Here is a 55,560-nt window from a genome sequence, read left to right as displayed (position 1 = left end):
CTTCCTACAACGGCAACATTCTGGTCAACGCGATGACGGTTGGATTGGCGCCAGCCGATCGGATCTTCAAGGCCGCCGCCTCGGGTGTGGGCAATCCGGTGGTCTACGTGGGGTCCAAAACCGGCCGCGACGGCATTCACGGCGCAACCATGGCTTCGGCCGAATTCGACGACGATTCTGACGAGAAGCGGCCGACCGTGCAGGTGGGTGACCCCTTCACTGAAAAGCTGTTGATCGAGGCCTGCCTCGAATTGATGGAAACCGATGCCATCATCGGCATTCAGGACATGGGTGCCGCCGGCCTCACCTCTTCCTCCTTCGAAATGGCGTCCAAGGGTGGCATGGGTGTTGAGCTGAACCTCGATCAGGTGCCCTGCCGCGAGGATGGCATGTCTCCCTACGAGATGATGCTGTCCGAAAGCCAGGAGCGCATGTTGATGGTGCTCAAGCCGGGCAAGGAGGATATGGCCCGCGGCATTATGGAAAAGTGGGATCTGGACTTCGCGATCATCGGCCATCTGACCGAGAGTGGCCGAATGGTGCTGCGCATGCATGGCGACGTGGTCGGGGATCTTCCCATTGATCCGCTCGCCGAGGCGTCACCGGAATACGACCGTCCCTGGATCCCGACTCCGGCGCGCGACGACGTCGATGCCAAGGCCCTTTCCGTCCCCGGCGACATGGGTGCGGTATTACTGCAGTTGATGGGCTCACCGAACCTCTGTTCCCGCCGCTGGATCTGGGAGCAGTACGATCACATGGTCATGGCCGACACCCAGGGCCGCCCCGGCGGCGATGCCGCCGTCGTCCGGGTTCACGGAACTCAGCGTGCCCTGGCAATGTCAACCGACTGCACGCCGCGTTACTGTTTAGCCGATCCGGCCCGAGGCGGCGCCCAGGCTGTCGCAGAGTCATGGCGTAATCTCACAGCCGTCGGCGCTACACCTCTGGCAATCACCGATAATATGAACTTCGGAAATCCAGAAAAACCCGAGATCATGGGTCAATTCGTCGGCTGTATTGAAGGAATGCGGGCCGCCTGCGACGCGTTGGCCTTCCCAGTCGTCTCCGGAAATGTGTCGCTCTACAACGAGACCAATGGCGCCGCGATTCTGCCAACCCCAGCAATCGGCGGTGTCGGCGTGATCGAGGATGCTGGCATGACAGCAGGCATTGGCTTTACTGAGGAAGACGCAGATATCATCCTGATCGGTAATACCACCGGGCACCTTGGTGCGACGACGTATCTTTCTGAGATTGAAAGCCGGTCGGACGGCGCACCTCCCGCCGTTGATCTTGAGCAGGAGAAGCGCAACGGCGATTTCGTTCGAAGCCTGATTGTTTCCGGGCAAGTTACTGTTTGTCATGATCTTTCTGATGGCGGACTTGCCGTCACCCTGGCTGAAATGGCACTCGCAAGTGGCATCGGCGCAACAATCGACGAACCTGCGGACAGCGACCTGCCGCTGCCTGCCTGGCTGTTCGGCGAGGATCAAGCCCGCTACCTGATCGCCACCACATCAGCATCCACGCTGATCGATGCGGCACGGAACGCCGGCGTCAGCGCTGCTATTATCGGTCGTACTACCGGAGAAACGTTGACCTTGCCGGGTGGCACCCCCATATCCCTGAGCGAATTGTCGGGCGCGCATGAGGGCTGGCTCCCAGGTTACATGGCAGGTACAGTGAATTAGCACGCTCTTGAGAGCAGGATCTTAATACCGCGCAGGGGACGCGATGCCCCGAGAAGAGACAAGACGAGGATAACCACCATGCCAATGAACCCGGGCGAGATCGAAGGACTGATAAAAGAGGCTATTTCCGACGCCGAAGTCAGGATCGAAGATCTTCGGGGCGACGGTGATCATTACGCCGCCTATGTGGTTTCAGCCGAATTCAAGGGCAAGTCCAGAGTTCAGCAACACCAGATGGTTTACCAGGCACTTCAGGGACGTATGGGCAACGAGTTGCACGCACTGGCCTTGCAAACCTCGACTCCGGCGGATAATTGAACCTTTAAGTCAATCAGTCGCGATCGGGCACGCCAAGGGCGAAGGCACCGGTCGCTGGAACTTTAGGTCGCAGACATCAAGGTCACGCGACCCAGCTCAGAGGAAAGAGTATAATGGACAACCCCGTTGCAGAGCGCATCAAGCAGGATATCTCGGATAACGACGTCGTTCTCTTCATGAAGGGCACACCCGTTTTCCCGCAGTGCGGTTTTTCCGCCACTGTCGTTCAGGTGCTATCGCACCTCGGTGTGAAGTTCAAAGGCATCGACGTCCTTCAAGACCCCGGCCTGCGCCAGGGCATTAAGGATTTCAGCAACTGGCCAACGGTTCCCCAGCTTTACGTTAAGGGCGAGTTCGTCGGTGGCTGCGACATCATCCGCGAGATGTTCCAGTCTGGCGAACTGCAGGAGCACCTCTCGAGCGCCGGCGTCGAGACTCAGACGGCTGCCTGACGTCCGCACGAACGGTCGACTGAATGGTCGCCGAAAATGACAAAGGGGTTTCTGACGCGAGAACCCCCTTTTCCGTTCCAGCAAATCGAAAAACAATCCGCTTTGTCGTGAAAAAACGCCCTACATCTGATGCAGCGTCATCATGGCGCCGATACCTCCGCCAAGAATAACCACCAACAGCAAGCCGAGCCAAATAACGCTTGGTCCCTTTTTTTTCGGCGGTGCTTTCTTGGACTTGGGCCTAACCGGCTCAGCACGTTTGGCTTTGGCTGCGCCGACCTCTCGCCGGACTTCAGCTTGCAGGTCCGTCGCCTTTTTATTGTGTTCGTCAATCTTGTTGGAGGAGAAGATGGTCTTGTTGGCGGTTTTGCCGGTAACATCGTCATGGCTCTCCTCGACCACTCTAACGGCCGAATGACGTCCGGAATTTCCCAGGCGCTCAGCGTCAATAAGGGCGAGTTGCCGGTCATCGAAAATGGCTTCGATTTTCCAGTTCCCTGCCTGATAGCTTTGAATTTCATACGCAACTAACATGACGTTCCTCGGCGTCTGACCGTCCCGGCATATCGGCCGGCTGCAGCCAATCTAACTTTCAGTATCAGCACCTTCATTGGTACCAATCGGACGGAAGTTCGCAGCGCCCAACAGTCCATCGATTACAGTGCCGTCGTTCGAAAGCGGCAACAGAATGCTCCGATAGAGGATCATCGTACCCGCAACGTTCAATTCGCTGCCGATCGAGATTGGAACCTGCCGATCCAATACACGGGGCATATACTCAACAGCTGCCCCCAAGAGCGACGGTCTGGGACAATCTTTCACCAGCAAGTCTGCCCCAGCTGACCAATCCGGGGTCCTGAGGTTATCGCCAACATGCTTGAATTCTGCATTGTCCGGTCCAGCACCTAGCCCGATAACTAAAGACCAAGCCCAATCATCTCCAAGTACGCGGTCGTCGAACGCAGCCGCCGCAGGAAAATCGCGGTCACCACGCAGTGCCTGCCAATACTCGAGAACACGCAGAACCAGTCGTCTTTCGGTGGATTTATTTGGGATCACAGTTCAACCACAGCGATATGATATGGAAAATTAACTAAAACATTGAAGTAAATTTATAAAAAATTCTTTAATCTCTGTACCATAGAGAGAAATTCATGATTTTTTGTACCATCATTACTTTTATATACAACTATGCGGTTTTCAGCCAAACCAAGATTTAGATCAAAAAAAACTCCATAATCGGCTGATTTCAAACAAACATATGCAAAACACAATAGCACTACTCTGGCGGGTGCGGGTGTATGGGCGTTTATTTCGGCAACGCATTGCTGATGCTCGCTCAGAGCGGCTTCACGTCGACACCTCCTGCTTCCTTGCCTTTGTCAATTTTCAAAAGCTCATAATTTAGAATAATTTTAATTTGCATTTGCAACAACTACACCTCATATCTGATCAAGTCGTGTTTCAGATTGAGTTTTTGCTATGACCGTCCTCGTCGCCTCAACCAAAGCCTATGCGAGTTACTTTAAGCAGTCGGGCTGGTTTCAGACCGCCGGCAGTTTTGTGTTGGCGGGCCTTGTTTTCGTCGCCATGGCCACATTGCCGGACGTGGTCATTCCCGCCATGGCAGATGCCTACTTGCAGGTCAGTGTGTTTGTTGCCACGACCCTGGCTCTCTTTGCAGTGATCGAGAGCCGCCTGAAGGTCGGTACGGACGAACTTCTTGAGCGCCACAAGGCCTGGCATGTTCCGGTCGCCGCAGCTCTAGGCGCCCTGCCCGGATGCGGCGGTGCGGTAATGGTCGTGACCCAGTTTGTAAACGGGCGGCTATCATTTGGTGCGCTGGTTTCGGTCCTGACAGCAACTATGGGCGATGCGGCATTCCTTCTGCTTGCCCAAGCACCACTCGACGGTGTAGCGATCTTTGCCCTGGGTGGCATTGTAGGAACCCTTTCGGGTTATGCGGTCGACCGCCTTCACGGCGTGGACTTTTTGCGCCCCCGGCGACCTCAGGGAGCCTCTTCCTGCCCAGCCACATCAGCAGCAAAGCCCAGCAAAACCGAACTGATCTGGATCGCGATCGTCCTGCCTGGACTTGCTTTGGGAATTCTGCAGTTGCTCCAGATCGACGTGGACCCACTTTTCGGGGCATTTCAGGCCTATCGACCGACTGAGACGATCGGACTCGTCGGCGCTGTTCTCTCAATCCTGATGTGGAGCTTCACTGCGCGTGGTGCCGAGAACCAACTCATGGCTGGTTCGGCAACATCGCGGGTAATTGGCACAACCAATTTCGTGACCGTTTGGGTGATCGTCGGTTTTCTGATGTACGAGGTTGGCATCCATGCCACCGGTTGGGATCTCGCTGTGATCGCACACACCTGGGCACCGCTGGTTCCGCTATTGGCCGTTCTGGTCGGTTTCCTCCCCGGCTGTGGGCCGCAAATCGTCGTGACCACGCTCTATCTGGCTGGAACCGTTCCCCTCTCTGCTCAGCTCGGGAACGCCATTTCAAATGACGGCGACGCTCTGTTCCCTGCCCTGGCGCTCGCTCCACGTGCAGCGATGGTCGCGACTTTCTACAGCGCAGTTCCGGCGGTTATGGTCGCTTACTCCACTTTCCTGCTGTTCGAATAACCCAGGCCTGGACTCCAATAAACATAGCTAGAAGCCGAATCACGTTCTTGATTGATTCAGTTAACAAGATCCCATTCAGATTCAACAGTTTCTGAGTACCCAGAGACCGGCAAGGCAATAGTCACTGTCGTCTCCCGTCAAAACATCTGGATCCAGATCATCAGGTATTCTCTTGCTGGGTTTGATCGCCTGTTCACGCAGAATTTCGAATCCAGCATCCTGAAAAACCTTGCGGTAATGGCTGTGACGCAGACGGTTCTGAAAGAAAAACTTATGATTATGCCGCTTCCAAGCCTGTTCAGAAAAACGCAGATAATTGATTTTCGATATCGATCTGTCCGTATGGGCGTAGTGATCGCTGTAGTCGATCTGCGCCGAAATGATGCCGGCCGATTTCAGAACGCGCCTAAGCTCGCGCAAAATAGCTTCAAGCGTTACCAGTGGAATATGCTCTAAAGTATTAGTTGATATACATATATCAAAGGAATCGTCGTCAAAGGCCGTTGAGGTCATATCGACCGGTGCATCATATTTGATGGCGTATTTCGCTTCCAGGTCACCCAGCGACTGCACAGCAGGCAATGCCTCGAAAGCGTACTGCTCCGCCAGTAGCGTTACCACATGGTTGACGAGCGAAAGATCAAGCATCGGATTTAGATCGACCAGATGCTGACGCAATTCCGGCTGCGAAATATACAGGTTTTGTCCCAGGTTCTTACCCGCACCGAATTCGATCAAGTTCTTCGAACCAAACTCGGCGATATTCGCCTTATGAAATTTCCAGGGCCGTGGAATTGCAGGAAGCTCGACGACGGACCTCTTAGTGACGTACTTCTGCGTGAAGTAAAGAGCCCCCCGGCCAAATACATCGAAGAGTGATAGAGCCCGGCTTTTTGTTGTCCAACTTATGTTCATGGCTGGAAGCTTAACCGATGTGAATACAAAAAGAACCCCGCCGCGATTTTCCGCGACGGGGTTCCTTCTAGACGAATAGACGTTATTCGTGCGTTAGATTCTCGCGCAGGATCAGCGCGAATAGAATTCGATGACCAGGTTCGGTTCCATCTGAACCGGATAAGGCACATCAGCCAGTTTCGGCGCCCGGATGAAGGTCGCCTTCATGTCCTTGTGGTTCACTTCGATGTAGTCTGGCAGATCACGCTCAACCGACTCGACACCTTCGAGGACCAACGGCAATTCCCGGCTCTTGGCTTTGACCTGTACAACATCGCCGACCTTGACCATGTAAGACGAGATGTTGACCTTCTTGCCATTCACCGTCACGTGGCCGTGATTGACGAATTGGCGCGCAGCAAAGACGGTCGGGACGAATTTCGAACGATAGACCACGGCATCGAGGCGGCGCTCAAGCAGGCCGACCAGGTTTTCACCCGTATCACCCTTGCGGCGCGAAGCTTCGGCGAAGTAACGGCGGAACTGTTTCTCACCGATGTTGCCGTAGTAGCCCTTCAGCTTCTGCTTGGCCATAAGCTGCGTGCCGAAATCCGAAGGTTTCCGGCGGCGCTGACCGTGCTGACCAGGTCCATATTCGCGTTTGTTGATTGGGCTCTTGGGGCGACCCCAGAGGTTGACGCCCAGGCGGCGGTCGATCTTGTACTTCGAGGCGAGACGCTTCGACATCTTAAACAGTCCTTTTTCTTGCGGCCCTAGAAGGGTCCTATTGTCCCGGTAGGCCCTGGCGCATTCAATGAACGCTGCACTGGACGGGGTACAGAGCAGTCTCTCTGGCCCACTTTCCCGGGAATTGAAGCCGGGACTATACGAATCGCGCAGGAAATGTCAAACAGACTCACCTAGGTTTCAACAATATCTCGGCAGCGGCCGATTTCCCTCCACAGGAGCCTCTTCTGAACCCCCTCCCCGATCACACCAAAGGGCTGCTCATCACCACGCTTGGCGTCCTAATCCTGACCCCGGATTCCCTTCTTATCCGCCTGATGGATGTCGACCACTGGACCGGACTGGTCTGGCGCGGCTCGCTGCAATCGCTCGGACTGATCCTTTTCCTTTCATTCCTCTACCGAGGCCGGGTTTTCGAAGTTTTTCGCTCGATCGGCCTTTTGGGCCTGCTTTTAGCTGTTGTATTTACCGGCAGCACGATCCTGTTTCTGATCTCGATTTCCTTCACGCTTGTCGCCAACACTCTGGTGATCATCTCAGCCGCACCCTTCTTTGCCGCCGCATTCAGCCTGATTTTCCTCAAAGAGGCCGTTGCCCGTCATACCTGGATCGCGATTGTAACCGCCTTTGCCGGTATAGCCTTGCTGACCCTGGACAGCGAGGGCCAGGGCACCATCATCGGTGATCTCGCTGCCCTGGCTGTTGCGGCACTGATGGGCGCCTACTTCACAATTGTGCGGGCCACGCGCGAAGTCGACATGATACCTGCCATGGCGGTCAGCGGCGCCATGGTCGCCGTAATCGCCTTTCCCCTCGCCGCCTTTCCGGCCATGAGTCAGGACCAGATACTTGCGGCAGGCGCCATGGGATTTCTCGTGGCGCCGATCTCCTTTGCGCTTATCACCATCGGCCCCCGTTATCTGCCGGCCCCTGAGGTCAGCCTGCTGCTGCTGATCGAGACGGTGCTGGGTCCACTTTGGGTCTGGCTGGTGATTAACGAGGAACCCGGCCTTATGAGCCTGATCGGCGGGGCCGTGGTCGTGACCACCTTGCTGGCCCATTCGATTTACGGCTTGCGACGCTACCGACGGCGCCAGGTGGCGTCAGAGGACCAGGCGAGTTAACGAATCAAACCACGAACGCCTAGTCCGGCGCCGCGGTCCCGTCATGCGTACCAAGCGGACGTGATGGCGCATCCCGCCAGGGACGGCTGTGCGGGGTCTCCGGATTCACCGGATAGACCACCCTGTCAGCGGAATGGTTTTCTCCGACGATGAGGATCCGCACCTCTTCCTTGGAATTATTGATGACACTGTGCGCAATGCCCGTACCAGCCGGAAAGGCAGCAGCGTCCCCGGGCTGCAGGGGATGGAGATCCCCGTCAATCCATAGATCGGGGCAGCCGCTGACGACATATACGAATTCCTCCTCGTGGCTATGGGCATGGGGGACCGAACTCCGGCCGCCAGGCGGCAAGGTTTCATGGTTCACGCCCAATCGCTCAAGGCCGAGCATGTTGCCCAAAGCGGCCGCCAAGACTTTCGGTTCCCCTTGCCCAACAGGTCGTGCGAATTCCTCTACACTTCCAATCATCGCTGGACGATCTGCCAAATCCATTCCTTCCCAATTTAGTGAATCGGTTCCTGGCGGTCTGCTGCGGACGCATCCAATCTTCCGGTCCACCCTCACCAATACAATTTTAAAAAGAATATAGACCACGGCCTCACAAACCAGAAGTGGCAAACAGCATTCTTCCGGGAATTGGATCGGACGTCTTAGAGTTCGTTGGGGATTTCGATTTCGACCAGCAAGCCCCCCAATTCCGAAGTCCCGAGATCCAATCGGCTCCTATGCCGCTCGAGAATGTCACTGACGATAGTGAGCCCCAGTCCTGATCCCTTACGTGACTCGTCCAGCCGCACACCCTGTTCTAAAATGCGCGACCTGCTTGCCTCGGGTACGCCAGCCCCATCATCCTCTACAACGATGACGCCGCAATCGCCGACAGTTGATAAGCGAAGGACAACCCGGCTCTTCGCCCATTTCGCGGCGTTCTCCACGAGATTTCCTAACAGCTCGAATTGGTCTGACTTACTCATGTCCAGGATTAAGCCATCGTCGGCCTGTATATCGAAGGCCACGTCGGGAAACAGCCGGCCGATCGCGCGAACAACTTCACCGGCGACAGGAACGATATCGGTTTTGACCGGGAATGCCATATCCTCCGGCGCAGCAGCTGCAAGACTAAGGTGACGGTCGGCAGCAGCTGAAACATTTTCAATAGCCTCCTCGGCAAGGACCGTGTTCAGGGCCTCGCCACGACGCACTTTCTGTATTTCATTATGCAAAACGGCCGCCGGAGTTTTGAGGGCGTGTGCCAGATTGGCCGCCTGTACTCTGCCTTTCTCACGCAAACGTTCGTTCCGCTCCAACAAGGAATTGAGATCCTCGACCAGTGGCGCCACTTCCACGGAGAATACTCCGGTGATCTCTCCTTGGTGACCTGAGTGGCGGTCGACAACAGCACGCCGCAGTTCCTTCAACGGCAACAGCGCAGTCCGCAAGAGCAGAAACGCGGCGGCGAGAAGAGCAACACCTAGTACTGCGGCCGCGATCAGAAGGGTCCGCTGGAACTGGGCAAATTCCTCCTGCAGAGCGTCTTCGTTTTCTCCGACCGCCAGCACCCAGAGCTGTTGATCCGGAGTGCTCAGCATTCTTGTCAAAAGACGGATTTTCTTCCCGTCCGGTCCTTCAGCTCTGTCCGTGCCGCGATCAGCGTCAGTGAGCGTTACCGGTAAGGATGCGTCCCAGAGAGAGCGGGATCGGTAGAGTCTGCCCTCACCGCTTTCTGCCTGCCAGTAGGCGCCGGAATACACCCGTTCGAAGTCGGGGTTACTCATTCGATCAGCCGGATCTTCGCCGGATTTAGCTATGCTGGCGGTCAGTAACTCGAGCTGGGCCTCGAGGCGAACATCGAATTGGCGAACGATCGATGTGTGAAAGACCTCTTTGATCACCCAACCGCCGGCTCCCAATGCCACCACGATCCAAACAAGGCTGGCGACAATGACACGCGCAGTCAGAGATCTGGGCATTCAGCACTGCCGATCGTGTAGCCTCGCCCGCGAATGGTACGGATAAAAACCCGGTCTATCTTTTGGCGCAGTCGCGCAATATAAACCTCAACTGTGTTTGAATCCCGTTCCTCGTTATAGCCGTAAATTTTCTCAGCCAATTCTGATTTGCTGTGCACCTTATTGGGCCTCAACATCATAGCGATCAAAAGTTTTAGTTCGTTGCCGGTCAGTTCAATTGAACGATTTTGGTGATAAACGCGACCGGACTCCGTATTCAATGACACAGGTCCAAACTGTAACTCCGCGGTGGCGATACCGGCGGAACGGCGGATAAGCGCGCGCAGCCGCGCAACCAGTTCCTCCATCTGAAATGGTTTGGCCAAGTAGTCGTCGCCCCCTGAATTAAGGCCCTCGACACGATCTTGCCAGGCGCCGCGCGCTGTCAAAATCAAAACAGGCGTTATGACACCCTCGGACCGCCATTCCCTAAGGATCGTAACTCCGTCTTTAATGGGCAACCCGAGATCCAAGACAATCGCGTCGTAGCGTTCGGTACTGCCGAGGAAACAGCCGTCCTCGCCGTTGTCAGCCAGATCGACCGTGAAGCTCTCCCTGAACAGCTCGGCCTGTATCTGACAGGAGAGCGCCACTTCGTCTTCAACAACCAATATCTTCATTTGCCGGCGCCCCCACCGCCCGAACCGCCGCCACCTGAACCGCCACCCCCGTGGCCACCGCCATGACCTCCGCCACCGTGACCGCCGCCTTGACCACCACCGCCGTGCCCGCCACCTCCCTGGCTTCCACCGCCTGATCCACCTCCACCAGAGCCGCCACCGCCCGAACCGCCCCCTGAACTGCCGCCACTCGAGCCACCATCAGAACCAGCGCCTCCTGAGCCATCACCGCCCGAAGAATCGCTTCCCCCATCAGTGGCACCGCCAGTCACAGAATCGCCATTGGCGCTCTCTCCTTGGGGATTACCGGCAGCAGGAGGTTCGCCGTCTCCGGCCCGGTCATTGCTGTCGCCTCCAGAATCGTTGCGGCCTGAAACGTTCACCACGTCGACGCTTTTGCCGTCAATTGTCACGGCTACGACACGTCCATCGTCTTCACGAAAATAAACATCAACCAGCAGACGGTCGCGGCCATGACGCAGCACAGCGTCGAGCATAATCGCCTGTTCGGCGACGGCCGACCGTGCAGCCGATAGAATCTTGCTGAAAGGCGCGGTCACGCCCTGTTCGCGCGCCTTTCGAGCAAGATCCTGATCTGCGGCTTGGGCAGAGTTTGCCAGAAATAGGGCCAATGCCGACGCAAGTGCTCGTTGTCTGCTCGTCGCGTTCATCGCCTACCTATGAACCATGAAGCTGAAACCAAGCTGAACACGCGCTTCAGCGTGATTTCAGTGAGGTTCTGTATCTCTCTCGTTCACCGGCCATCCTCATTCGTGGAAACAGCCGGCATAGTCGTCGGGCGCTGAGTGATCATGCGGTCTTTTCCAGTTCTATCACTGTGGCAAGGCAAATGGGAATCACGCCTGCACAAAGATGCAGTCGCCAGCGCGCGACCGTACTCCAGGAGCAAAGAATGAATGCAGTTTCTATAGGATCAAGCCCCGCTGAGCCATCGTCATCAGCAATCCCCCAGACATGTCTACGCGGTCAGCTTCAACGACCGCACCACAAGATCGCAATCGGAAATCCCGTTGCTGCTCAAATCGCCTTGAATAGCGTTGCGATCGGATACTGGGCGGTTTTCTGGTTCATGAACGGACTGGATAAGTTTCTGAACCGATCCGACATCGGATGGATAAATTGGTATGGGAAAGACCGGTCGGAGCAGTTCGGTGAGTACTTCGACCGGCTGGATCTGGCCCCCGGTGCAATCGACGGCCTGCTCGCCTTCACCGGGCTGTGGGAGTTCCTCGTCGCCCTGCCCCTGATTGCGGCACTGGCCGCTATATTGACACGACCAAACGCGGCTCTGACCCAGTCCTTGATGTACTGGGGTTACGTCCTGACCGGCCTGACCCTGATCGGCTTCAGCGCCTTCGACGTCGTTGCCGGTGACCGGGCCGAATTGCGCGAACACGGTCTCTATCTCGCCTTGATGTTCGTCTGCTGCCTCTGGTGCAAACAGCAGGCACAGGCAGAAAGTCACTAATGCCCTGATGCCGGAAAGATGGTCGGCAAGCTGCTCAATCCTGGCTTCAAGGCCGTCCGGGACGCCCGGGGAATGGCCAAAATAATCCCCGGACGCCCGCTGCCCTCCGACCTGCAACAACGCCGCCATGATCGATCGCTTTCGAGGCTTGACCCTGCAGGTTAATCTGCGCAAATGACCTCAGATTCGCTGACTACCTTCTCGACCCGCCTCGCCCGCTTCCCGAGGCTCGGTCTTTGCGATCTTCCTACGCCGCTGGAGCGCTTGGACGGACTGTCCGGGTATCTCGGCGGCCCCACTATCTGGATCAAGCGCGAAGACCTGACCGGCCTGGGCTTCGGCGGCAACAAGCTGCGCAAGCTGGATTACGTCCTGCAGGAAGCGATCGCAACCGACTGCGATACCCTGGTCTCCGGCGGGGTTGTGCAGTCGAACAGCCAGCGGCAGGTCGCGGCCGCCGCGGCGAAACTTGGCCTCGCCTGCCATCTGGCGGTCTATCACGGCCGACTCACCCCGCCCTCGCCCGCCTATGAGACCTCCGGCAACGCCCTTCTCAACAAACTCTATGGCGCGACCCTTCATGACGTGCCCTGGACCGGCGACCGCAATGCGGCGATCCTTCGGATCGTCGAGCATCTGAAAGCCGAGGGGCATAAGCCCTTCTTCGTGCCCTACGGCGTATCCAGCGGCCTGGGTGCGGTCGGTTACAGCTCCGCCGCCCTGGAAGTCGCCCAACAGTCCCAAGACCTGGGTTTTTTCCCGGCCGCCATCGTCCATTGCAGCGGCAGTGCTGGCACCCAGGCGGGTCTGGTCGTGGGTGCCGCGCAGTGTCTGCCCCGAACCCGGGTCGTCGGCATCGATATCGATGCCGAGCCCGATCGGGTCGAGGCCGATGTCATGACTTACGCGCAGGAAGCCGCAAACCTCCTCGGCGTCTCCTTCTCAGCCGAAGACGTTGAGGTCGTCGCCGGACACGCGGGCCCGGCTTACGGTGTGCCGCACGCGGCAACCCTCGAAGCCATGAAACTCGCCGGGCGCCACGAGGCCCTGGCGCTCGACCCCGTCTACTCCGCCAAAGGCCTTGCCGGCCTGATCGCGCTGATCCGTGAGGGCCGTTGGCGGAAGGGCGAAGACCTCGTCTTCATCCACACCGGCGGCGCACCGGCCCTCTTTGCCTATGCACATCTGTGGAATGAGCGGAACTGATAGAACCGGTTTGCCGGTACACACCGACACCACATACCCAACAAGAAAACAGCGACCCTTGAAGGCCGCCGTTTCGTGATGAGATCTTCCGTTTGGTATTGAGTCAGACTGCCGATCTTTCCCGCCGCTTGCGCCGTCTGCCGAAGGCCAACCCGAGCAAGCCCACGCCGCCATCGCCGGCTCCGGAACCGCCGCCGCAGGCCCCGTAACGCTAAAGCTATCCGGGTCGAAGCCGCCCGACACGCGGTACGACGAGGGTCCCGATTGTGCAATAGATAAGTCAAGGCCGCCGAATGCCGGACCGCCCGGAGAGCCAAGGAATATGTGAGCAAAGTTGGTCAGAGCACCGGCATTCAACGTGGCTTCGGCGATCAAGGAGTCCGCCTCGGTGAGGGTCGTGCTGCCCAACTCCCATGAGAAGCTGTTGCCGGGCGCCGCGAGGGCGATGGAATCCGTGCTGCCGGTCTAAAGGGAGCCGTCGAAACTTCCCGTGACGGCAACCATATCGCCGGTCGTCAGATTAAAGGGATTGGGTCCAAGACCCGAGACGGTCGCGTCAAACATCCCCTTGAAACTGAAGGTCAGCGGCACCGCGTGGGATTCGCCACCGCCACCGACGATCAGCGCGAAAGCCATCGCCGCGCCGCAAACCTACGTCGTCACCAATCGTGAAAATTCCCCGTGGCCCCTAGCCACTATGTTGTGCACATCTATGCCAGTTGTAATCCCTAATCGAGCGTAGTTTAGAGTTTCGTCAAAATTTTTAAGTATTATTGTATACATTATCCAACCTTCCTGCCTCTTGCGCCATGACCGGTCAGGGCATCGCTCCCGGCCGGTATTTGTGCTAGAAGGAGCGCGCGCAGGTGATCGGGTGAATGCGCGCAGTGGCCGTGGCCGGAAAAACGCCGCGTCACAGAAAAAAGGAAGAGCGGTGGAAGGCTCTCGGCAAATTGACGACAGATCGGCGGCACGTCAGCGGGCTGACGCGATCTACGAAGAAATCCGGAACCGGATCTGTACCAACCGCTATCCGCCGGAGACGGCGCTGCATGAAGTGGAACTGGCTACCGAGTTTTCGGTCAGCCGGACACCGATGCGGCGTGTACTTTCAATGCTGGAGCATGACGATTTGGTCACGGCCCGGCACGGCGTCGGTACCATCGTCACCGCGGTCGAGCCGGAACGGCTGGTCGAGGTCTATACAGTGCGCATGATCCTTGCCCAGGCGGCGGGCGACTATTTCCGTCTACCCTTCCCGCCTGAGAGTATTCAGCGGCTTCTCGAGGTCCGAGAGGTTTTCCTCGGGCTTGATGAAGGAGATGTGATCGGCTTCGGTGACGCCAATCTGCAATACTACCTTCCGGTGATCGATCTGATCGAGAACGGCTGCCTGCGCGAGATGCACCGGACGCTCTTTTATCAGACTACCCGCATGTGGCTGCTCTCTCTGCCCACGATGCCCTGGGCCGAGACGATGGCTGCGGTGGCCGATGAACTTGAAGAGCTGGTCCGGGTGATCAAACTGGAAGACCCCATCGGTCTCGGCCTGGTCATGCGCAACCATATTTTCATGTCCCGCCGCCGCGTCCTCGCCGGGCTCGGCATCGCCCCGGGCGATCCCCGAAATCCGGTTTAAGCGCAGCCCTGTTTAGAATCTGATCAGCAGCGCGGATGATAGTGCTCCTTCACGACGCCCGATTTCACGATCGGTGGCTGTTATCTTTCCGGCGCGCAGCCCCCGACCGGCCCGCGAAAGCTTCAGTGACGTAAATCGCCGGCTCCTGATAACAATGCACCGCGTGAAGCGCTTCCAGCGCAGACAACACTCTCATTCAGCCCTGCTCCGCAAAACGCTTCAAGGCGGACATCGCCTCCTCCAACGCTTCATCGTCGATGTCCAGGTGCGTCACCCAGCGTTGGCGCGTTTCGCTTCCCGAGTGTCGGATGCCGGCCTCGGTGAGGAAGTCAGTGAAAGGTCCTGCAATCGACGGGTCGACATCCGCGAAGATGATGTTGCTTTGCGGCAGATCGGCGCTCACACCCTCGATCAGATTGAGGGCCCCTGCAAGCCGCCGCGCCCGTGCGTGATCCTCTGCCATCCGCTCCACATTGTGCTCCAGCGCATAGAGTCCGGCCGCGGCCAGAATGCCTGCCTGCCGCAGGCCCCCGCCCAGGGCCTGCCGGTGACGGTGCGCTTGTTCGATGAGATCGCCAGAACCTACCAGCAGTGAGCCGACTGGCGCACCCAAGCCTTTGGAAAGGCAGACCGAGATCGTATCGAAAGGACGAACCACCTCGACTACAGGCAAGCCCAGCGCCACTGAGGCATTGAACACGCGCGCCCCATCCAGATGACACGCCAGTCCCCGCGACCGGGCGAGGTTCGTTGCGGCCTCCACATAGTTCTGCGGCAGCACCTTGCCACCAATGGTGTTTTCCAACGCAAGCAACCGGCAGGGCGCAAAAATAAGGCCGTCCGGGTTGATCGCCGCCTCGATGTCCTCCAGCGCAAGGGTACCGTCGGGCTGATTGCGCACCGCCTTTGGCTGCACTCCCGCCAGGCTGGCGGCCCCGCCCAGTTCGTTCAGATGGCTATGGGACCCGTCACCAGCGATATAGGCATCCCCCCGAGTGCAGTGCGACATCACAGCCACGAGGTTCGATTGGGTGCCGGAAGTATTGAGGATCGCGGCTTCCTTGCCGAACAGCGCGGCGACCTCACGCTCCAGCGTCTGCACGGTTGGATCTTCGCGGTAGTAGTCGTCCCCGACCGCCGCTTCGGCAATCGCACGGCGCATGTGGGAGCTGGGGCGGGTCAAGGTGTCACTTCGGAAGTCGAGGCGCTGTCCAGGCGCGAGAGGGATTTCCAGTTCGAGAGCAGTGTCGGGCATGGTTCGAGGCCTTTGTTCGCGTGAAAGAGCCTCTCAGTGATAGGGCAATCTCCTTGAAATAGGTGATTGATATTTGCGCTAATTTGCAATTTTATTCGAAAAATGAGCAATAACATGGTAAGATCAAAATGGACCGCATCGACCGGAAAATCCTGAATCTCCTGCAAGCCGACGCCTCGATCCGCAACAACGACCTGGCCGATCGGGTGGGTCTTGCCCCCTCAAGCTGCCTGCGACGCGTCCGTCAGCTCAAGGACGCAGGCGTCATCACAAAGACCATCGTCCTGACAGACCCCGAGCAACTCGGCCGCGGCATCAAGGCCATCGTCACCCTGAAACTCGCCGACCATGGCCTCGAGGCCCGGCGCGACTGGCTGCAGCAGGTGGTGGAAGAGCCGACGGTGTCGCAATTCTATGGCGTATCAGGCGAGACCGACATGGTTGCGATCCTGAAGGTCGGCAGCATGAAGGTCTTCCAGGAGGTCAGCAAGCGGCTCTTCGCCTCCGACCCGAACGTTGTTCAGTACGTCAGCCTCTTTGTGCTGGAGGAACACAAGTTCGATCTGGCGAATTGAGGCGGTGTTATCCGAGGGTGGCCTTAGCCAGCCATTCGCCGATTGAACCGGCGACCTTCGTCACGTCACTCCCATCGTGATGGAATATCCAAACTGAGAAGTTTTCATGGGGATCCAGATACAAGAGATCTCCATTTTCTTCTGCAACAACAAAGCCGTTGGCAACCCGGGCGATCGAAAGCTCACCTTCATCTGAATAAACTGAATCACAGTCTGAAAAATCTTGATAGCACTTCAGGTAAAGCTCCAACTGCCGGTGTGCCGGGGCCGCCCCCACGCGCGACATCTCTACAATTCTAGCCAGCCGCTCTTCGTCGAAAAACCACCAGCAGCGGCCTTCAAAATCGGGATGTTCCTCCGGATCGTCGTTAAAGCAGTAGTCTTGCTCCACATCCAACTTGGATAGAAATTGGAGATAGTCTCTCGGAAGGGTGATACCCCTTTCTTTTTGAATTTTCTCAATACTCATTGCGCAGATAACCTCCGGGTCCGTGCTCGCAAAAACAAATGTACCCACTACGCATCGTAACATGAGAGCGGAAATTCAATACCGCATGAATTGGTTCCGGCAGCATAGTCTGTGCGCGCCGCAGGGGCATAAGTTTGGCCTTGCAAGCTGACTCGATTGCTGGTGACCGGCACATCAGTTCGGCGTCGATGAGAGCAAGCCGTCATGTGCTATAATCTCTCAACGCTCTTGGCTCGATGACGAGGAGGAAGCGCAAATTATGGGAATCGGCCTGAACGAGAATGATGCCGGCCACGACCGCGAGATCTGGTATCACAATCTCATTTCCTGTCTGAGCTTCACCATAGTGCTGGACGACGGCACGCTGCTGGGCACGCACATGACGGTGCTTACGACACGGCGCAAGCTCGAGCTTATTATCGAGTACTTCCAGGAAGAGCGTGGTGACGCCAACATTCTCTGTATGCTCCTGATCGGAAATATCGGCAGATGGGCAACCCACGCCGAAGAAGATTTGCGCACGGGCGGCAACTTGCGCGCAACCCTCCGAGAGCTGATGGGCGTCGGTGTTGATTGCACCATCTATCAATATGATTCGATGGCCAGCGATGCAGGGGGCATGGGCGCAGCAGCGCATCTTATCCACAAAGGCGGTGCCTACCCCTACCCTTATGTCGACATTGTAAAAGACGGCGACTGGTCGCATTTCATGAACATTCGGGCCAGCCATCCCGCCAGGCCGAGACTGAAAGCAAAGTCCGTTTACGGTGCAGTCAGGCGAGGCGAATCCAGGGGGATGCGTCAAACAAGATTCGTCCCCATGATACGTGCTATCGGCCCGAAAACCGCGATCGCCGAAGGTGATATGCTGAGGACGTAAGCATTCGAGGTCACCGCTGCTCCTGATTTATTTCTTGGCGCTGTCGTGATCTGGTATCCTCTTCACAGTGCAGAGTCTGCCGGGCGTGGGCGTACAGGTCGGACAGCTGCGAAGGGGAACAAACAATGACAGTGTATCTGGACGAGGACGACGTTGGACACGACTCGCACAGCATCGCCTACCCTCACCTTCTGCTCTGCATGGGTGTCACGGTCATCATGGGCGACGGCAGTATCGCCGGGGCGCATATCTCCACGGGTGATACCGAAAAAAAGACGCTTTCAAAGTTGGCCGAGCTCATGACACTGATTCCGGCAACGACGCGCCAAATGCTGCTCACCGGAAACTTCGAAATTCATTTCGGCATGGAAGACATCTGCAGCCCGGCGGAAAAGGCCGGCGAAATCGGCTACAAAGGTAAGATCCTTTGCTTCGACACTTCAGCCTTCAAACCGAAGGACGGTGCCTTCGTCCGCGTCATTACTAACGGACAAGTCAACAATCCGACGATTGAGTTCAAGCGCAATGAGAAAGTCACCTACGCGACCACGGCCAGCAGCCCGATGGGGCACTTCAGCCCAAACCGCGGCATCGGCTTCAGGGTCGGTCACGCGCTCAAAGGCAGCAGTTCAATCAACGTCGCGTCGCCGGAAGATCTGAATGTGATTGAGGTTTAAGTAAGCGCGACGAGGTTGAGGGTAGAATCACAGGCTTCGGATTGCGGTTTACTATCCGGTCTGGCGCGCAGCCAAAATCTAAGAGCCTACTGAATCACGGCCGGCAGAATGAAGTGACGCAGCATGTGGAACACCTGCTTCTGGTCCTGGATCTTGCTGTAACCATAGTTACTTCCCGTGATCACCACTACGAGATCCAGATCTGGCACGGCGAAGATAAATTGGCCGCCGTTTCCCCAAGAGTGAATCAAGTTGTAGTCTCTGCCCTGAACCCGAAGCAGGGTCTGAAACCACTTGAAGCGATAACGCGACGGGCGCTGCAGATGTGCCTCGGTTCCCACGGAGCTGGTCCAGGACCATTCCGTGTCGACTCCCGGCACCAGAATTTCAGAAACCCAGTCGACAGGCACGACCTGCCGCTCTCTCCACCTGCCTTCAGACAGCAGCAACTGCCCGAACTTGGCCAGGTCGCGCGGCCTTAGTTTCTCGCCGCCATGCATCGGCAAATGCCCTTTTGGAGTTTGCCCAATGCTATAGTGATAGATATCCAGTTGCGACATGAGTCGGCCGTCGAGGTACGGCTTCAAATCCCGCTCACCACCGCGAACGAGCGCTGATTCCAAGGCAACTCCCAAGAGGAAAGTACTCCCGGAACAGTAATGCCAGGCCGTTCCCGGCTCTGCATGCATTGGCAGATCGAAATCCGCGGCGACCTTGTCAGAGCTCTCATTCGACTTGGATTCCCGCTGTGGTCCGGCACCCGGCATTTCCGAGCAGTCCAGGCCGGACTGCATCTGAAGAAGGTTCCGTACCGTAATGCGCTGCTTTCTCTGATCACGGTCCTCGGTCACATGATAGCGCGCAATCAAAGGCGCCACCGGCTCATCCAGATCCAGCAGGCCGTCGGCGACAGCAATCCCGACAAGCAAACCCGTCACGCTCTTAAAGCTTGAGCGTGTCTGGTGCAGCGAATAGCGCTTTATGCCACCAAAATAGGTTTCGCTGACAAGCACGCCGTGACGCGCCAGGACCAGGCTATCGATTCCAACATAGCCACCCTGACGGATGCGTTTGACGAGACGGGCAATGGGTGCAGGATCGATACCTTGCGCCTTCAGACTGGATTCGGACCAACCATCGTTAAAGTCGGTCGGCGGCGTGTTGATCCGCGAAACTTCCAGTTTGGTGACTCTGGGGCCTGAAACTTCTTCCCCTCGCCCATCGCCATCGCCGGGTGTCGAGCAGGCGTTCAGCAAAACGGCCAAAAACAGAACAACGGCAATGGAAATGAATTTCCGGGCGGGCTTCCTGTCAGCTGCGCATAAGGCCTGTTTGCACATCGGCGCCATTACCTTCACTCGCTGCTTGAACAACGAAACTCCTCTCCCCTATTTCCGCTTCTCCCAAAGCGCCGAGATGATCCCGTGCAGGGTATTCACCTCCTGCTCGGTCAGGTCCGCGCGCTGGAACAGGTTGCGGATGTTGCGGATCATGATGGGCGTCTTCTCCGGTGGGTAGAGAAAACCCGACTCGTCCAGCGCCTTTTCCAGGCGGCTAAAGAAGTTGATCAACTCGCCCTTTGTCGCCGGTCGGGTCGCGTTGATGACCAACTCGCTAGCGGGCGTCTGATCCGCGGCCTGGAACCATTCATAGCCGATGAGCAACACCGCCTGGGCCAGGTTCAGCGAGGAAAATGCAGGGTTCAGCGGTACTTCCAGGATCGTGTCCGCCAAGGCGATGTCGTCGTTAAGCAGCCCGGCCCGCTCGGGCCCGAACAGCACGCCCACCGATCGGCCCTGCGCCGCGGCGGAGCGCATTCCGCCGACAGCAGTGCGCGGGGTCTCGACGGTCTTGGTCATGCCGCGCGCCCGCGCCGTTGTCGCATAGACCCGCTGCAGGTCGGCGACCGCCTCCGCTGTGGTCGGAAAGACCTTCGCCTGCTCCAGCACAAAGGTCGCACCGGCAGATGAAGCTTCGGCATCCGGGTTCGGCCAGCCGTCCCGGGGCGCGACCAGCCGCAGTTCGGTCAGGCCGCAGTTTAGCATGGCGCGGGCCACCATGCCGATGTTCTGTCCCAGTTGCGGAGTCACCAGGATAACGGCGGGGCCACCCTGGATAGGCGTTTCGGTTTTATCGGTCCCAGCCACGACGACTGCTTCTCTCTATTGGCCGTTGGGCACAGCGGCACCGTCCTGCATCAGCTTCCATGTGATCCCATCATGCAAGGCGTTGAAGGATGCATCGATTATGTTGGTCGAGACCCCCACCGTCGTCCAGCGCCGCCCCTCATGGTCGGCACTTTCGATCATCACACGGGTCACTGCGCCGGTGCCGTCGGTCGGCGTCAGGATACGCACCTTGAAATCGACCAGGCGCATGCCTTCCAGGCTCGGATAGACCGGTACCAGCGCCTTACGCAGGGCAGTATCAAGCGCGTTGACCGGACCGTTTCCATTGGCCACTTCCATCTTCGGCTGCCCGGAGACCTCCAGGGTCACGGTGGCTTCGGACTCGGTCACCAGTTCACCGCGGGCATTCCATCGCCGGTCGTCCATGATCCGAAAGCGCGTAAGCGTGAAGAATTCCGGCACCTCGCCCAAGGCGCGCCGGGCCAGCAATTCGAAGCTGGCTTCGGCGCCGTCGTAGGCGTAGCCCTCGTATTCCCGGGCTTTGACATGATCAACCAGCGCCGAGATCTTGGAATCTCTGCTGTCGATATTGATGCCGATCTCGCCGAGCCGTGCCAGAATGTTGGACCTTCCCGCTTGGTCCGACACCACGATATGGCGTTGATTACCGACCAGGGGCGGATCGATGTGCTCGTAGGTTCGTGGATCCTTTTGCACCGCTGAAACATGAAGCCCGCCCTTATGGGCGAAGGCGCTCTCGCCCACGTAGGCCGCATTGCGCATCGGCGCCCGATTCAGGCGTTCATCCAGCAGATGCGACACATGGGTGAGTTGCTTGAGCTGCCTGTCGGATACTCCAATCTCGTAATCGGTCTTCAGGATCAGCGAAGGGATTAGCGACACGATGTTGGCATTGCCGCAGCGCTCGCCCAGACCATTCAGCGTTCCCTGAACCTGGCGCGCCCCGGCCTTAACAGCGAGCAACGAGTTAGCGACAGCGTTTTCCGTATCGTTATGGCAATGGATCCCCACATGTGTGCCTGGAATCTGCACACAGACTTCGCCGACGATGCGCTCAACTTCAGCCGGCAGAGTCCCGCCGTTGGTATCGCAGAGCACGACCCAGCGTGCGCCGGCCTCATGCGCCGCCTTGAGGCAATCCAAGGCAAACTGCGGATTGGATTTGTAGCCATCAAAGAAGTGCTCGGCGTCGTACATGGCCTCTTCCTTGCGGGTCAGGCAATGGGCCACCGACTCACCGATCATGTCGATGTTTTCGCTCAACGAAATTCCCAGTGCCACGTCGACATGAAAATCCCAGGCCTTACCGACCATGCAAACGGCATTGGCCTTGGAATTTATCAGGGCGGCCAGCCCCGGATCGTTCTCTGCGCTGCGTCCGGGTCGCCGGGTCATGCCAAAAGCGACGAACTTCGCGGTCTCGAAGACCGGCGGATCCTTAAAGAAGGCGTCGTCGGTAGGGTTGGCGCCCGGCCAGCCGCCTTCTATGTAATCCAATCCGATTCCATCAAGGGCCATGGAAATAGCAATCTTGTCGGCAACTCCGAAATCAACGCCCTGGGTCTGCGCCCCGTCACGCAGCGTGGAATCGAAGAGGTAGACACGATTGTCGGTCATTGAACTTTCCATGGATTGAATGCCCGCGCTATTCACCACATGGGCGCCGGAGCGTCAACTTTCTCCGACCCTGGCCCTATCGAAGCCGTCTTTAACACAGTTTTCCCGCGACTCTTCGTCTCATGGCCCTGGTGCCGAATTTCCTGTTTAAACACGGCGTCTCAAGGTCTTTTTCCACACCTATTCAAAGCAAGCACCAATAAATCGAAACCAAGGGTTGTTGGTTACTTCGAAAGTCTGAAACGTTACAGCTAAAAGCCGTTTTGAAACCAAAATTTCAGTGCTAGCATCAAGTTGGCGAAACTATTTGTGTAAAGATAAAACTTATGAATCTCCGAAATAAGCCGGAGATACTTGAAGAAATTCGACGCTTACGCCGGCGATTGAGCGAACTCGAGCAAGAGAACGCCGGCTGGCTTGCGGAATTGGAAAGCCAACCGGGCTTAACGGGAGAAACTGCCCCGAACCAGGCAGTTTCGGGCAGTGCCGGGCTTCTTAGTGACGACCGCTTCGAAAATTCCCCCATACCCATGACCGACGAGGATTGGTCGGCAGCAAAAAAGATCGCCGACAGCCTGCGCGCATCGGGCGTGCAGGACATCCGTCAATACGTACGGAAACACCCAGAGCTGCTTGCCGAACTCGCACCCGCAGTAAAGATCCTGGATGCCAATGCGGCCGCTGTCAGGACCTATAAGGCCGCCAGCAAGGCGGTACTGCTGGAAGCCTTCAACGAGCCCCCGGATTTGACCACCTACAACCCGGAAACCGGTCTTTCTGACATCTTCGTCGAGTTGGTGCAGCGATTCAGCGAGGGCGAGACCCGGGTCGAGATGGAGGGCCCCGATACGGCGCTGGACGGCTCGGTGATCTATATCCGCACCACTACCTCCATCGCCCGCGGCCGCGAGCACGACTGGGGTCGGGTTATTCAAACGGTTGAGGACTTTACCGCCCGCAAAGCGGCGGAAGAATCCCTGCAGGTCGCCAAGAAGCAGGCGGAAGATGCCAATAAGAGCAAATCCGAGTTCCTCGCCCGCATGAGCCATGATCTGCGTACACCACTCAATGCCATCCTGGGGTTTTCCGAGATCATCGAGAACGAGATCCTGGGTCCGATCGAAATCGATGCCTACAAGGTCTACGCTCAGGACATCCATCAGAGCGGCGCGCATCTGCTTGATCTGATCAACGACCTGCTGGACCTCTCAAAGATCGAGGCAGGACAGTACGAACTGTCGGAAACGACTGTCGCCCTACCCGAGGTCGTCACCCAAGTCCTGCGTCTGGTCGCACCGGACGCTTTGAAGAAGCGCGTTGGCCTCACAGCCTCGGTCTCCCAAGATCTGCCTCACCTGCGTGCCGACCCCCGCTCTACCCGTCAAATGCTGCTGAACCTGCTCTCCAATGCAGTCAAATTTACCCCTGATGGCGGCAAAGTCAGTGTCGACACCTGCTTCGGCAATGACGGCCTCGGCATCAAGGTTACCGACACCGGCATCGGCATTGCCCCCGAGAGCCTTGAACGGGTCTTCGAACCCTTCGCCCAGATCGAAGCCTCACAAGCAGACAGGCATCCAGCCAAAACCCACCCGGGCACAGGCTTGGGGCTCTCCATCGTAAAAGCGCTCATCGAGTTGCACGGCGGGCGAATCGAGATCGAAAGCAAGTTGGGTACTGGAACTACGGCGATTTTGCGCTTTCCGAGGGAGCGCGCGATTGCTTGAGCGGAACGGCCCGCAGGGAACGTAGAGTCTACCTGGTTCATTCGACGAGACGGCAGGACCGGACATGCTTCTTTGACTCAAATGTGAGTGCCACCCTACCGAATTTGCTGCACCGCCAGTTCCGAGCTGTTGAAATTGATGCTGTACATCCGCTTACCATAGAATGCGATGTCAGCGAGGCCCTCGCTTATCTTACCAACATTGCTGACTTTGCCGGTGTGGGGATCGAAGCTGTAAAGCACGCCATCGTTGAATCCTGCGGCAATGTACTGGCCGTTCGACAACTCGATGCCATCGAGATTTGCAAGCGGTTCAGTCCGCAAGACGATCTTGCCATCGGTACTGATGCGGACAATGCGGCCGGATTCAGATGTCGCCCAGGTACTTTCGTCGCTGACGACTCCCCAGGAAGCCACAAGAAGATCGCCGTTTGCCATGACTTTGATGCCGTTAGGATAGGCGAGCTGTGCATCCTGAATGAAAGTTTCTGTCCCGCTTTTGGAAATCTTGTAAACGGCGTTGTTCGGCGGGTCGGTCACGAAAATTTCCCCACCATCATTCACCGCGAGATCCAACAGGAACCCGGCCTCCGGCAATTCAATTGTTCTGGCCGCCATTGTTTCAAGATCGATGATCAGAATAGCGTTTGCTTCGACGACATACATCTGACCGTTCACGATCTGAGAGCCTTTGGGGCCGTTCAGGCCATCGATGAAAATCACCGGGTCCAGTTTGTTCAATCCCGTCTTGGCGATGAAGCCGTCGCCATCGTCACCGTTCAAGTCTCCTACAACAGAAATATAGAGGATCCCCGTGGCTGGATCGACGGCAAGGGCCTCGGCGTTTTTAAAGCCAGTGGAAACAGAATTCTTGAGCTTGTCTCCAGCTTGGACGGAGGCCGAAAGCAGAGAAATCGCGACGGCGGTTGCCCAGATGAGCGGTCGTTGTGCCAGCATTCGCTTCATGTGAAAAATCCTTTGGTTCGTTCGATGGGGCATGGCTCAGAAAATGCTCTCCGCGCAGGCTTCAACTGCCATCACGGGCGCCCTTCTTTGATCAATGGCCAGCGACCACGCGTTACGCACGTCCGGGTTCAATCAAGAAGAAGCGAGCTCTTGAAACCAAACCTAGTGACGGACGCCTGACAGAACCACTCAGCGAAAATGACTTATCGATCGGAAAAATCGATTAATCTTGAGAAGCAGAAATTGCGGGCAGAATGCTCAGGGCCCTGACGATCTGGGGATCGTTCCGCCGGCGGATATGGACAAGCGAATAGATGGATTGTGTGATGACCGGCGCACCCCGGACCAGTTTCAAACCCGGAATTGTCTCCAGGACCTCTTGCGCAACATGCTTGGGCAAATAAAGGGTCCCACCCAAGCGTTTCAGAAACTCAACGGCAACATCGTCGCAACCGGCAATCAAGGAAGGATTAGCAAGATGAGAAAGCTGATCCTGATGGCATCTTTCGAAATGCGGTGTGTAGCTGATCTTGATGTAACTCTCGAGGTCAACTTCTTCCATTGTGGCGGCTTTTGTTGACAGCATCCAGTAGTGTTCGACGCCGATTTCAGTGATTTGAAGATCCGGTGTTTGTTGCGGTGTGAAAACGATCCCGATATCGGTCTCTCCGTCCAGAACGTCTCGTTGGATCTGTTCGGAAAAGTTGACTTCCAACTGCATCGCCCAGTCGGAGTTATGAGTGCGTAGCTGGTCGACCCAATCCAGGAGGTAGGTTCTAATCAGATTGTATTGTCCTGTTATGTGCAGCGAATTTGGGCGTGCAGTCTGGCGCGCTCGAACATCACGTTTAGTGTGCCCCCAAAGCGCCATAAGCGACCTGCAATGGACTTCAAACCGCCGCCCCGCTTTGGTGGCTTCGGCCCCACCGCGTCCCCGCTCGAATAACCTGACGCCAAGCTCATCTTCCAACTGGCGGATGCGCGCACTCACAGTCGACTGGGTAACATCCAGCCTTTCTGCACTGCGATTAAAGTTACGTGTCTCCAGAACATCCAGAAAAGTCGATAGCAATTGCTGGTTCATAGCTCGTTTGCTGATTGCAGTTGATGCTCTGGCGTATTGGACCGCAGTCTCACCCCTGAAGCAATGGTTGCAGAGCAGCGTCAGCAGGTGCCGTGTGTCCAAGGCGTGGCCGCTACCCTCGGGTCCTTTCGGCCGCACCTAGGGGGTGCGGTGTTACGGCAGTGCCGCATTTCACACGGGGACGGACTGTTGCGCGAGCAGGAGGATCGGCACGGACATGCCTCCTCGGTAGGACGGCCCCAGCGCTCGCGAGCAAATTTAGCTTTGCTTCGACGCATTGCTGCTACAGTGTCTACAGCTGTTCAAGTCTCAGCCAGAAGCGAATATCCATGCCTTCCGAAGCGCGTTCTCCCCGTCTTGCCGTCCTGATCGACGCCGACAATGCGTCCGCAAAAATCGCCGACGGCCTCTTTGAGGAAATAGCGAAGATCGGCGAGGCTAGCGTGCGGCGTATTTATGGCGATTTTTCCAGCGCCCGCTCGAAATCCTGGGCCGACATTCTCGCCAAGCATGCGATCATTCCCCAGCAGCAGTTCGCCTACACCACGGGGAAAAACGCCTCCGACATCACACTGGTGATCGACGCGATGGACCTGCTCCACAGCGGGCGCTTCGATGGATTTTGTCTTGTGTCGTCCGACAGCGACTTCACCCGTCTTGCCGCGCGCATCCGCGAACAGGGAGTGGATGTCTTCGGTTTCGGCGAGCAGAAAACGCCCGAGAGTTTCCGGCAGGCCTGCCGCCGCTTCGTCTACACAGAGAACCTTTTGCCATCCGCAACGGCCGATACCGGCGACGAAGCCTCGGAAATCAAGTCGCTTCAGCCGCCCAGCGCGGCAACGCCCATTCTCAAGAAAGTCATGGCGCAAATGGAGACTGAGGACGGCTGGGTGCGCCTGGGCGCCGTCGGCACTCAGCTTGCGAACATGGCATCGGATTTCGACCCCCGGACCTACGGCTCCCGTAAATTGAGCGACCTGGTCCGCAACACCAAGGCCTTCGAGATCGACCATCAGGACAACGGCCCCCTGCGCATCCGCGAAAAACCAAAAGTCGCGCGTAAACGAAATCGCAAGTAGCTTCTGCGATCGGCGCTTGACGAGAACGGCGCTTAACCTCTTAAGTTCCAGCGGGCAGAACCTGCCCTGCCGCGATGTTTTGATAAATGGACTCCGCCGCCATGGATTTTGATATCTGGATTATCTATCTGCTAGCCTCCGCGGCCCTGTGTTTTACACCCGGGCCAAACACGCTCCTCGCACTGACCCACGGCGCCTCGCACGGAGTTCAGAAATCGCTCTTCACTAGCCTCGGCGGCGCGGCAGGTTTCACACTCGTCATTGCCATCTGCATGGCAGGTCTCGGTGCTCTGCTTTCGACCTCTGCCCTCGCCTTCGCCATCGTGAAATGGATTGGCGCAGGCTATCTGATCTATCTCGGTATCGTTACTTGGCGTTCTCCGCCTTTGTCGGTGCAGAGGAAGAATCAGGTCGGGACAGCGAAGCGGCGTAAGCTCTTTTTCCAAGGCTTCATGGCGGCTGCCTCCAACCCCAAGGGCATCGTTTTCTTCGCCGCCTTCCTGCCGCAGTTCATCGACCCTGCAAGCTCGCAGCTGATCCAGTTTGCGGTTCTCGCCAGCACCTTCGTCAGCATCGAATTCCTTCTGGAACTGGGATTGGCCGGTTCGGCCAGCAGGCTCGCGCCCTGGCTCGGCAAGAACGCCGTCGGTCGCTGGTTCAATCGTATTACCGGTGCGTCCTTTGTCGGCATCGGCGGTCTCTTGGCGGCAGCAAACAGATAGCCTGCCCTAATTCACTGCACGGATCGCAAGTGCCGTGGAGAGAGCCATCAGAACAAAAAGAGCCGTTCTTTTGAATGTTTCGACATTTGTTCTAAGGAAGCCGTGATTCCCCAGCACAACGCCTGCAACGAGAGCCAGTAGAAAAAAAGCCGTCCGCAACAGAACCGTCTCGCCGATAAGCCCCTGGCTCGCGAACATCGCCGAACCAACCGTGTCCGTGCCGATAAAAAAGGCAACGATTGAGGCTCGGCCGGCGACGATCCCGACGGGTGATGAAAAGTAAAATAAGATCACCGGGGGCCCGACAATCCCCATGCTGCCATTCAAAACACCCGCCATGAGTCCCACTCCAGCCGTCGCCATCTGACCTGGTTCCCGCTTCAAAGCAAAGCCACGCAAAATGAGAATGGCCGCGATGAAGACAATGATTGCAAGACCGATCCTTATCGGATCAGCAGGTAGGTTTGCGAGACCGTAGATGCCTATCGGTGTCGCGATCCAGGTTCCGATCAAAAGCGCGAGGATGGAATTCCAACGAATGTCCTTCCAGATTTGCGGCAACATGACGATGCTTGTGACCACCTCGAATATCAGAACCATCGGCACGACTTCGAGGGGCGGCAGAACCAGAGACAAACTCGTGACCCAGAACATGGAGGCCCCGAAACCCGTGTAACCCTTCAGGTATGCGCCTGCGAACACGACAAGCAGACAGAACACGAGCGTTCCGGGCTCCAATCCTAAATTCAGGAAAATATCTGCGAGCATTTGCCTTCTGGCCTTCTGTTGACGACCGCTTCAGGCCAGTATCCGTGATTGAAACTCATCAATCCAACGAATAGAATTTGTCAGATCATAAACTTAATTGATGTGATTGAATTCAATGAGCGCCCAGTTTGAAAGCGATCTTCTGAGAAGCTTTGTTGCAATTGTCGACGCCGGAAGCTTTACGAAAGCCGCAGAAAAGATCGGCAGAACCCAGTCGGCCGTCAGCATGCAGATGAGGCGATTGGAGGAAGCGGCAGGCCAGCCGCTGCTATTGCGAGGGAGCGGAGTGGTAAGACCTTCGCCATCGGGCGAGAAGTTGTTGGAAGACGCACGGCTTATAGTCGCCCACCTAGAGCGGGCGAATGCCAACTTCAGTCAGAAACCCCTCCACGGCCAGGTCCGCGTCGGCCTTCTCGCAGAATACGGTATTACCCATCTGCCCGATATATTGGGAAGGTTTGCTGAAACCAATCCTCGTGTTGAAGTCAATGTTACCTGCGCACATTCAGGCGTGCTGTGCTCGGCGCTGAAGGAAGGCAAACTGGATTTAGCAATAGTGCTCAACAATCCTCAAAAAAAGGAGGGGTCTGTGTTGATGCGGGATCCGACGTTTTGGGCCACGTCGAAACATCACTCGGCCCACAAGCAGAAGGTTCTCCCTGTTGCGCTGTTTGGCGAGGGTTGCTGGTGGAGAGACTGGGCTATCCAGTCATTACAGCAAATGAACCGCCAATACCGCACTGCCTACACCAGCGACAGTAACATCAATCTCAGAGCTGCGGTAAGCGCCGGGCTGGCCGTGGGACTTCTCACCAAAGAAATGTTGCCCGATGATTGCCGGCCTCTCCTATCCCGTGAAGGCTTCCCGAAATCGATTGATTCAACCGTGGCACTCCGTAAAGGGCGCAAGGCTTCTTCGAGGGTGGTGACGGAAATGGAGCGCGCGATCAAGGCGGCATTCAAGTGAAGTCCGAACACCTCTGATCAGGCGGGTCTGTAAGTCCGTACTGCCTTGCATACAGGAGTTTTAGCCCGTGGAGCGATGAATCAAAACATCCTGCGCCGAAACAAGCGCAGGATGTTCCAAACTCAAGAAGCGGATCGACCGCCTAGGCCTGCAATTCGGCCAGAAGCTGAGCGAGCAGTTCCATGCCGGCACCCCAGCCTTTGCCCATGCCCTCAATCGCACCTTCAAAGCAGGCAATCTCGGCGGCGTTCGCCTCGTGCGGCACCCAGGTCAGGCGCATCCTGGTCTTACCGTCCGCGTCCTCGAAGGTCACCGTCGTCAGCAGCACCCGCGGCCAGTCGGGCATCATGGGGCTGGAAACAATGTTCCAGTCCGCATCCGAATTGGAGTGCAGCCAGACCAGCCGTTCCGGCGGCTTCACCTCGGTGTACTCGACTCTCTGGAAATGCGATTTGTCGCCCCAATTCATTTCGTTGAGCCACAGCCCGCCGGGTTTCACCTCAAGGCGGTGAACGATCGTCTCCACATTCGGCCCGTACCAGCGTGCCAGCAGTTCCGGGTCGGTCCAGGTCTTCCACACCAGCTCACGGGGCGCATCAAACTCTCTCTCCAGGACATAGGTCGGCAACTCACTCATTCTTGGTTCCCTTTACTTCCGCGTTTTTCAATTGGTCCAACAGGTCATCGAGCTGATCGAAACTCGATGACCAGAACTGCTTGAACTCTTCCAGCCAGGATACCGCCGCCGCCATGGGCTCCGCCTTCAGCCTTGCCGGCCGGCGCTGTTTATCGACATCCCGTTCCACCAGCCCTGCCCGCTCCAGCACCTTCAGGTGTTTCGAGACTGCCGGCTGACTCATCTCGAAGGGCGCGGCAAGTTCGTTTACCGACGCTTCGCCCGCCGCAAGCCGCGACAAAATCGCCCGCCGAGTCGGATCCGCAAGCGCCGCAAAAACCGCGTCCAGGTTCTGAGGTTGATTCATATAACCAACTTGTTCCATAACTTTATGGTTATAAATTTAATACGACGGCGTCAAGCCCTTTAAGCGCAAGTCGCTGTGCGGCACGCATTTTGCCAACCGTATAATCGAAGTTTTTTGACAACCCAGCCGATCCCACAGCGATTTGTTTGCAAAAGGATCACAGATCCCGCCCATGAAGTGACTATGCGGAAGCGCTCGGCAGGGTTGGTTTTACTCTCTGTATCGACCTTTTGAACAAGCAAAGAGGCCAACTCTCATACCGACGCGTCGAGCATCGGCATCAGCAGCCTTCCGGCGGTGGCAATTAAATAGCGACTGAAAATCGACTTCTGGCGCCGCCGCCAGTTGGATTGTGTCGTAAACGTTGGTTGGTGCGACCAGCGTGTAACTGTAGTGCAGACTACGCGACCCGGCTCGCCTTGAACTTGACCTCTGGTGCGTAGGACTTGATCACGAAGTCGGATCCCAGATATTCGAAGTACTTCGACGTCCAGTAAAAGCCGCCAGGCAAGCCGAGCCAGTCCTTAAAGTCGTTGACCTTCTCGAAATAGAAGATGCCGTAATTGGGATCGAAGAACACGGCGTCAGCACCTATGAAGGCAGCGACGGCATGGCCTCCGGCGCAGCCGTGAAGACTGATGATCTTGTACGACCAATAGTTCTTCGCGTGCACGCCAACGACGCTGGCGGCAAGACTCTTCGCGAACTTAATGTCGGCGCCGAGGGTGGTCGGAGTCTTTTTGATCTCGGCGCGGGACAGATTCTCCACCGGGTTGGTTATCTTCATCTGCCGAATGATGCCCTTCTTGCGAAGAAAATCATCCGTGAATTTATCTTTCGCTTGCTCGTAGCGGCACGGACTGGTGGCCGAGTCAAGCGCCTCCCCGTAAGCCACCTGGTTCAACGCCATGCTCACGCCGGTATAGTTTCCACCTCCACGCCTGCTTCCCCTTCCACTCGAGCGCGCGAGCACCGCAAAGCTCCCTGTTTGCTCCGTCGCGTGATGAGCGACCCAATTCATGGCGAGGGATTTACAGATACCCTGACTCGATTCGGGAATCTCTTTCATGACCCGGCCGATGCCTTCATTCCAGTCGCCCTGATCAAAGGGTTCCAGCAAAAACCCATTCCATTTCTTAGCGGTTCCCCGTACGGTTTGCGTATCTCCAAGCATCTCAGCAACTCCTTCTTCCAGACGGTCTCACCCGTCCATCGCCCGCGGATAGGGCCCTGGTTGTGATGATCAGGCGTGTCGCGGCCAACGGTCGCATCACACCAACTGAAACCTCGACCTCTGGCGAGCCGGAGAACTTGCGTGCCTGCAGGTTTGCGCAAGAGATGAAACGACTTGCGCAGGCAAAACTAATTGCATTTTAAAATTTACGACTGACGGTCACGGCGACGTTTGAACGAGGTAAATATGCCACCGGCTCTGGTAATAGATGAAGCGATTGACAGAAGTTTTACAATCTACGAATTTCGTATAGGCCTGTACAAAAATTTGGGGTCATAACGATTAGTGGATAACACCTGCCTTTCATTTATTGATTAATTTATCGACGTTAGATACGACCACCTCGCGTTAGCATTTCACACGCCAGAGGTCAGATCATATTTGCTGTCGAAACAGGCCGGACGGGCAAGCTTCCGGATCTACACTTGAATCATTGAGTTGCCCGAATCGACAATGCACGAATCCCACTTCTTGCGCCCCCCTGTCAGAGTTTCTAACAGGTATGTCATGGTTCGTTTCTCTTCACGTTGACTTATTAATATATTAATGTATTACTAAATGTGAAATCGGAAATCTGGAGAAAAAAATGCCGACTGTGCTCACTGTCGAGCAACGCGCTGCTTTCGATCGAGACGGCTATATCCTGATCAAAGGCTTTTTCGATGCAGAGGAGGCCGCGCTGCTTCAGACCGCGATGGAGCAGGACCCTGCGATCAGAGGCCATTTCTACGACCGCGGCGATGCCGAGGGCATGACCACCAAAATGGCGACCTGGAATCATCCGGGCGACAGCGTTTACGGCTACGCCGCCCGCTCGCACAGAATGGTCGACACCATGGAGGACATACTCGGCGGTGAGGTTTATCACTATCACTCCAAGATCACGGCCAAGGAGCCACGCGAAGGCGGCGCCTGGGAGTGGCATCAGGATTACGGCTATTGGTACAACAACGGCTGCCTGTTCCCCTACATGGCCTCGGCAATGGTCGCGCTGGACAGATGTACAAAATCCAACGGCTGCTTGCAGGTTCTCAGGGGATCACATCACCTTGGACGGATCGACCATGGCCTCTTGGAAGGTGAGCAGGTTGGCGCAGATCTACGCAGGGTCGAAGAAGCGAAACGGCATCTCGATCTCGTTTACTGCGAGATGGAAATGGGCGACGTGCTGTTCTTCCACTGCAACACTCTACACCGGTCGGACCAAAACCGCTCGGATGACCGGCGCTGGACTCTCATATGCTGCTACAACGCGGCCCGAAATGATCCCTACCTGGATCATCACCACCCCCGCTACACGCCCCTGGAAAAGGTTCCTGATTCCGCAATCAAGTCGGCGGGATTAAAATTTTCCGCCCCGTCGCAAAAGAGTGCTTTCCTCGAAAAATCCGTGGCTCCCGCAGAGCTGAGCAAGAAGGGTGGCACAGTTTTCGTAGCGGATACACCAAACAGTCAGCGGTGAGCCGGGTGGCCATCAGTGAAACAGCCACGCAAGCAAAGTCCGAGGTTACCGTCGATTGGCTGCCCGATGCCGTGCTACGTTCCGATAGCCCGCTCTCGGAACAGATCTATGCACGCCTGCGTGAGGTCATTGTTGCTGGACGGATCGCGCCCGGCACGGCGCTTCACGAACCGTCGATTACGAAGCAATTCGGCACCTCACGTACGCCGGTGCGTGAAGCCCTTCTCCGCCTGCGCGACGAAGGCCTGATCGACATCAAAAAGCAGTCCGGCACTTTCGTCGCCCCTATCGACCCCGACCGCGTCGTAGAGGGCATGATCGTGCGCGAATCACTGGAACCGCGCCTGGCAGCCATGGCCGCCGAGAAGATGACGGACCGGATCCTCGCGGATCTCATCTTCGAGACCGGCCAGATGACCAAGGCAGTCGAGAGCGGCAACAGCCTGCTGTTCATCGCGTCCGACGACAACTTTCATCGAATTCTGCTCGATGCCAGCGGCTTCCCGCATATCGTCGAGATTATCCAGCGGGTGAATGCGCATCTCGACCGCGTGCGATACCTCAGCGCCTCTGAACCGGTCCGTGCCCAAACGGCCCTGGACGAGCATCATGCGATGATTGAACGGCTCCGCGCTGGGGATGCGACGGGCGCCGCCGAGATGTTGCTGGCGCACCTTGAGGGGTCCTGGGTTCTCATACGTGAACTCTTGGCGCAGCAAAATAGGAGCAGAGAAGAAGCCGAAAGAGGAAAGGTCAGCGGAGAAGAAACCGGCTGATCGTTTCAGGTCCCGGCGCCAGCCAGAAGATCCGCGAAATCCGCGAGCGAAGCGCGGCTGCGGCCATCCCTGCCCACAGTTGGCACTGCATAGAGCATCGAATTCAGGATGGCTTCTTCGGTGCTTTCGATCACGGCGCGGAACAGCGGATCGAGTGCATCTTCATGCAGTTGCCAGCGTTGAAGGACGGGATCCATGGGTTTTGCGTGCGGTATCTTCGCGGCCGTGGAAAAAGCCAGCGCGATATCTCCTGAGCCGGAGCCAAAGTGGCTACCGGTCCGCGCAATCCCTGCCCCTGCCCTGGATGCAATCCGCCGCAACTGCCTATCAGAAACCGGCGCATCGGTCGCCAGAATCACGATGATCGAACCCTGCTCGCGCGTGGCATCTCTCTTCTTTAGGTCTTTCGCAATCGCCGGTCCAAGCTGACGTCCGGCGACCGTGAGATCGCTGAGGCGGCCCATGTTACTCAAAACCAGGGCGCCAAGAACAACATCCCGGCCAGCCAAAGAAACAACGCGCGACGCGCTTCCGATCCCACCCTTCAGTCCGTAAGCGCTCATCCCCGTCCCAGCCCCGACCGCCCCTTGCGCGAAGGGACCCGGTGTCGCCGACTTCAAAGCTTCCTCGACATGCGCAGCCGTGACGTGCAGACCGCGGATATCGTTCAGCCAGGCGCCGTCGTTACACTCCAGGACCACTGGATTGACCGTCCCAGTGGTCGTGCCGATCTCGGGATTTTGGGCGAGCAAATAACGCACCAGGGCCTCTGACGCGGTGCCCACCGACAAGGTATTGGTCAACACCAGCGGGCTTTCCAGTGTTCCTAGCTCCTCGATCTGCACGAAACCGATGGATTTGCCAAATCCGTTGAAGACCTGAACCGCTGCCGGCAGCTTTTCCCGGAAGAGGCTGCCGCCATGAGGCAGGATCGCCGTAACCCCCGTTTGCACAGAACCATCACTCAGTGTCACCTGCCCAACCGACAGGCCCTCGACGTCGGTTATGGCGTTCAACGCGCCGCTTGGCAGGCTGCCGATTTGAATTCCGAGATCACGAGCGCTGGGCATATCCGCAAAGGGCTTTTATTGTCAGACGGGCTTCAGAAATAGATCATGTGCCGATTATTGGAAATGACTTTGAAATGCATTGCGTGTCATCAAAGTCATGATTTGAAATCGCGTTGGACAGGCCCGCCTGAATGAATACACCGACACACCTTCTGATCGGGGCCGCCGTTCTCGCGCGCAAGGCCGATCGCAAGGGCATCCATTGGCGCAACTGGGCGATCCTGGCGGGCGCCCTGCTGCCCGACGCCGCGATCTTCATACTGTTCGGCTGGGCGAGGATTGTGCAGGGCGCTTCTGAGCAAGAGCTTTGGTCAAAAATCTACTGGAGTGCCCCCTGGCAGAGTCTGATCGCTATCTTCAATTCGGCTCCGCTTTATACCGCCGTCGTCTTAATCGGTATTGCTGCGCGCCAGACCTGGCTGGCGTTGATTGGATTGGCGGCACTACTCCACCTGGCTTTCGATCTGCCCTTTCATCACGACGACGCCCATGCGCACTTCTGGCCCTTCACCGACTGGCGCTTCCGCTCGCCGCTGTCCTATTGGGATGAGAACCACCATGGCGACTGGGTCGCCCTCGCCGAGGTCGCCCTGTCGCTCGGCCTGATCCTGCTCCTGTGGCAGCGCTTCGAGGCCCGCGCGGTGAAGATTGCTCTTGTGCTGGCCCTGGCGAGCTACGTCGCGGTACCGCTTTATTTCAACCTGATGCTGGGATAAAGCATAGCAATTGGAAATCGACGTAATGCCACTATGACCTCCCCAAAAACCCGTGAAACCGACCTCTACCCTCCCCTCAAGACTTATCTCGAGGGGCAGGGTTACCTTGTGAAGTCCGAGATCGGTGCGGCCGATATCGTTGCCGTACGCGGTGACGAGGACCCGGTCATTGTCGAGCTGAAGGTGAGCTTTTCTCTCACTCTCTTCCATCAGGCGGTTGCGCGTCAGGCGGTCACTGACCTGGTTTACATCGCCGTGGAACACGGGAGTGGGCAGCGCTTTGCAAAGGCACTGAAGGACAACCTCTCCCTTGCCCGGCGGCTCGGTCTGGGCCTCATCACCTTGCGTCTGCGCGATGGCTTCGTTGAGGTGCACTGCGACCCCGGCCCTTATCGTCCACGCCAATCAAAGCCAAAACGCGCCAGGCTGTTGCGCGAGTTTGTCCGCCGCGTCGGAGATCCAAACCTGGGGGGCGCAACCCGCGCCGGCCTCGTCACTGCCTATCGGCAGGATGCTTTGCGTTGTGCGGCCCATCTTGCAGTCAACGGACCACTCAAGGGCGCCGCCGTTGCAGAAGCCACCGGTGTTGCAAAGGCCACGCGCCTGATGGCGGATGACCACTATGGTTGGTTCGAACGTGTCTCCATTGGCATCTATGCCCTCACGCCCAAAGGCCGTGAAGCCTTGGGGACCTATGCCTCTGCTTTGCCTGACACAAAGTAGGGTGTGTGGGAGAATGGCATTGGCGCCGCAAGACCAAAGTTCCAGGCGCAGTGAAACCATGCCTGTGACTCACAGATTCCCATCATTCCGATCTTGTTTTTACGTGATTAACTCTGAGATCGGCACGTCACAAATGTGAGTGGCCCCTGAGTTTTTTAACCGATGCAGCATTGCCCAGCCCATTTCGCTTTCGCATTTTCTTACATGCTCCAGCAGATATTTTTCATAGCCGCCCATGTGTTCCATGCCATGCACAGCAGACCAAAACACACCGGTACCGTCATGCTCAGGGTGGTTCTCAAACAATTTAAAGAATGCGGCGTAAAGGGATACCGAATCATGATCCGTAAAAGCGACGTTTATCAATTCATCCAAAGGCAACCACGAACCACCCTCGGGTTGATAGCCGCTTATTTTTTCTAAGAGTTCATCTATGTCCATATGAAATCACCAGCAAATCAGCTTAAATTTCGCTGAACTAGTCGTCCTGTTTCTAGAGAGATACTTTCTTCTCGCTTTCATCAGAAAGCAGTTCGATCCAGCAACCCCCGTCAGTGTTGATTCAAGTGATTACGTTTGCATGACAGGCTCCATCTCCCAGGCATGTCGAGGCTTGTTTCATTAGAAAAAATTGCGCCTCGCTTTTAAACCTGCCTCACTTGGAGATATCTTCATCCTGGGCTTCGGATGCAACTATGCAGTGGCTCGCGGGATCCTTTTGCTCTTATTTTCCGGGTTGCACACAGGCGCTTTCGCGTTCATCGACACCAAGTGTGTCCTGCTGATCCTTTTGATGGTGAATTTATCAAAAGGCGCAATGGCAATCACCGCATTATGCGTCGCCAGCAGGATGGCTTGGCACAGTTGCCCGTTCGAGGGTCGACGCTTCCGCGGAGACCTTTGTAGAGGCCGAGAATCAATTCAGAACTGCGAAGGGGAAAAATGCCTCGAAAGGCGTTTATTCGTTTAATCGTTATTCTCAACCTCAACCGGCGTTCGCGCAGTCGTCCATTTGTCGCCCACCGCGTTTCGCCAGGCATGATAACCGGGTTCGATTTTGGCTATTTCGAAAATGCTTGGGTCTATCTTTGTGATCTCCTCTAAACTTACCAGTTTCGCGTCGTCCATACTGTAGTCAATATTACTTACGAACTGCCAACCATCATCTTCAAGGTCGTGATAGGCAATTTGAATGGGACTTTCCCCTTCAACGATTTGTCTAATTGTAAAAACCACGCAATTTTTTGGTTGATCAAAAGGCCATGCGGTTTCTTTTTTCTTGAATATGCCGAACATCGTGCCCCCCTATCAATACCAGCAGATTGTACATCAGCATATTTCACACGCCGAAAAATAAATCGGACCTCCGCTCTCTAGCCTCGGCGGCCCCGTAGCCAGAATACGAACGGAATGGTTACCACATACATGACGATGCCGTAGATTGCCGACGGCAGGGTGAAGGGCGTCAGACCCGATGCGGCTTCAACCAGCAACGTCCCGACCGTGATGCCCAAAGTGCCGTTTTGGAGCCCGGCCTCCAGGGCGATGGCGATGGCGTCGCTACGCTCAAGCCTTAACAGCTTCGCGACCAGGAAAGAGATCGCCAGTAAAACAATATTCATCACCACGAGCAGCGGACCGAGAGTCGGCAGGTTTTCAATGAAGGGCCCCCAGTTGGCGGCCAGTGCGGCCAGAACGATGATCGCAAAGAGGAAGCCTGCCAGTCTAAAACACCCCTTCTCGATCCGATCTGCGAAGCCGCTCGCAAAGTGGCGCAGCACCACTCCAAGGGCGACCGGCACCGTCGTGATCAGGAACATGGCAACGGCTATCGAGGTCACGGAGACAGACTCCCTGCCTTCGCCCAAAAATTCGCCCATCGCCCAGACTACGAGAAAGGGCACGGTCAGAACCGATAACAGCGAAATCACGCCGGTCAGAGTAATCGAAAGCGCAACAGACCCGCCGGCAATATGCGTGAGCATGTTGGAGGTAACACCCCCTGGGCAAAAGGACAGGATCATCACGCCAACTGCCAGTTCCGGCGGCAGCGGAAAAATAAGAAGCAAAACAAAGGCCGTAACGGGCATCAGCAGCACCTGCATCACCGCACCGGCGAAAAACGCCTTAGGCAGCTTCACGACGCGTGCAAAGTCCGCCAGCGTCAGCCCGATTCCCAGCGAAAACATAATAAAGGCGAGCGCCAGCGGCAGCACAACATTGAGCAGGATGTCCATTCTCTTCCCCCGAACGATTACGAGTCAGACCGCACCGGCTCCAGCACGGCCGTCAGCGCTTCTATAGCGTTTTGCGTTTTCCTTAAAACACAAAATCTAAAAATTGCGCCAGAGTCAGCGAGGGCGGAATCAGCTCTATGCGGATAGAGACAGCAGTTTTTGAGGCGACCTAAACGAAAACTGCTCTAAGCCGTACCGCTCAAAATTATGAAGAAGAGAACCTGTGTGATGATCGGAATGCTAAGCGTGGAAGCAATGCTTTGGCTCTTTTAATCACTACAGCGCAAAGCCCAGGGCCGGTGGCATCAAGCCATCGGTTATCCCGATTCGTTGCCGGCGTTGCTCATACGCAAAAGTCGCTGAAATTCCCGCTTCAGGGTTTCGCTCGTGTTGTTTCCGACAAGCACATCGCGCCTGCGTCCCGTCCCGTCGAACAGCAGGAGTGTGACATGGCCCACGCCCTGAGCATTTGCAAAATCGCGACCCGAATCGCTGCGGATGTTTGCGACGAGATATTGAAGTTCGCCATCGCTGAAGTCAGCCAGTGCATCCCTCGTCTCACCTTGCAACTCAACACAGCGGGGGCATTGCGGATCGTGAATTTGCACGATAGTCGGCGTTCCATTGCCGAGCTTTGTGAGGTCCAGCTCGCCGATCGTGGCACTCACATAGCCGATCGCATACCAACCGCCCACGCCGACCGCGGCACCAACGACCCCCCATTCGCCAAACGTCCTCAGAAAATCGCGCCGGCTGGTTTTCTTTCCCGGAGCCTTGGTGCCATCCTGAACCGAAGTTTTCCGCGCGCCAGCTGGTTTGGTTTTGTGTTTTTGTCGTTTCATCTTGCCCCACAGTCTCTCGTCTGAACAATTCCAACAGCGTATTACGGGCATTTGCTGCTGCGGTCTGTGCACGACCGACAGCTACCCTCTATGGATAACGAAGCCAGCCGAAAAAAGTTCCCTTAAACAGATTTTTTATGTCAGGAAGTGGTATTTGGCTGGTTGATCGCCGCCCTTCAATTTCTGCGCCATTGGTGTCGATGACATGTGGAGATACGCGATTGACGAACGGAATCGAGGCCGAGCTGCCGTCATTGATGCGACGGCTGCTAACTGCTCCGCGAGACACGCCTCGCCGGTGCCTGCGCGTGATACAGCACCCTTATCCTAGGGGAGAAGTATGAACGTAAGTGAGTGGCTCAAATGGGGGTCGAAGGTCAGTGGGACGAACGATCAAGATGAAGGTGTTGCTCTCTGCACAAACGTCTTCGATGTCTGCGCAAGACAAGGCATGCTCCTTCACTTTACCGCACTAACCTTCAACTCTTTTCTGAATCGACTCAATTGCGGCGATCATCTTCTGACGCGCGGAACTATTGGCCGAATGCACTTTCATCAGGGGTGGGCGAAAGCCCTCAAGTGCTACGGCCTCTTCAATCCAGAGCAGGACGTCATACCCGGTACCGCGCTCATCATCGCCTAAATCATGATCGAGGCTGATTTCGGCAACATTTCCCTCTTTCAGCAATACAATCGCTTCATCAGGCCAGTAAACACGCACCCAGCCATCTGGCGTTTCGCGCTCATCATCCAGGTATACTCGCATGTCCGCCATCCTTTAAATCACCTCGAATACGCGCGAACATCATGCCCTTAGTTGTGTCGCGAACCCGAACCTCTTCATCCGTAAATTAGGCTTACTTCCGGCGCCTCGCCAACTCCCGATGCAGTGTCTCGGGCGACACGCCGAGTTCCATGGCCACCTCATTTCCTGCAGCCATTGGCGGCAATTCGCCATCCCTCCAGTCGAGCCAGGCATCGAGGCGTTCACCAACCGTCCTGAAAATCAGAATTTCGCGCCGAACTCTCGCCTTCTCAAGGCTCAGCGCGAGATGCGATGCCCAAGCCGACGACAGCACGGCGCTCTCCTCGATCAGACTGAGGAAGCGCGCGACCGGCAGGTTTCGAACGCGACACGCCGACAGGCACTCCGCATCACAGTCATAGCGCTCGGTATAGATCGAGGCTTCCGCCAGAATGGTCGGCCCCCGCGCGCGATGCAGGACAAGTTCCCTACCCTGTGGCAGAAAGCGCGAAAGCGTCACCTCTCCTTCGTCCAGCAGGAATACCGAGGCTACTTTCTGGCCTCGGGTAAAGAGCCGATCGCCGGAGGCGATATCTTCCACATTTGAGGCTTTGTCCTGAAGCGCCCCGATAATCTCATGCAGCATGGCCACGATCATGCCAAGGAATACATTCCGATCGCAAGCCTCTGAAGTGTAGCGACGCTGCCAGATGAATTGGGTTCGGCGCCCCTTTCTCAGCGGCCTTCACCAAACCAGCCCGACAGCTACGGCGGCCGCAGCAAGACCCGTCTTCCAAAAACCTCAGCAATTTCCTTAGCCTGCAGTTTTCTTAGAGAGACGTCGTCTCACAAGTCAAGCAGCTGACAAGCCGAAAGAATGGCCCCCGATCACACACTCAGGCATTTCACAGAGATTGAACTTTACGCCGATGTGCACCCTCTGACCTGGACAGACGGTTCAAGTCCCGAGTTCCAGGAGACCTGTCCCGCATCTAGGCGAATGCCGTGATGCTTCAGTGCTGATGCAATCGCGGCGCGTGCCTGAACGGATGCCATACGCGCCGCCTCTTGAGGTGTTGCGATCGACCAGGCGCAGACATTGCGCACGGCTTTATCGAGGCCGAGCGCTGAACCGGCGAGATTGGATTGGCCGGGCTGCAGCACGGTCCCGCGTTCGTCGAGCTGGATATCCATTCCAGCAAAGCGATAGGACCCGGGCTCGGAGCCGGCGGCAACAACAGCGTCAGTCACGAGGATGCAATTCTCCTTGCCCTTGATCGAAACGAGTGCCTCCAGGGCCTCGGGTGACATATGGTGGCCATCCGCAATCAAGCTCGCCTTCAGGCGTGACTCCGCCAATTGTGCAAGCAGGGCATTTTCCAACTTTGGCAGTTGCTGCGGCAGGCCGTTTCCGAGGTGTGTCGAGAGTGTCATTCCGGCATTCGCGGCGGCACGGACAGTGGCGAACCCCGCAGCCGAATGCCCCATGGATACGGTCTTGCCCGCTTTGGTCAGACGCTTCACGGCGTCGACCGCACCGAGACGCTCCGGCGCCAGAGTGACCAGGAGAATGGGCCGGACAAGTGGCTCTTCGAGGCGGAACACAAGCTCGGCATCCGGGTCTATCATGGCCTCGGGCGGATGACAGCCGTCGTAACCGGCCGACGCATTGAGAAACGGGCCTTCCAGATGATATCCTGGAACCATGGAGTGGCCTAAGCGGCTCGCTGTGACAGCCGCGTCAAGTGCCCTCAATCGCGCGTCGAGCTTGTGTGGATGCGCCGTGATCACCGTCGGCAGGCAACCGGTCACACCTGCTGTCAGCAAGGCCTCCAAAGCCACATCGACCTGGTCGGGCGTGATTGCTTCGTCATTGAAATCAACACCGGCATAGCCGTTGACCTGAAGGTCGAAGAGCCCGTCCGTCTGCACTCTCTCACTCCTATCCGGTGCGGCTCGACAAGCGGCTGGCCGAATCTGGATCAAGATACAAACCGGCGTCGGCATGTTCCTGACAGATGGATGCCGGATGGAGATCCGAAACCTCGCCCTCGACGGCATTGCGTACGGCGTCCGCCTTGCGGGCATCGGGAACGGAAAGAACCAGCTTGCCCGAATTCATGATCTGCCGGATTGACATGGAGATCGCACGGCGCGGCACCTCGTCCAGTGTCACAAACCACCCCTCTCCCATCTGTTGACGTCGGCAGGCTTCATCGAGCTCGACGACGAGAAATGGGGATTCGGTTCTGAAATCCGCAGGTGGATCGTTGAACGCGAGATGGCAATTCTCACCGATCCCCGCAAAACAAACATCGATCGATTCCCTTGCAATCCGTTCATTGAGCCGAGCGATCTCTGCGTCAAGGTCGACCGCGTCTCCCTTCACCGCAATAAAGTCCTTCAGGGGTCCAATGCGTTTGATCAGACGCTCGTACAGATAGCCTCGAAAGCTCGCAGGATGATCTGGGGCAATGCCAACATATTCATCAAGGTGGAAAAGCGTCACTTTGCTCCAGTCAATCTCCATAGATACGAGCGCATCGAGCATTTCAAATTGGCTTGCTCCTGTGGCGACAATCACGGCCGCTGCACCGGCCTCCGCGATTGCAGAACGGATGGCGCCCGCTCCGTCTTTGGCTGCAGCTCGGCCCATCGCCAGTTTATCATCGTGAAAGTGAATTCGCATGAAGCGCCCATAATTAGAAACATTAATGTTTTTAAAAGAGAAGCAGATATAAAATTTAGTGTCAATATGGCTTTTTTTCATGTTTTTATTTTAAACTTTTTTGTTCAAAATTATTGACTCATCTCCCCTCTTGGTTGATCCTCTACAGAATCAAGAAATCTAAATGGGAGCACGATGATGAACATGATCCGTTCCGCTGTGGTCAGCTTTTTCGCTGGTGTTGTCTTTCTTTCCCAAGCCGCATCTGCAGAAACCGTATTGCGCCTGGCAGAGAACCAACCGGAATCGAACCCGGTTACAGTCGCAATGTATCGCTTCGCCGAACTGGTGAAGGAATACACCAATGGCGATGTGACGGTTCAGGTGTTTCCGGGCGCACAGCTTGGACAAGAGCCCGAGACCATTGAGCAGACTCAGGCCGGCATCATCGATCTCGCGCGTGTGAATTCAGTCGTGCTGGCCAATGTAAGTCCCTCCATGGGCGTATTCACGCTGCCCTACATTTTTGGCGGCTGGGACCACAAATACAAAGTGCTCGATGGTGACATCGGCACAGAGGTCCTGAACGATCTGGAGAAGGTCGGACTGATCGGTTTCGGTTACATGGATGCCGGTGCGCGTTCGTTCTACACGGTCGAAGGCAAAACGATCAGCAAGATCGAAGACCTCAAAGGTATGAAAATCCGCGTCCAGCCGGCGCCAATTTCCATCCGAATGATGGAGCTTCTAGGAGCGGTCCCAACACCAATGAATTATGGCGAAGTCTATTCCAGCCTACAGACCGGGGTTATTGACGGCGCAGAAAACGATTATGTGAGCTACCACACGTCAGCCCATTACGAGGTCGCACCTAACTACGTCGAAGATGCACATTTGAGTCCCCCTGCCCTGCTCCTCATGAACAAGGCAAAATTCGACTCTCTGCCAACGGAGCAACAGGATGCCATTCGCAAGGCCGGCATGGAGGCCGCGCTGTACGAACGCGAAATCATGCGCAAGGCAAATGTGGAGGCACGCAAAACTGTAGAAGATGGCGGCGCCACGGTCACCGAAATCGACAATACACCCTTCCAGGCTGCAGTCGGACCGATCTATGATGAGTTTCCCAGTTACAAGCCGCTCATCGAGCGGATAAAGGCGGCAAAGTAAGAGGGTTCGGAAGTAGTCTCTGACAGGTGAGCAGCGTATGAGTTGGGCGCAAGGAACGGCCCGGTGGATCGACCGGATCAACCGGGTGGCTGCGCTCATCTGCCATGCGCTGCTCGCTATCATCACAGCCGTTACCGTGCTGCAGGTTTTCTTGCGCTTTGTTCTCAATCGACCGACCAGCTGGTCTGAGGAAATCGCGCTTTTGTGCCTCATATGGTTCGGCCTCCTGGCAGTCGCGGTTGGCATCAGGCGTCACGAGCATGTTGCGATCACCTATTTTCGGGACCTGCTTCCAGGGCCTGCCGCAGCTTCACTCGACTATCTGGCACAAGCAGCAATGGCGGTTTTCATGTTTTCCGTCATGTTCTTTGCTGATGATCTCATTGCGCTCACGGGCGTCCAGGTTCTTCCTGCTTCCGGCTTTCCCAAGTCACTCTTATATTTTCCAGCCATTCTCGGTGGGTTGCTTGGCACGACGAATGCCCTGGCAAACATGATCCTGCGCGACGTTCATTTTGTTCCGCGAGAAACACTGGAATTCACAGATGCAGATTGATTGGACCGGCATCACTCTGCTGCTCGGCGGATTTGTCGGCCTCATGCTGCTGCGTGTTCCGATCGCCTTTGCGCTCGGCCTATCATCACTCGCGACAGCGCTGTTCCTTGGTCTGCCTCTGCTTATGGTCGCCCAGCGCATGGTCAACGGTCTCAACTCCTTCACTTTCCTGGCAGTCCCCTTCTTCATCCTTGTCGGCAACATCATGACCGAAGGCGGTATTTCCGATCGGCTCGTCCGGATGGCCGACGTGCTGGTGGGGCGAATGCGCGGAGGTCTCGCACAAGGCAATGTTGTCGCCAGCACCATGTTCGGCGGCATTTCCGGGTCATCGGTTGCCGACGTCGCATCAATTGGTTCTTTCCTGATCCCGGCCATGGTGCGCAGCGGTTATCCGGCAAACTATTCGGTCGCGGTCACCATCACCTCTTCGGTCCAAGGTGTGCTCATCCCACCAAGTCAGAACATGATTTTCTACGCATTGGCGGCCGGTGGCCTTCCCATCTCGACCCTGTTTCTGGCCGGATATGTCCCAGGACTCCTGCTCGGCCTGTCGCTGATGATCATTTGTTTCGTCATGGCCCGCCGCCACAACCATCCGATAGGCGGTGCCTACAATCTCCGCCAAGGTCTCGCCGCGATTGCCGATGCGGCCATCGGCCTCTTCACCATCGTCATCATAATCGGTGGCATTCTAACCGGTGTTTTCACCGCGACGGAATCAGCTGCCGTGGCCGTTGTCTACGCACTGCTGACCACCTTGTTCTGGTACCGCAGCCTGGACCGCGCTGCTGCAGCAAGGATATTCTCCACAACACTGACGACACTCGCGATGGTCACCGCCATCATCATGACGTCATCAGTCTTCGGTTTCTTGCTGTCTTATCTGCGTATCCCCACTGTACTGGCCGAGGGAATCTTTGCGATTTCAGACAGTAAGCTCTTCGTGCTGTTTGCCGTCAATATCCTGCTGCTGCTGCTCGGTATGCTGATGGACATGGGCGTACTTATCTTACTGCTGACGCCAATTCTGCTGCCCATTGTCACTAAAGTCGGCGTCGATCCGATCCATTTCGGCATCATCATGATCCTCAATCTCGGTATCGGACTCTGTACACCACCGGTCGGAACTTCCCTGCTTGTCGGATCTGGCATTGCCCGCATCAGCCTCGAAAGCGCGACAAAAAACCTGGTGCCGTTTTACACCGCCATGCTCGTCGTTCTGCTGCTTGTTACCTACATTCCCGCCTTTTCACTTACGCTGCCCTCGCTATTACGCTAAAGCAGAAAGATGGAATTTAACCGCACCGAAGACCTTGTCGCCATTGCAGATCTGGTACGTGATGGCCGCGCATCAACTCGCGGGAATATCGGCGAACTGCTGTCGATGCGTTCAACGAGCGTCTCCGAACTGGTCGGCGAGCTCGTGGCGAAGGATCTGCTTCGCGAGAGCACCATCAAGCCTCAAGGACGCGGGCGGCCGGCGGCATCACTGAGTTACAATCACCAACGCTTCGGCGCAGTTTTCATCTCTGTCGTCGATCGCACGCTCGTCGCGAAAGCTGTCGATTTAGCGCATCGGGTCGTCGCGGAAAGTTCTGTGACCCCACCGTGCGATGCCGGAAACGAAGCCATGGCTGATTTAATGCGTCGGCTGGTGGCAGACATCACGACAAAGTTTCCAACCGGCATAGAGGTCTGCGCCATTGTGTGTTCACTCTCAGGCTTGCTCGATGTGGCACGTTCGACCTGGTGTTTTTCATCGCGCTGGCCGGAGCTACGCAACTTCGATGTTGCCGCCGCTCTTGCCGATGCAAATTGCGCTGTCAGCCTGATCCGAAACCTCGATGCGGAATTGGCCGGCATTCGTCTGCATGAAGGCCATCCGCCAAGTGAGACGGCATTGCTGCTGCATTGGGGGTATGGCATTGGCGCGGCTTACTCTGCCGACGGTGAGATCGTCAATCGCAGCCGCGGACGCTTTTGCGAAATCGGCCATTGGAGCCTGGGGGATGCAGTGGGCCGGCACTGCACCTGCGGCAATACCGACTGTCTCGAAACAGTCGCAGCTCTTTGGGCACTTGGCCCGGAATTGCGCCAGACATTTCCCGGACTGCCGCTCGACGAAAGCGGCCTCGCGGGACAATTGCGCCAATTGGATCTTCTCGAATCCCCGGCAATGTCAGAAGCACTGAAACAGATGCTGCGTCTGACCACGAACCTGTGCCGCCTGCTGTTTCCGGATCGAATTATCCTCACCGGCCCCTTCGTCCAAAATCCTGAAATTTTCAGTCGCTTCGTTATGACGCTCGAACAAGCGCCGCTGCTCAAATCGCTCGACAAGGTCCGTGTTTCCGTCAATGAAACCGGCATGGGATTTGAAATCGCCAGCGCTTTACGTGATCCCTTCGCCGCGGCTGTGCGAGATCTCGCCTCTCGAAAGAGCGACCAGAATACAGGTGGAATTTTGGCGAGTTAGTTAGCAGTCAGCATCAGAAATTTTTTACGCGCTGATCAGGCAATTCGCCGCACCAAATATACCCAGCCTCAATTGCTATATAAAACTATGAACATTTGGCTGGTAACACCTGCTCGCCTGTACGTCTTTCTGTAAGTAGCTACGACTGCAACCCACAAACCTTCGCTTGTCAGTGTTTTCTGGACAGATCAGGCTATATTTTGTAACGAACGCTACAGGAAAATCGTAGGTGTAATATGTTGAATGTCGTTGAGAAGCTGACCGCCGTGCTGCCGGATCTGCCCAGAAAGCTGGAAACGGCAGCGAAATTCGCGCTGGATAATCCTGACCGAATGGCTTTCGGCTCGATGCGGGCTGTCGCGTCCGAGTGCGGTGTTTCCTCGCCGACGATGCTGCGTCTGGCACGCCATATGGGTTTCGACAGTTACGAGGACTTCAAAGCGACCTTCCAGACCGGAATTGTCGATAACAGCTTTAGCGCTAAAGCCGGCGCACTCCGGCGCGATGCGCAGGGACATCCCGACAATGCACTTCTGACCAATCTGCGGAGCGCTGCGCTCGAAAACGTCTCGGATGCGCTCAGCCGAAATGATCCAGATACCTTTCAAGCGATGGCAGAAGCCATTCGCACAGCCGGAACGGTTCATCTGATCGCCGCCGGATCGATGTACGGCATTGCCACGCATATGGAGACGACCGGCGGGATTGCGTTGGACGGTTTGCGGGTTTCCCGTCCTGGCACGGCAACGGTTATTGAATCGCTTGCCTCCCTTAGCTCAAAAGATGCGGTACTCGCCATCGCTGTCTCACCCTATGCCGTCGCCGCTTTGGATGCTGTGAAGTATTCCAGACGCATAGGTGCAGTAACGATGGCAATCACCGATCGGCGGAGTTCCCCATTCGTCAACCACGTCGACTATTGCCTTTTCTCATCCACCGAAAGTCCGCACTACCATCCTTCCATTGTCGGTGTTGCGGCAATTGTCGAGGCACTCCTGGCCATGGCGGTCGCCGGTGGCAAAGGCAGGGAAGCCAAGCGGATTGACAGGGTCGAACGTCTTCGCCTCCAGACCGGAGCCTATATCTCGTAAGCCGCCTAAATTTCCGAGCGCAGCATTCTTTGTTCGGCTCGTTGTTTCAGAAAACTTCGAGAGTTCGGGTCAGGCTGAACCCGCTGCAACAGGCTACTATCGCCGGGCGGACTATCGATCCAAAATATATCATTTGACATTTTCTTATACAAAATATTACAAACGATACAAATAAGAACTACCGTTGATGGGGAGGTGTTGATGCTCGGCAGTTTGCTATTGTCGGAGGCTGGATTTTGGTGTTGGCGCAGATAGCGCTCGGCAGTGATACCTGCCTCGCACGGCGTTTCGCAGAATGGAGCGCGTCCGTTGATTGCGCGAAGGCTCCTCACTCCACAATCTCCTGCGCACGCAGAGCCATATTGGATACGATTGGCGTTATTGCGGCCGGCGCTGTGCATAACAAATGCCGCGCGCTATCAGCGGGCCTCGCAGATGGGCACGCTCCTGATAGGCTGTTGGACGATTCTGTTTTAGGCATGCAGGCCACAGCACTGGTTAACGGATTTGCTGCGCATGTGTGGGACTTCGACGACACCAGCTATACCGGGATAATTCACGGCTCGGCGGTCATTTTACCTGCGGTGCTTGCAGTTGCGCAGGCCCGCAACGCTTCGGAAAGAGACCTGATTGAAGCCTTCCTAGTGGGTTCCGAGGTCGCTTATGTGTTGGGTGAAATCTGCACACACAGCCACTTTCTATCCGGTTGGTGGAGCACCGGATCCTGTGCTGAAGTCGGAGCCGTCGCGGGGCTCTGCCGGCTGCTCGGCCTGGACAACGACCAGACAGCCAGTGCGATAGGGATCGCCTGTGTCTCTGCTGCTGTGATCAGGTCGATCGCGGGAACCGATGCGAAACCCTATCTCGTGGGAAGAGCGGCCAGTCAGGCTGTCGCTACGGCTTTCGCGGCAAAGCTGGGATTGACCGGACCCCATGACGCTTTTGAGCAGGAAAACGGGTTTTTCCAAATGCTCAACCACGGACACAGCGATCTGGCTCAGGTAAACTCGCTGGGACAGCGCTGGCGCATCGAGAGTCCTGGATTGATGTTCAAGACCAGTCCGGTGTGCTCGGCGGCACATTCGGCGATTGAGGCGACGGTACTCCTGCTTGACGATAACGGGTTCGAGGCAACGGACATCGACAGGATCTTTGTCGAGGTGCCGGAGTTGGTGTGGAAATCTCTCGTCTACTCACATCCGTCAAATCCGCAACAGGCCCAGTTCAGCCTTCCCTACGCAATCGCCTGTGCGGCATTGCATGGCGCTGTGCGGCTGCAGGACCTGACCACAGAAGAAATCTTCTCTGAAGCGAAACAACAGTTAACGGCTCGCGTCCAGTGGCAATCCAGTGAACGGCTCTCGAACAATCAGGGATCTCAAACACATCCCGAGAGCGCCAAGGTCTGTATCCGTTTGAAGGACGGCCGGACGGTCTCACGCTTTTGCGGCAACGCCCGCGGCGCACCTGACCGTTCTCTTACGGATGCAGAGTTGGTTCGAAAGTTCCGGGACTGCCTGACATATGCAGGTCAGGACATGCCGGATTTTGATCTCCAGACAATCGACCTTCTGGATCTCGCAAACAAAACCCTGTGCCCGACAAAACACTCAACGGAACAAATGGAGGATCTGAAATGTGGCGTTTCAAGGTAGCGCGAACGGCGGCTATGTCGGTCGCGGCAGCAGTTGGCTTTTCGATATCTGCACCATCGCTTCTCGCAGAGGAGCTTATTCGCCTCTCAACCTACGTGAACGAAATCGATGTCCGCTACGAAGGCTTTAAGCACTTTGCCGAACTTGTATCTGAAAAAACCGAAGGCCGGGTGCGCGTGGAAATCTTCCCTTCAGCAACCTTGAACGGCTGGAGCGAAGGCATCGATGCGGTGCTGGGCGGCGTCGCGGACGTCAGTCACATCTCCTATGATAAAAGGCTGCCCTGCTACCGAGCTGGCGCTTTTTATCCTGCGTCCGTGGATCTGGAGAACCAAGTCGATCTCGATGCAAAGATGACGGCTCTTCTTGCGGATGAGGCCGCCAAAGTGGGCCTGATAAACATCTTTTCATCGAACTATTCCTTTGATCAGGAGTGGTGGTTCCACGAGCAGATTGAGGATCTAGGCGATCTCAAGGGTCTTCAGGTGCGCAGCATTGGCCCGCTTGTCAGCGCAATGATCGAGTCCTGGGGCGGCAAGCCGGTCTTTGTGTCGCCGAAAGAAGTTTTTCAGTCTGCCGATCGTGGGGTTGTCGATGGCATCAATATGGGGGTTGCGACCTACAGTTCGTGGAAGCTGTGGTCGGTGATGCCGCATATGATCAACGCCGACCTGTTTTACGGTAATGTCATGTATATGATGAACAAGGCGAAATTCGATGGCCTTAGCGCCAACGATCAGAAGGCGGTCCTTGATGCCGGCCGCGAAACCGAAACCTGGCTGAAGCCGAAATACGAAGCCTGGATCAACCAAGCCGTAGGCGATGCCGTCATGAATGGTGGCGGCTCGGCAATTTCGCTTTCCAAGGAGAAGCGCGACGAACTGCTCGCTTCGATACAGCCGCAGTGGGACGAAGAGCTTGATAAGACCTGTGGGAAGCAAACTGCAGACAAGATCCGGGCTCTGCTGGCGGAACACACACAGTAGTGACGCCTCACATGCCGGGGCAGTTACAGCCGTCCCGGCATGACCGGAACAAATTGCGCTTCCTCGCGCTGATAGTCATACGCGATGGACGAAAGACGAAAAAGTGCTCAACTATCGACGATATGGAAATGGTCCGGCATTGGTCCTGCAACATGGGTTCCTCGGCGGTTCGGGCTATTTCGAACCGCAGATGGCGGCTCTTGGTGAGGCCTATGACATCGTCGCGCCCGATCTGCCCGGCTTCGCAGGCAGCGCAGAAGAACCGCCGCCCGCGACGATAAAAGACCTGTCCCAGGCGCAGATGGCGCTCTTGAACGACTTGGGTATAGAAAAATTTAGCCTCCTGGGTCATTCCATGGGCGGGATGGTGGCGTTGCAGACGGCCCTGGATTATCCCAAACGCGTCGAAAAGCTCATTCTCTATGCGACTTCAAGTTCAGGTTACTTACCCAACCGCTTCGAGACCTTTGAGGAAACCAAACAAAAAGTGGAGCGCGAAGGGCTGGCAAAGGTCGCGGCAAGCGTCACCGCCACATGGTTTCGGGAGCTGGCGGCAGCGCCGATGTATTCTTTTTGCCTCGACGCGGGAAAGGGTGCATCGAAAGCGGCTGTGCTGGCTTGCCTCGAGGCCTTTCCCTTTTGGGACGTGACGCAAAGAATGGCTGAACTCAGGATGCCGACGTTGGTCATCAGCGGCGACGCTGACCGCTCTTACAGCGTTGACGGTATTGTCCGCCTTGCAGGACAGATTCAATCTGCCGAATTGTGCCTCTTGCCAGGCTGCGCACACTGTGCCCACCTGGAGGCATCCGATCTTTTCAATTCAGTAGTCACAAACTTCCTGAACAAAACCCATTGAAGCCAGTTACGAACGGGGTCCGGCGGCGCCCACGTCATCAGGCCTGGTCAAATGGCACACCCCGAGTGGTTAACCACTGTAGGATGTCTGACTGCCCACATCACCAACACAAGAAAAGACCACCCCTTGGATCCGCCGCGCGTGATCGTCTGTAAGAAGAATACAGTTACGAATTAACAAGAATCGGATGGTTGTACGGCCACCTCGCGGATACTCTCCCCGAATGTTCGCAAGGAGATTTTGATGCTTGGCCGTGATGCCCTCTTCCCCGATTTCAATGACTTGGATGCTGTCGAGAACGCTCTAACCGCACGTTTGGACAGGGCCCGCCGCAGGTACGCTGACCGCAAGGCAATCGCAGAAGAACTATCTTCTGAATGGCTGAATGATCTCTACGGAAAAAAGTTCGACCAGACCGAAGATTTGGAAACACTGATGGACTGGGTGATCGATGCCTTGGACAGGGGCAGTGTGCAGATGACGCATCCAGGCTATATGGGCCTGTTCAATCCGGCACCAACCTTTGCTGCCGAGTGTGCAGACCGAATCGCATCCGCCTTTAATCCACAAATCTGTGTTCATTCGCACGCACCAGCAGCAGTGGAGATCGAGCAGCATGTCATTAACGAGGTGGCACGCCGTGCGGGGCTACCCGTTGGTTCAGGTGGCCATTTCACGAGCGGCGGAGCGGAAGCGAATTCGACCGCCGTGCTGTGCGCACTCCAAGCGAAATGCCCGAACTACAGTGATAGAGGGCTTAGTGAATTTACTGGCCCACCGACGGTCTATGTCTCAAAGGAGAGTCACCTGGCGTGGCTGAAAATGGCACATGCTGCCGGGATAGGACGCGACGCCGTGCGATTGGTGGCGACCGATGGGAAAGGCCAGATGGACATCGGCGCTCTCGAAGCCGCCATTGCGATCGATCTGAAAGCGGGATGCATACCTGTCTTAATCGTGGCGACCGCCGGAACGACAAATGCTGGAATGGTGGACCCTCTGGGCCCGTCAGCCGGACTTGCCCGAAGCCACGACATGTGGTTCCACGTCGATGCCGCTTGGGGAGGCGCTTTGATCGCCAGCGATGCACAACGCCACGTGCTAAATGGCATTGAACGTGCGGACTCCATCACCATCGATGCGCACAAGTGGTTCGCCACCACAATGGGGGCCGGCATGTTTTTAACAAGCCGGCCGGACATTCCCGCTCAGGTATTTCGCATCACTGCGAGTTACATGCCGGAAAGCGAAGCCAGCAAGGATTTCTACGTGAACTCCACCCAGTGGTCCCGCCGCTTTGTCGGGCTTCGCCTGTTTCTCGCGCTCGGGTCGGCTGGTTGGGAAGGCTATGGCGCACATGTGGAGCGCTCAATCAGCTTGACCGGCCGCCTGACCGAAAGGCTGATGGAAGGCGGATGGGTGCACGCCAATGCTTCGCCCATGGGAGTGAGTTGCATGGTGCCCCCAGAAGGGCATCGAGCCGTGCAGCATTACGTGGATGCCGTTCATAAAGATGGTCGTTTCTGGATTTCCAAAGCCATCTACGAAGACAATCCTGTATTGAGGGCCTGCGTCACGAACGGTCGAACGGACGAGACCGTGATCGACGATCTGGCGGATTTACTCGAAGGGCTTCCCATCTGCACCTGACGAACATGATCTCTTTGGACTCGGGCATCACTCAGAGAACTCACTCGTGGGGACGCAGGTCCTTTTGTGCGTCAGTTTGTTAAGCCAATACTCAAACAGGGCCCGAGCCCGCTTACAAAATGATGTAAGCACTCAAGACCGAACCAACTCGACCGCCGCATTCGCCATGACAAGTTCGGCCTTCACAACATCCCGGCAAAAGGCATGGAAACGCCGCAGCAGACGGCTGTTCTCCCGCCCCTTGCTCCACGCCAGGACCACGTCGAAACCGGGTACGCTCTCGCCGATCGGCAGGGCCACGATTGAATCTCCCTGATAGGTCAGGGTATGCGGCGGCTGAAAGGCCATCAGGGTGAAGCCCATGTTCCGGCCCACGCAGGAGCGCAGCATTTCGTACGAGCGTGAGACCAGCGCGATCTCGGGTTCGATGCCGTGGTCTTTCAGAAGATCGAGGTAATGCGGTCCCGGTCTAGGCTCATGCGCCAGGACATAGGGCACGCCCTGCAGGTCCCGCAGTGAGACTTCGCTTTGCAGAGCGAGTGGGTGATCGGCAGACAGGGCGACCCTGGGCCGCACGGTCAGCAGCGGCTCGACGTCGAGGCTTTCCTTGTCGAGGCCCTGGTCGTAAAGCAGCGCGCAGTCCAGACGCCCGCGCAGGAGGTCTCTGGTCAGGTGTTCGCGAGTGTCCTCATGGAACTCCAGCTTCACGGCCGGCCAATTGGAACGATGCTGCGTAACGACCCCCGGTCCCAGGATCGGGGCGAAGGCAGCGTAACAGCCGAAGCGAATCCGCCCGGCTTCGTCGGACGCCAGCGCCCTCGCTTCTTCAGAGACCTGCTCGCCGTGCTGCAGCAGTTGCTTCGCCCGCAGCAGAAACTCGCGGCCCGCGACGGTCAGCACGACACCTTTTGCGGTATGGCGCGAGAACAGCGAGAGTCCGGTCGAGGCTTCCAGTTTTGAGATCGCGGTGGAAATAGCCGAGGCTGAGACATTGAGTTGCCGGGCCGCCTGCGCAATTCCTCCGAGGGACGCCACGGCCTCAAAGTAGCCCAGTTGCTTGAGGGTAAAATTTATCATCGAAAAAACTGTGCCTTCTGCACTATTTAAAGCATTTTTTCGATTTATAGTGAGCTGATACGCTGAAGTCTTCAAGTGGCATTCCTGCCCCCGCCAACTGCGACGAGACTCAGCCATGACCGACCCTATCCAGCCGCATCCGCCCGAACGACCCAATACAGAACGCCCCAATGTCGTCCTCATCCTGGTCGATGACATGGGCTTCGCCGATCTCGGCATAACCGGGTCGGAAATCCGTACGCCCAATATCGATGCTCTGGCGCGGAACGGCACGCTGCTGACCGCCATGTACAACTGCGCGCGCTGTTGCCCCACCCGTGCGTCGCTGCTGACCGGACTCTATCCGCACAATGCCGGTGTCGGGCATATGGGCGCCAATCTCGGCACGCCCGCCTATCAGGGCTTCCTGCGCAACGATAGTGCAACCATCGCCGAGGTTCTGCGGGCACAGGGCTACCGCACCCTCATGTCCGGCAAGTGGCACGTGGCCGGCGATTTCATGGCGCGGGAGGTAGATAGCTGGCGGGTCGGCGACATCGATCACCCGACCCCGCGCCAGCGCGGCTTCGACCGCTTCTACGGCATCGTCGATGGGGTCACCCACTTCTTCGCGCCGCACTTCATGCTGGAGGACGACAGCCGGGTCGAGGTCTTTCCCAATGACTTCTATTTTACCGACGCGATCACCGACAAGGCCATCGGCATGATCGACGAGAGCGTCGGGATGAACCAACCCTTCTTCCTCTACCTCGCTCACGCCGCCCCGCACTGGCCGCTGCATGCCCGCGAAGACGACATCGCCCGCTACGACGGCGC

At 56.7% G+C, this 55,560-nt stretch carries 59 protein-coding genes (2 of these 59 running past the window's edge); 29 read left to right on the top strand and 30 right to left on the bottom strand.

The annotated features are described in order from the left end of the window. From purL to grxD, 3 genes are all read left to right on the top strand, one after another. Positions 1-1,694, top strand: partial view of a phosphoribosylformylglycinamidine synthase subunit PurL gene (gene purL / locus QMZ18_RS27355; protein WP_282609568.1) — the 3' portion only. Its footprint begins 505 nt before the window's first position; 1,694 of the gene's 2,199 nt are visible here — the last part of the coding sequence; its start codon lies beyond the left edge, outside the window; the stop codon is at positions 1,692-1,694. 78 nt (positions 1,695-1,772) lie between these two features. Further along, positions 1,773-2,012, top strand: a complete 240-nt coding sequence (locus tag QMZ18_RS27350; protein ID WP_282609567.1) for a BolA family protein — start codon at positions 1,773-1,775, stop codon at positions 2,010-2,012. Positions 2,013-2,125: 113 nt separating this feature from the next. Next, the gene (grxD, locus tag QMZ18_RS27345) at positions 2,126-2,464 is read left to right on the top strand and encodes a Grx4 family monothiol glutaredoxin (protein WP_282609566.1); all 339 of its coding nucleotides are present in this window, start codon (positions 2,126-2,128) and stop codon (positions 2,462-2,464) included. 120 nt (positions 2,465-2,584) lie between these two features. Here the strand turns inward: grxD and QMZ18_RS27340 are convergent, their stop codons facing one another. Together QMZ18_RS27340 and QMZ18_RS27335 are read right to left on the bottom strand one after the other, a co-directional pair. Beyond that, positions 2,585-2,998 carry a hypothetical protein gene (locus QMZ18_RS27340; RefSeq protein WP_282609565.1) on the bottom strand — a complete coding sequence of 138 codons (414 nt, stop codon included), beginning with the start codon at positions 2,996-2,998 and terminating at the stop codon, positions 2,585-2,587. A 51-nt stretch (positions 2,999-3,049) separates the two neighbouring features. Continuing rightward, complete coding sequence (locus QMZ18_RS27335) at positions 3,050-3,523, bottom strand: hypothetical protein (protein ID WP_282609564.1); 474 nt, start codon at positions 3,521-3,523, stop codon at positions 3,050-3,052. Between the two features lie 423 nt (positions 3,524-3,946). Between QMZ18_RS27335 and QMZ18_RS27330 the strand changes: the two genes are divergently transcribed. Then, the gene (locus QMZ18_RS27330; protein ID WP_282609563.1) at positions 3,947-5,101 is read left to right on the top strand and encodes a putative manganese transporter; all 1,155 of its coding nucleotides are present in this window, start codon (positions 3,947-3,949) and stop codon (positions 5,099-5,101) included. Between the two features lie 81 nt (positions 5,102-5,182). Here the strand turns inward: QMZ18_RS27330 and QMZ18_RS27325 are convergent, their stop codons facing one another. Together QMZ18_RS27325 and rpsD are read right to left on the bottom strand one after the other, a co-directional pair. Then, positions 5,183-5,839, bottom strand: coding sequence for a class I SAM-dependent methyltransferase (locus QMZ18_RS27325; RefSeq protein ID WP_282609562.1), 657 nt, complete (start codon positions 5,837-5,839; stop codon positions 5,183-5,185). A 288-nt stretch (positions 5,840-6,127) separates the two neighbouring features. After that, on the bottom strand, positions 6,128-6,742 hold the full coding sequence (gene rpsD / locus QMZ18_RS27320) for a 30S ribosomal protein S4 (protein WP_282609561.1): 615 nt from the start codon (positions 6,740-6,742) through the stop codon (positions 6,128-6,130). Between the two features lie 317 nt (positions 6,743-7,059). On the opposite strand from rpsD, the gene QMZ18_RS27315 reads away from it, so the two are divergent. Next, complete coding sequence (locus QMZ18_RS27315) at positions 7,060-7,866, top strand: DMT family transporter (RefSeq protein ID WP_282609560.1); 807 nt, start codon at positions 7,060-7,062, stop codon at positions 7,864-7,866. A gap of 19 nt (positions 7,867-7,885) precedes the next feature. Here QMZ18_RS27315 and QMZ18_RS27310 read toward each other — a convergent pair whose 3' ends face one another. The 4 genes from QMZ18_RS27310 to QMZ18_RS27295 all read right to left on the bottom strand — a co-directional run bounded on the left by QMZ18_RS27310 (position 7,886) and on the right by QMZ18_RS27295 (position 11,167). Continuing rightward, complete coding sequence (locus QMZ18_RS27310; protein ID WP_282609559.1) at positions 7,886-8,278, bottom strand: cupin domain-containing protein; 393 nt, start codon at positions 8,276-8,278, stop codon at positions 7,886-7,888. A gap of 239 nt (positions 8,279-8,517) precedes the next feature. Beyond that, positions 8,518-9,837, bottom strand: a complete 1,320-nt coding sequence (locus QMZ18_RS27305; RefSeq protein ID WP_282609558.1) for a sensor histidine kinase — start codon at positions 9,835-9,837, stop codon at positions 8,518-8,520. Continuing rightward, complete coding sequence (locus QMZ18_RS27300; RefSeq protein ID WP_282609557.1) at positions 9,822-10,496, bottom strand: response regulator transcription factor; 675 nt, start codon at positions 10,494-10,496, stop codon at positions 9,822-9,824. The genes QMZ18_RS27305 and QMZ18_RS27300 overlap by 16 nt, the downstream gene beginning before the upstream one ends. After that, positions 10,493-11,167, bottom strand: a complete 675-nt coding sequence (locus QMZ18_RS27295) for a hypothetical protein (RefSeq protein ID WP_282609556.1) — start codon at positions 11,165-11,167, stop codon at positions 10,493-10,495. Before QMZ18_RS27295 ends, QMZ18_RS27300 begins: the two co-directional genes overlap by 4 nt. 242 nt (positions 11,168-11,409) lie before the next feature. Between QMZ18_RS27295 and QMZ18_RS27290 the strand changes: the two genes are divergently transcribed. Both QMZ18_RS27290 and QMZ18_RS27285 read left to right on the top strand, forming a co-directional pair. Continuing rightward, complete coding sequence (locus tag QMZ18_RS27290; RefSeq protein ID WP_282609555.1) at positions 11,410-11,985, top strand: hypothetical protein; 576 nt, start codon at positions 11,410-11,412, stop codon at positions 11,983-11,985. Between the two features lie 174 nt (positions 11,986-12,159). Next, complete coding sequence (locus tag QMZ18_RS27285; protein ID WP_282609554.1) at positions 12,160-13,191, top strand: D-cysteine desulfhydrase family protein; 1,032 nt, start codon at positions 12,160-12,162, stop codon at positions 13,189-13,191. Positions 13,192-13,656: 465 nt separating this feature from the next. On the opposite strand, the gene QMZ18_RS27280 is transcribed toward QMZ18_RS27285, so the two are convergent. After that, positions 13,657-13,827, bottom strand: a complete 171-nt coding sequence (locus QMZ18_RS27280; protein ID WP_282609553.1) for a hypothetical protein — start codon at positions 13,825-13,827, stop codon at positions 13,657-13,659. 298 nt (positions 13,828-14,125) lie between these two features. Here QMZ18_RS27280 and QMZ18_RS27275 point away from each other — a divergent pair, with 298 nt between their 5' ends. Next, positions 14,126-14,830: a GntR family transcriptional regulator gene (locus tag QMZ18_RS27275; RefSeq protein ID WP_282609552.1), complete on the top strand. Its 705-nt coding sequence runs from the start codon at positions 14,126-14,128 to the stop codon at positions 14,828-14,830. A gap of 196 nt (positions 14,831-15,026) precedes the next feature. Here the strand turns inward: QMZ18_RS27275 and ltaE are convergent, their stop codons facing one another. Then, positions 15,027-16,085: a low-specificity L-threonine aldolase gene (gene ltaE / locus QMZ18_RS27270; RefSeq protein WP_282609551.1), complete on the bottom strand. Its 1,059-nt coding sequence runs from the start codon at positions 16,083-16,085 to the stop codon at positions 15,027-15,029. 128 nt (positions 16,086-16,213) lie between these two features. Between ltaE and QMZ18_RS27265 the strand changes: the two genes are divergently transcribed. Continuing rightward, positions 16,214-16,660 (top strand): Lrp/AsnC family transcriptional regulator, encoded by a 447-nt coding sequence (locus tag QMZ18_RS27265; protein WP_282609550.1) that lies wholly within the window; start codon positions 16,214-16,216, stop codon positions 16,658-16,660. Positions 16,661-16,667: 7 nt separating this feature from the next. On the opposite strand, the gene QMZ18_RS27260 is transcribed toward QMZ18_RS27265, so the two are convergent. Further along, complete coding sequence (locus QMZ18_RS27260) at positions 16,668-17,129, bottom strand: SMI1/KNR4 family protein (protein WP_282609549.1); 462 nt, start codon at positions 17,127-17,129, stop codon at positions 16,668-16,670. A 259-nt stretch (positions 17,130-17,388) separates the two neighbouring features. Between QMZ18_RS27260 and QMZ18_RS27255 the strand changes: the two genes are divergently transcribed. Both QMZ18_RS27255 and QMZ18_RS27250 read left to right on the top strand, forming a co-directional pair. Next, complete coding sequence (locus tag QMZ18_RS27255) at positions 17,389-18,009, top strand: hypothetical protein (RefSeq protein ID WP_282609548.1); 621 nt, start codon at positions 17,389-17,391, stop codon at positions 18,007-18,009. Positions 18,010-18,134: 125 nt separating this feature from the next. Continuing rightward, positions 18,135-18,686 (top strand): hypothetical protein, encoded by a 552-nt coding sequence (locus QMZ18_RS27250; RefSeq protein WP_282609547.1) that lies wholly within the window; start codon positions 18,135-18,137, stop codon positions 18,684-18,686. An 86-nt stretch (positions 18,687-18,772) separates the two neighbouring features. Here QMZ18_RS27250 and QMZ18_RS27245 read toward each other — a convergent pair whose 3' ends face one another. From QMZ18_RS27245 to cimA, 3 genes are read right to left on the bottom strand one after another with little or no spacing between them, the layout of a single operon-like run. Beyond that, the gene (locus QMZ18_RS27245) at positions 18,773-20,059 is read right to left on the bottom strand and encodes a serine hydrolase (protein ID WP_282609546.1); all 1,287 of its coding nucleotides are present in this window, start codon (positions 20,057-20,059) and stop codon (positions 18,773-18,775) included. Between the two features lie 15 nt (positions 20,060-20,074). Continuing rightward, on the bottom strand, positions 20,075-20,833 hold the full coding sequence (locus QMZ18_RS27240) for an RNA methyltransferase (RefSeq protein WP_282609545.1): 759 nt from the start codon (positions 20,831-20,833) through the stop codon (positions 20,075-20,077). Positions 20,834-20,848: 15 nt separating this feature from the next. Further along, positions 20,849-22,453, bottom strand: a complete 1,605-nt coding sequence (cimA, locus tag QMZ18_RS27235; RefSeq protein WP_282609544.1) for a citramalate synthase — start codon at positions 22,451-22,453, stop codon at positions 20,849-20,851. Positions 22,454-22,779: 326 nt separating this feature from the next. Here cimA and QMZ18_RS27230 point away from each other — a divergent pair, with 326 nt between their 5' ends. Then, positions 22,780-24,180 (top strand): HAMP domain-containing sensor histidine kinase, encoded by a 1,401-nt coding sequence (locus tag QMZ18_RS27230; RefSeq protein WP_282609543.1) that lies wholly within the window; start codon positions 22,780-22,782, stop codon positions 24,178-24,180. Between the two features lie 95 nt (positions 24,181-24,275). On the opposite strand, the gene QMZ18_RS27225 is transcribed toward QMZ18_RS27230, so the two are convergent. Continuing rightward, a complete protein-coding gene (locus QMZ18_RS27225; RefSeq protein ID WP_282609542.1) occupies positions 24,276-25,145 on the bottom strand; it encodes a hypothetical protein in 870 nt (289 codons plus the stop codon). Between the two features lie 223 nt (positions 25,146-25,368). Then, the gene (locus tag QMZ18_RS27220) at positions 25,369-26,229 is read right to left on the bottom strand and encodes a LysR family transcriptional regulator (protein WP_282609541.1); all 861 of its coding nucleotides are present in this window, start codon (positions 26,227-26,229) and stop codon (positions 25,369-25,371) included. 329 nt (positions 26,230-26,558) lie between these two features. On the opposite strand from QMZ18_RS27220, the gene QMZ18_RS27215 reads away from it, so the two are divergent. Continuing rightward, complete coding sequence (locus QMZ18_RS27215; RefSeq protein WP_282609540.1) at positions 26,559-27,308, top strand: NYN domain-containing protein; 750 nt, start codon at positions 26,559-26,561, stop codon at positions 27,306-27,308. Positions 27,309-27,409: 101 nt separating this feature from the next. Next, a complete protein-coding gene (locus tag QMZ18_RS27210) occupies positions 27,410-28,030 on the top strand; it encodes a LysE family translocator (RefSeq protein ID WP_282609539.1) in 621 nt (206 codons plus the stop codon). Positions 28,031-28,036: 6 nt separating this feature from the next. Here QMZ18_RS27210 and QMZ18_RS27205 read toward each other — a convergent pair whose 3' ends face one another. Beyond that, complete coding sequence (locus QMZ18_RS27205; RefSeq protein WP_282609538.1) at positions 28,037-28,798, bottom strand: sulfite exporter TauE/SafE family protein; 762 nt, start codon at positions 28,796-28,798, stop codon at positions 28,037-28,039. Between the two features lie 115 nt (positions 28,799-28,913). Here QMZ18_RS27205 and QMZ18_RS27200 point away from each other — a divergent pair, with 115 nt between their 5' ends. Further along, the gene (locus QMZ18_RS27200) at positions 28,914-29,765 is read left to right on the top strand and encodes a LysR family transcriptional regulator (protein ID WP_282609537.1); all 852 of its coding nucleotides are present in this window, start codon (positions 28,914-28,916) and stop codon (positions 29,763-29,765) included. 142 nt (positions 29,766-29,907) lie between these two features. On the opposite strand, the gene QMZ18_RS27195 is transcribed toward QMZ18_RS27200, so the two are convergent. The 3 genes from QMZ18_RS27195 to QMZ18_RS27185 form a co-directional block, all read right to left on the bottom strand. Then, the gene (locus QMZ18_RS27195) at positions 29,908-30,402 is read right to left on the bottom strand and encodes an SRPBCC domain-containing protein (RefSeq protein ID WP_282609536.1); all 495 of its coding nucleotides are present in this window, start codon (positions 30,400-30,402) and stop codon (positions 29,908-29,910) included. Further along, complete coding sequence (locus QMZ18_RS27190) at positions 30,395-30,748, bottom strand: helix-turn-helix transcriptional regulator (protein ID WP_282609535.1); 354 nt, start codon at positions 30,746-30,748, stop codon at positions 30,395-30,397. The genes QMZ18_RS27195 and QMZ18_RS27190 overlap by 8 nt, the downstream gene beginning before the upstream one ends. 400 nt (positions 30,749-31,148) lie before the next feature. Further along, positions 31,149-31,922 carry a YopT-type cysteine protease domain-containing protein gene (locus tag QMZ18_RS27185; RefSeq protein ID WP_282609534.1) on the bottom strand — a complete coding sequence of 258 codons (774 nt, stop codon included), beginning with the start codon at positions 31,920-31,922 and terminating at the stop codon, positions 31,149-31,151. A gap of 646 nt (positions 31,923-32,568) precedes the next feature. On the opposite strand from QMZ18_RS27185, the gene QMZ18_RS27180 reads away from it, so the two are divergent. After that, the gene (locus tag QMZ18_RS27180; protein ID WP_282609533.1) at positions 32,569-33,444 is read left to right on the top strand and encodes a phytanoyl-CoA dioxygenase family protein; all 876 of its coding nucleotides are present in this window, start codon (positions 32,569-32,571) and stop codon (positions 33,442-33,444) included. Between the two features lie 5 nt (positions 33,445-33,449). Next, positions 33,450-34,220: a GntR family transcriptional regulator gene (locus QMZ18_RS27175; protein ID WP_282609532.1), complete on the top strand. Its 771-nt coding sequence runs from the start codon at positions 33,450-33,452 to the stop codon at positions 34,218-34,220. Positions 34,221-34,225: 5 nt separating this feature from the next. Here QMZ18_RS27175 and QMZ18_RS27170 read toward each other — a convergent pair whose 3' ends face one another. Next, on the bottom strand, positions 34,226-35,290 hold the full coding sequence (locus QMZ18_RS27170; protein WP_282609531.1) for a P1 family peptidase: 1,065 nt from the start codon (positions 35,288-35,290) through the stop codon (positions 34,226-34,228). A 131-nt stretch (positions 35,291-35,421) separates the two neighbouring features. Here QMZ18_RS27170 and QMZ18_RS27165 point away from each other — a divergent pair, with 131 nt between their 5' ends. Together QMZ18_RS27165 and QMZ18_RS27160 are read left to right on the top strand one after the other, a co-directional pair. Further along, positions 35,422-36,006: a hypothetical protein gene (locus QMZ18_RS27165; protein WP_282609530.1), complete on the top strand. Its 585-nt coding sequence runs from the start codon at positions 35,422-35,424 to the stop codon at positions 36,004-36,006. Positions 36,007-36,039: 33 nt separating this feature from the next. Continuing rightward, positions 36,040-36,729, top strand: a complete 690-nt coding sequence (locus tag QMZ18_RS27160) for a DUF2161 domain-containing phosphodiesterase (RefSeq protein ID WP_282609529.1) — start codon at positions 36,040-36,042, stop codon at positions 36,727-36,729. 99 nt (positions 36,730-36,828) lie between these two features. Here QMZ18_RS27160 and QMZ18_RS27155 read toward each other — a convergent pair whose 3' ends face one another. The 8 genes from QMZ18_RS27155 to QMZ18_RS27120 all read right to left on the bottom strand — a co-directional run bounded on the left by QMZ18_RS27155 (position 36,829) and on the right by QMZ18_RS27120 (position 43,323). Next, complete coding sequence (locus QMZ18_RS27155; protein ID WP_282609528.1) at positions 36,829-37,170, bottom strand: hypothetical protein; 342 nt, start codon at positions 37,168-37,170, stop codon at positions 36,829-36,831. A 525-nt stretch (positions 37,171-37,695) separates the two neighbouring features. Continuing rightward, positions 37,696-38,025 (bottom strand): hypothetical protein, encoded by a 330-nt coding sequence (locus QMZ18_RS27150; RefSeq protein WP_282609527.1) that lies wholly within the window; start codon positions 38,023-38,025, stop codon positions 37,696-37,698. Between the two features lie 77 nt (positions 38,026-38,102). Beyond that, positions 38,103-38,966 (bottom strand): bile acid:sodium symporter family protein, encoded by an 864-nt coding sequence (locus QMZ18_RS27145; protein WP_282609526.1) that lies wholly within the window; start codon positions 38,964-38,966, stop codon positions 38,103-38,105. 317 nt (positions 38,967-39,283) lie between these two features. Next, a complete protein-coding gene (locus QMZ18_RS27140; RefSeq protein WP_282609525.1) occupies positions 39,284-39,808 on the bottom strand; it encodes a twin-arginine translocation signal domain-containing protein in 525 nt (174 codons plus the stop codon). A 472-nt stretch (positions 39,809-40,280) separates the two neighbouring features. Then, positions 40,281-40,583, bottom strand: coding sequence for a cyclic-phosphate processing receiver domain-containing protein (locus QMZ18_RS27135; protein ID WP_282609524.1), 303 nt, complete (start codon positions 40,581-40,583; stop codon positions 40,281-40,283). Between the two features lie 82 nt (positions 40,584-40,665). Continuing rightward, a complete protein-coding gene (locus QMZ18_RS27130) occupies positions 40,666-41,211 on the bottom strand; it encodes a Crp/Fnr family transcriptional regulator (RefSeq protein WP_282609523.1) in 546 nt (181 codons plus the stop codon). A 263-nt stretch (positions 41,212-41,474) separates the two neighbouring features. Next, the gene (locus QMZ18_RS27125) at positions 41,475-42,485 is read right to left on the bottom strand and encodes an N-acetylglucosamine-6-phosphate deacetylase (RefSeq protein ID WP_282609522.1); all 1,011 of its coding nucleotides are present in this window, start codon (positions 42,483-42,485) and stop codon (positions 41,475-41,477) included. A 10-nt stretch (positions 42,486-42,495) separates the two neighbouring features. Further along, positions 42,496-43,323, bottom strand: coding sequence for a glucosamine-6-phosphate deaminase (locus tag QMZ18_RS27120; RefSeq protein ID WP_282609521.1), 828 nt, complete (start codon positions 43,321-43,323; stop codon positions 42,496-42,498). Positions 43,324-43,419: 96 nt separating this feature from the next. On the opposite strand from QMZ18_RS27120, the gene QMZ18_RS27115 reads away from it, so the two are divergent. From QMZ18_RS27115 to QMZ18_RS27075, 9 genes are all read left to right on the top strand, one after another. Beyond that, positions 43,420-44,391, top strand: coding sequence for a TRAP transporter substrate-binding protein (locus QMZ18_RS27115; RefSeq protein ID WP_282609520.1), 972 nt, complete (start codon positions 43,420-43,422; stop codon positions 44,389-44,391). 37 nt (positions 44,392-44,428) lie between these two features. Then, on the top strand, positions 44,429-44,947 hold the full coding sequence (locus QMZ18_RS27110; protein ID WP_282609519.1) for a TRAP transporter small permease: 519 nt from the start codon (positions 44,429-44,431) through the stop codon (positions 44,945-44,947). Next, positions 44,937-46,229 carry a TRAP transporter large permease gene (locus QMZ18_RS27105; protein ID WP_282609518.1) on the top strand — a complete coding sequence of 431 codons (1,293 nt, stop codon included), beginning with the start codon at positions 44,937-44,939 and terminating at the stop codon, positions 46,227-46,229. The genes QMZ18_RS27110 and QMZ18_RS27105 overlap by 11 nt, the downstream gene beginning before the upstream one ends. 9 nt (positions 46,230-46,238) lie before the next feature. After that, positions 46,239-47,426, top strand: a complete 1,188-nt coding sequence (locus QMZ18_RS27100; protein ID WP_282609517.1) for an ROK family protein — start codon at positions 46,239-46,241, stop codon at positions 47,424-47,426. 236 nt (positions 47,427-47,662) lie between these two features. Then, complete coding sequence (locus QMZ18_RS27095) at positions 47,663-48,517, top strand: MurR/RpiR family transcriptional regulator (RefSeq protein ID WP_282609516.1); 855 nt, start codon at positions 47,663-47,665, stop codon at positions 48,515-48,517. 239 nt (positions 48,518-48,756) lie between these two features. After that, on the top strand, positions 48,757-50,172 hold the full coding sequence (locus QMZ18_RS27090; RefSeq protein ID WP_282609515.1) for an MmgE/PrpD family protein: 1,416 nt from the start codon (positions 48,757-48,759) through the stop codon (positions 50,170-50,172). Then, positions 50,154-51,158, top strand: a complete 1,005-nt coding sequence (gene dctP, locus QMZ18_RS27085) for a TRAP transporter substrate-binding protein DctP (RefSeq protein WP_282609514.1) — start codon at positions 50,154-50,156, stop codon at positions 51,156-51,158. The genes QMZ18_RS27090 and dctP overlap by 19 nt, the downstream gene beginning before the upstream one ends. A 103-nt stretch (positions 51,159-51,261) precedes the next feature. After that, the gene (locus QMZ18_RS27080) at positions 51,262-52,017 is read left to right on the top strand and encodes an alpha/beta fold hydrolase (RefSeq protein WP_282609513.1); all 756 of its coding nucleotides are present in this window, start codon (positions 51,262-51,264) and stop codon (positions 52,015-52,017) included. Between the two features lie 243 nt (positions 52,018-52,260). Beyond that, positions 52,261-53,667, top strand: a complete 1,407-nt coding sequence (locus tag QMZ18_RS27075; protein WP_282609512.1) for a pyridoxal-dependent decarboxylase — start codon at positions 52,261-52,263, stop codon at positions 53,665-53,667. Positions 53,668-53,799: 132 nt separating this feature from the next. On the opposite strand, the gene QMZ18_RS27070 is transcribed toward QMZ18_RS27075, so the two are convergent. After that, positions 53,800-54,744: a LysR family transcriptional regulator gene (locus QMZ18_RS27070; protein ID WP_282609511.1), complete on the bottom strand. Its 945-nt coding sequence runs from the start codon at positions 54,742-54,744 to the stop codon at positions 53,800-53,802. 115 nt (positions 54,745-54,859) lie between these two features. On the opposite strand from QMZ18_RS27070, the gene QMZ18_RS27065 reads away from it, so the two are divergent. Further along, positions 54,860-55,560 carry the beginning of an arylsulfatase gene (locus tag QMZ18_RS27065; protein WP_282609510.1) on the top strand. Its footprint extends 955 nt past the window's final position, so 701 of the gene's 1,656 nt are visible here — the first part of the coding sequence; the start codon lies at positions 54,860-54,862; its stop codon lies off the right edge, out of view.

This window comes from Pelagibius sp. Alg239-R121 (assembly GCF_947331435.1).
Taxonomy (GTDB): Bacteria; Pseudomonadota; Alphaproteobacteria; order Kiloniellales; family Kiloniellaceae; genus Denitrobaculum.
The sequence above is the reverse complement of the archived record's forward strand: the minus strand, read 5'-3'. Positions and strand labels throughout refer to the sequence as shown.

Excerpts from the sequence above, each read along its gene's own strand:
- QMZ18_RS27225 (WP_282609542.1), bottom strand. The coding sequence starts at position 25,145 with ATGAAGCGAATGCTGGCACAACGACCGCTCATCTGGGCAACCGCCGTC.
- QMZ18_RS27160 (WP_282609529.1), top strand. The coding sequence starts at position 36,040 with ATGACCTCCCCAAAAACCCGTGAAACCGACCTCTACCCTCCCCTCAAG.
- QMZ18_RS27145 (WP_282609526.1), bottom strand. The coding sequence starts at position 38,966 with ATGGACATCCTGCTCAATGTTGTGCTGCCGCTGGCGCTCGCCTTTATT.
- QMZ18_RS27250 (WP_282609547.1), top strand. The coding sequence starts at position 18,135 with ATGACAGTGTATCTGGACGAGGACGACGTTGGACACGACTCGCACAGC.
- QMZ18_RS27190 (WP_282609535.1), bottom strand. The coding sequence starts at position 30,748 with ATGAATCAACCTCAGAACCTGGACGCGGTTTTTGCGGCGCTTGCGGAT.
- QMZ18_RS27315 (WP_282609560.1), top strand. The coding sequence starts at position 7,060 with ATGGATGTCGACCACTGGACCGGACTGGTCTGGCGCGGCTCGCTGCAA.
- QMZ18_RS27350 (WP_282609567.1), top strand. The coding sequence starts at position 1,773 with ATGCCAATGAACCCGGGCGAGATCGAAGGACTGATAAAAGAGGCTATT.
- QMZ18_RS27290 (WP_282609555.1), top strand. The coding sequence starts at position 11,410 with ATGAATGCAGTTTCTATAGGATCAAGCCCCGCTGAGCCATCGTCATCA.
- QMZ18_RS27180 (WP_282609533.1), top strand. The coding sequence starts at position 32,569 with ATGCCGACTGTGCTCACTGTCGAGCAACGCGCTGCTTTCGATCGAGAC.
- QMZ18_RS27340 (WP_282609565.1), bottom strand. The coding sequence starts at position 2,998 with ATGTTAGTTGCGTATGAAATTCAAAGCTATCAGGCAGGGAACTGGAAA.
- QMZ18_RS27265 (WP_282609550.1), top strand. The coding sequence starts at position 16,214 with ATGGACCGCATCGACCGGAAAATCCTGAATCTCCTGCAAGCCGACGCC.
- QMZ18_RS27130 (WP_282609523.1), bottom strand. The coding sequence starts at position 41,211 with ATGATCGTGGCCATGCTGCATGAGATTATCGGGGCGCTTCAGGACAAA.
- QMZ18_RS27100 (WP_282609517.1), top strand. The coding sequence starts at position 46,239 with ATGGAATTTAACCGCACCGAAGACCTTGTCGCCATTGCAGATCTGGTA.
- QMZ18_RS27105 (WP_282609518.1), top strand. The coding sequence starts at position 44,937 with ATGCAGATTGATTGGACCGGCATCACTCTGCTGCTCGGCGGATTTGTC.
- rpsD (WP_282609561.1), bottom strand. The coding sequence starts at position 6,742 with ATGTCGAAGCGTCTCGCCTCGAAGTACAAGATCGACCGCCGCCTGGGC.
- QMZ18_RS27330 (WP_282609563.1), top strand. The coding sequence starts at position 3,947 with ATGACCGTCCTCGTCGCCTCAACCAAAGCCTATGCGAGTTACTTTAAG.
- QMZ18_RS27295 (WP_282609556.1), bottom strand. The coding sequence starts at position 11,167 with ATGAACGCGACGAGCAGACAACGAGCACTTGCGTCGGCATTGGCCCTA.
- QMZ18_RS27150 (WP_282609527.1), bottom strand. The coding sequence starts at position 38,025 with ATGTTCGGCATATTCAAGAAAAAAGAAACCGCATGGCCTTTTGATCAA.
- QMZ18_RS27220 (WP_282609541.1), bottom strand. The coding sequence starts at position 26,229 with ATGAACCAGCAATTGCTATCGACTTTTCTGGATGTTCTGGAGACACGT.
- QMZ18_RS27095 (WP_282609516.1), top strand. The coding sequence starts at position 47,663 with ATGTTGAATGTCGTTGAGAAGCTGACCGCCGTGCTGCCGGATCTGCCC.
- cimA (WP_282609544.1), bottom strand. The coding sequence starts at position 22,453 with ATGACCGACAATCGTGTCTACCTCTTCGATTCCACGCTGCGTGACGGG.
- QMZ18_RS27070 (WP_282609511.1), bottom strand. The coding sequence starts at position 54,744 with ATGATAAATTTTACCCTCAAGCAACTGGGCTACTTTGAGGCCGTGGCG.
- QMZ18_RS27155 (WP_282609528.1), bottom strand. The coding sequence starts at position 37,170 with ATGGACATAGATGAACTCTTAGAAAAAATAAGCGGCTATCAACCCGAG.
- QMZ18_RS27135 (WP_282609524.1), bottom strand. The coding sequence starts at position 40,583 with ATGGCGGACATGCGAGTATACCTGGATGATGAGCGCGAAACGCCAGAT.
- QMZ18_RS27140 (WP_282609525.1), bottom strand. The coding sequence starts at position 39,808 with ATGAAACGACAAAAACACAAAACCAAACCAGCTGGCGCGCGGAAAACT.
- QMZ18_RS27210 (WP_282609539.1), top strand. The coding sequence starts at position 27,410 with ATGGATTTTGATATCTGGATTATCTATCTGCTAGCCTCCGCGGCCCTG.
- QMZ18_RS27185 (WP_282609534.1), bottom strand. The coding sequence starts at position 31,922 with ATGCTTGGAGATACGCAAACCGTACGGGGAACCGCTAAGAAATGGAAT.
- QMZ18_RS27300 (WP_282609557.1), bottom strand. The coding sequence starts at position 10,496 with ATGAAGATATTGGTTGTTGAAGACGAAGTGGCGCTCTCCTGTCAGATA.
- ltaE (WP_282609551.1), bottom strand. The coding sequence starts at position 16,085 with ATGCCCGACACTGCTCTCGAACTGGAAATCCCTCTCGCGCCTGGACAG.
- grxD (WP_282609566.1), top strand. The coding sequence starts at position 2,126 with ATGGACAACCCCGTTGCAGAGCGCATCAAGCAGGATATCTCGGATAAC.
- QMZ18_RS27110 (WP_282609519.1), top strand. The coding sequence starts at position 44,429 with ATGAGTTGGGCGCAAGGAACGGCCCGGTGGATCGACCGGATCAACCGG.
- QMZ18_RS27280 (WP_282609553.1), bottom strand. The coding sequence starts at position 13,827 with ATGGCTTTCGCGCTGATCGTCGGTGGCGGTGGCGAATCCCACGCGGTG.
- QMZ18_RS27255 (WP_282609548.1), top strand. The coding sequence starts at position 17,389 with ATGGGAATCGGCCTGAACGAGAATGATGCCGGCCACGACCGCGAGATC.
- dctP (WP_282609514.1), top strand. The coding sequence starts at position 50,154 with ATGTGGCGTTTCAAGGTAGCGCGAACGGCGGCTATGTCGGTCGCGGCA.
- QMZ18_RS27170 (WP_282609531.1), bottom strand. The coding sequence starts at position 35,290 with ATGCCCAGCGCTCGTGATCTCGGAATTCAAATCGGCAGCCTGCCAAGC.
- QMZ18_RS27260 (WP_282609549.1), bottom strand. The coding sequence starts at position 17,129 with ATGAGTATTGAGAAAATTCAAAAAGAAAGGGGTATCACCCTTCCGAGA.
- QMZ18_RS27195 (WP_282609536.1), bottom strand. The coding sequence starts at position 30,402 with ATGAGTGAGTTGCCGACCTATGTCCTGGAGAGAGAGTTTGATGCGCCC.
- QMZ18_RS27205 (WP_282609538.1), bottom strand. The coding sequence starts at position 28,798 with ATGCTCGCAGATATTTTCCTGAATTTAGGATTGGAGCCCGGAACGCTC.
- QMZ18_RS27305 (WP_282609558.1), bottom strand. The coding sequence starts at position 9,837 with ATGCCCAGATCTCTGACTGCGCGTGTCATTGTCGCCAGCCTTGTTTGG.
- QMZ18_RS27165 (WP_282609530.1), top strand. The coding sequence starts at position 35,422 with ATGAATACACCGACACACCTTCTGATCGGGGCCGCCGTTCTCGCGCGC.
- QMZ18_RS27075 (WP_282609512.1), top strand. The coding sequence starts at position 52,261 with ATGCTTGGCCGTGATGCCCTCTTCCCCGATTTCAATGACTTGGATGCT.
- QMZ18_RS27115 (WP_282609520.1), top strand. The coding sequence starts at position 43,420 with ATGAACATGATCCGTTCCGCTGTGGTCAGCTTTTTCGCTGGTGTTGTC.
- QMZ18_RS27285 (WP_282609554.1), top strand. The coding sequence starts at position 12,160 with ATGACCTCAGATTCGCTGACTACCTTCTCGACCCGCCTCGCCCGCTTC.
- QMZ18_RS27215 (WP_282609540.1), top strand. The coding sequence starts at position 26,559 with ATGCCTTCCGAAGCGCGTTCTCCCCGTCTTGCCGTCCTGATCGACGCC.
- QMZ18_RS27200 (WP_282609537.1), top strand. The coding sequence starts at position 28,914 with ATGAGCGCCCAGTTTGAAAGCGATCTTCTGAGAAGCTTTGTTGCAATT.
- QMZ18_RS27120 (WP_282609521.1), bottom strand. The coding sequence starts at position 43,323 with ATGAAAAAAAGCCATATTGACACTAAATTTTATATCTGCTTCTCTTTT.
- QMZ18_RS27230 (WP_282609543.1), top strand. The coding sequence starts at position 22,780 with ATGAATCTCCGAAATAAGCCGGAGATACTTGAAGAAATTCGACGCTTA.